The sequence below is a fragment of the Streptomyces sp. NBC_00252 genome (assembly GCF_036187565.1).
GTDB lineage: Bacteria > Actinomycetota > Actinomycetes > Streptomycetales > Streptomycetaceae > Streptomyces.
In genome coordinates this window covers 8575510-8630891 of record NZ_CP108087.1, presented here as the reverse complement: position 1 = coordinate 8630891, position 55382 = coordinate 8575510, and the positions used below count along the sequence as shown (strand labels likewise).

Annotated in this window: 57 protein-coding genes (2 of these 57 only partly in view); 29 read left to right on the top strand and 28 right to left on the bottom strand. The window is 70.5% G+C overall.

The annotated features are described in order from the left end of the window. Positions 1–33, bottom strand: partial view of an NAD-dependent protein deacetylase gene (locus OHT77_RS38320; RefSeq protein ID WP_328832936.1) — the beginning only. The gene continues 870 nt to the left of window position 1, outside the view; 33 of the gene's 903 nt are visible here — the first part of the coding sequence; the start codon lies at positions 31–33; its stop codon lies off the left edge, out of view. A gap of 297 nt (positions 34–330) precedes the next feature. Between OHT77_RS38320 and OHT77_RS38315 the strand changes: the two genes are divergently transcribed. After that, positions 331–876, top strand: a complete 546-nt coding sequence (locus OHT77_RS38315; RefSeq protein WP_328832935.1) for an EF-hand domain-containing protein — start codon at positions 331–333, stop codon at positions 874–876. A 58-nt stretch (positions 877–934) separates the two neighbouring features. Here OHT77_RS38315 and OHT77_RS38310 read toward each other — a convergent pair whose 3' ends face one another. The 13 genes from OHT77_RS38310 to OHT77_RS38250 form a co-directional block, all read right to left on the bottom strand. Further along, the gene (locus tag OHT77_RS38310; protein WP_328832934.1) at positions 935–2206 is read right to left on the bottom strand and encodes a sulfate adenylyltransferase subunit 1; all 1272 of its coding nucleotides are present in this window, start codon (positions 2204–2206) and stop codon (positions 935–937) included. Between the two features lie 2 nt (positions 2207–2208). Further along, positions 2209–3144 carry a sulfate adenylyltransferase subunit CysD gene (cysD, locus tag OHT77_RS38305; RefSeq protein WP_328832933.1) on the bottom strand — a complete coding sequence of 312 codons (936 nt, stop codon included), beginning with the start codon at positions 3142–3144 and terminating at the stop codon, positions 2209–2211. After that, the gene (gene cysC / locus OHT77_RS38300) at positions 3141–3722 is read right to left on the bottom strand and encodes an adenylyl-sulfate kinase (protein WP_328832932.1); all 582 of its coding nucleotides are present in this window, start codon (positions 3720–3722) and stop codon (positions 3141–3143) included. The genes cysD and cysC overlap by 4 nt, the downstream gene beginning before the upstream one ends. Next, positions 3719–4888, bottom strand: coding sequence for a M20/M25/M40 family metallo-hydrolase (locus OHT77_RS38295; RefSeq protein ID WP_328832931.1), 1170 nt, complete (start codon positions 4886–4888; stop codon positions 3719–3721). Before OHT77_RS38295 ends, cysC begins: the two co-directional genes overlap by 4 nt. A gap of 3 nt (positions 4889–4891) precedes the next feature. After that, positions 4892–5827 (bottom strand): [LysW]-aminoadipate kinase, encoded by a 936-nt coding sequence (locus OHT77_RS38290; RefSeq protein WP_328832930.1) that lies wholly within the window; start codon positions 5825–5827, stop codon positions 4892–4894. Between the two features lie 9 nt (positions 5828–5836). After that, positions 5837–6862, bottom strand: a complete 1026-nt coding sequence (gene argC, locus OHT77_RS38285) for an N-acetyl-gamma-glutamyl-phosphate reductase (RefSeq protein ID WP_328832929.1) — start codon at positions 6860–6862, stop codon at positions 5837–5839. Then, positions 6859–7734: a lysine biosynthesis protein LysX gene (lysX, locus tag OHT77_RS38280; protein WP_328832928.1), complete on the bottom strand. Its 876-nt coding sequence runs from the start codon at positions 7732–7734 to the stop codon at positions 6859–6861. Before lysX ends, argC begins: the two co-directional genes overlap by 4 nt. Positions 7735–7738: 4 nt before the next feature. Next, complete coding sequence (locus OHT77_RS38275; RefSeq protein WP_266766630.1) at positions 7739–7915, bottom strand: lysine biosynthesis protein LysW; 177 nt, start codon at positions 7913–7915, stop codon at positions 7739–7741. 74 nt (positions 7916–7989) lie between these two features. Next, on the bottom strand, positions 7990–8949 hold the full coding sequence (locus OHT77_RS38270; protein ID WP_328832927.1) for a transketolase family protein: 960 nt from the start codon (positions 8947–8949) through the stop codon (positions 7990–7992). Next, a complete protein-coding gene (locus OHT77_RS38265; RefSeq protein ID WP_328832926.1) occupies positions 8946–9821 on the bottom strand; it encodes a transketolase in 876 nt (291 codons plus the stop codon). Before OHT77_RS38265 ends, OHT77_RS38270 begins: the two co-directional genes overlap by 4 nt. Then, positions 9818–11152 carry a DegT/DnrJ/EryC1/StrS family aminotransferase gene (locus tag OHT77_RS38260; RefSeq protein ID WP_328832925.1) on the bottom strand — a complete coding sequence of 445 codons (1335 nt, stop codon included), beginning with the start codon at positions 11150–11152 and terminating at the stop codon, positions 9818–9820. The genes OHT77_RS38265 and OHT77_RS38260 overlap by 4 nt, the downstream gene beginning before the upstream one ends. 59 nt (positions 11153–11211) lie before the next feature. Then, the gene (locus tag OHT77_RS38255; RefSeq protein ID WP_328832924.1) at positions 11212–12282 is read right to left on the bottom strand and encodes a BtrH N-terminal domain-containing protein; all 1071 of its coding nucleotides are present in this window, start codon (positions 12280–12282) and stop codon (positions 11212–11214) included. Continuing rightward, the gene (locus OHT77_RS38250) at positions 12272–12868 is read right to left on the bottom strand and encodes a hypothetical protein (protein ID WP_328832923.1); all 597 of its coding nucleotides are present in this window, start codon (positions 12866–12868) and stop codon (positions 12272–12274) included. The genes OHT77_RS38255 and OHT77_RS38250 overlap by 11 nt, the downstream gene beginning before the upstream one ends. Before the next feature lie 299 nt (positions 12869–13167). Between OHT77_RS38250 and OHT77_RS38245 the strand changes: the two genes are divergently transcribed. From OHT77_RS38245 to OHT77_RS38235, 3 genes are read left to right on the top strand one after another with little or no spacing between them, the layout of a single operon-like run. Further along, positions 13168–13929: a sulfotransferase family protein gene (locus OHT77_RS38245; RefSeq protein WP_328832922.1), complete on the top strand. Its 762-nt coding sequence runs from the start codon at positions 13168–13170 to the stop codon at positions 13927–13929. A 44-nt stretch (positions 13930–13973) separates the two neighbouring features. After that, complete coding sequence (locus OHT77_RS38240; protein ID WP_328832921.1) at positions 13974–14510, top strand: MarR family winged helix-turn-helix transcriptional regulator; 537 nt, start codon at positions 13974–13976, stop codon at positions 14508–14510. Between the two features lie 8 nt (positions 14511–14518). After that, positions 14519–15580 carry a DMT family transporter gene (locus tag OHT77_RS38235; protein ID WP_328832920.1) on the top strand — a complete coding sequence of 354 codons (1062 nt, stop codon included), beginning with the start codon at positions 14519–14521 and terminating at the stop codon, positions 15578–15580. Here OHT77_RS38235 and OHT77_RS38230 read toward each other — a convergent pair. Continuing rightward, the gene (locus tag OHT77_RS38230; protein ID WP_328832919.1) at positions 15541–16206 is read right to left on the bottom strand and encodes a response regulator transcription factor; all 666 of its coding nucleotides are present in this window, start codon (positions 16204–16206) and stop codon (positions 15541–15543) included. The two genes, OHT77_RS38235 and OHT77_RS38230, sit on opposite strands and share 40 nt — an antisense overlap. Before the next feature lie 503 nt (positions 16207–16709). On the opposite strand from OHT77_RS38230, the gene OHT77_RS38225 reads away from it, so the two are divergent. Beyond that, positions 16710–17069 carry a DUF779 domain-containing protein gene (locus tag OHT77_RS38225; RefSeq protein WP_328832918.1) on the top strand — a complete coding sequence of 120 codons (360 nt, stop codon included), beginning with the start codon at positions 16710–16712 and terminating at the stop codon, positions 17067–17069. Positions 17070–17144: 75 nt separating this feature from the next. Next, positions 17145–18383: a phosphodiester glycosidase family protein gene (locus tag OHT77_RS38220; protein WP_328832917.1), complete on the top strand. Its 1239-nt coding sequence runs from the start codon at positions 17145–17147 to the stop codon at positions 18381–18383. Positions 18384–18401: 18 nt separating this feature from the next. Here OHT77_RS38220 and OHT77_RS38215 read toward each other — a convergent pair whose 3' ends face one another. The 6 genes from OHT77_RS38215 to OHT77_RS38190 form a co-directional block, all read right to left on the bottom strand. Beyond that, the gene (locus OHT77_RS38215) at positions 18402–18596 is read right to left on the bottom strand and encodes a hypothetical protein (protein WP_328832916.1); all 195 of its coding nucleotides are present in this window, start codon (positions 18594–18596) and stop codon (positions 18402–18404) included. A gap of 125 nt (positions 18597–18721) precedes the next feature. Beyond that, entirely contained in the window at positions 18722–19585 is an 864-nt protein-coding gene (locus tag OHT77_RS38210) for a phosphatidylinositol-specific phospholipase C/glycerophosphodiester phosphodiesterase family protein (RefSeq protein ID WP_328832915.1), read from the bottom strand. A 179-nt stretch (positions 19586–19764) separates the two neighbouring features. After that, positions 19765–20838 carry an acyl-CoA dehydrogenase family protein gene (locus OHT77_RS38205; protein ID WP_328832914.1) on the bottom strand — a complete coding sequence of 358 codons (1074 nt, stop codon included), beginning with the start codon at positions 20836–20838 and terminating at the stop codon, positions 19765–19767. After that, positions 20835–22034 (bottom strand): acyl-CoA dehydrogenase family protein, encoded by a 1200-nt coding sequence (locus tag OHT77_RS38200; RefSeq protein WP_328832913.1) that lies wholly within the window; start codon positions 22032–22034, stop codon positions 20835–20837. Before OHT77_RS38200 ends, OHT77_RS38205 begins: the two co-directional genes overlap by 4 nt. Then, the gene (locus tag OHT77_RS38195; protein WP_328832911.1) at positions 22031–23032 is read right to left on the bottom strand and encodes an NADPH:quinone oxidoreductase family protein; all 1002 of its coding nucleotides are present in this window, start codon (positions 23030–23032) and stop codon (positions 22031–22033) included. Before OHT77_RS38195 ends, OHT77_RS38200 begins: the two co-directional genes overlap by 4 nt. A gap of 196 nt (positions 23033–23228) precedes the next feature. Then, positions 23229–23810 carry a helix-turn-helix domain-containing protein gene (locus OHT77_RS38190; protein WP_266766647.1) on the bottom strand — a complete coding sequence of 194 codons (582 nt, stop codon included), beginning with the start codon at positions 23808–23810 and terminating at the stop codon, positions 23229–23231. Between the two features lie 79 nt (positions 23811–23889). Between OHT77_RS38190 and OHT77_RS38185 the strand changes: the two genes are divergently transcribed. The 8 genes from OHT77_RS38185 (at position 23890) to OHT77_RS38150 (ending at position 31742) form a co-directional block, all read left to right on the top strand. Beyond that, positions 23890–24831 carry an NAD(P)/FAD-dependent oxidoreductase gene (locus OHT77_RS38185; protein ID WP_328832910.1) on the top strand — a complete coding sequence of 314 codons (942 nt, stop codon included), beginning with the start codon at positions 23890–23892 and terminating at the stop codon, positions 24829–24831. A gap of 73 nt (positions 24832–24904) precedes the next feature. Continuing rightward, positions 24905–26443 carry an ATP-dependent DNA ligase gene (locus tag OHT77_RS38180; RefSeq protein ID WP_328832909.1) on the top strand — a complete coding sequence of 513 codons (1539 nt, stop codon included), beginning with the start codon at positions 24905–24907 and terminating at the stop codon, positions 26441–26443. Next, on the top strand, positions 26440–26916 hold the full coding sequence (locus OHT77_RS38175; protein WP_328832908.1) for an NUDIX domain-containing protein: 477 nt from the start codon (positions 26440–26442) through the stop codon (positions 26914–26916). Before OHT77_RS38180 ends, OHT77_RS38175 begins: the two co-directional genes overlap by 4 nt. 74 nt (positions 26917–26990) lie before the next feature. Continuing rightward, positions 26991–28376, top strand: coding sequence for an NADP-dependent succinic semialdehyde dehydrogenase (locus OHT77_RS38170; protein WP_328832907.1), 1386 nt, complete (start codon positions 26991–26993; stop codon positions 28374–28376). 25 nt (positions 28377–28401) lie between these two features. Beyond that, the gene (locus OHT77_RS38165; protein ID WP_059198358.1) at positions 28402–28638 is read left to right on the top strand and encodes a DUF6213 family protein; all 237 of its coding nucleotides are present in this window, start codon (positions 28402–28404) and stop codon (positions 28636–28638) included. A 288-nt stretch (positions 28639–28926) separates the two neighbouring features. Continuing rightward, positions 28927–29991: a type III polyketide synthase gene (locus OHT77_RS38160; RefSeq protein WP_328832906.1), complete on the top strand. Its 1065-nt coding sequence runs from the start codon at positions 28927–28929 to the stop codon at positions 29989–29991. A 7-nt stretch (positions 29992–29998) separates the two neighbouring features. Further along, the gene (locus OHT77_RS38155; protein WP_328832905.1) at positions 29999–31213 is read left to right on the top strand and encodes a cytochrome P450; all 1215 of its coding nucleotides are present in this window, start codon (positions 29999–30001) and stop codon (positions 31211–31213) included. Between the two features lie 7 nt (positions 31214–31220). Beyond that, positions 31221–31742 (top strand): cupin domain-containing protein, encoded by a 522-nt coding sequence (locus OHT77_RS38150; RefSeq protein ID WP_019059562.1) that lies wholly within the window; start codon positions 31221–31223, stop codon positions 31740–31742. A 117-nt stretch (positions 31743–31859) separates the two neighbouring features. Here the strand turns inward: OHT77_RS38150 and OHT77_RS38145 are convergent, their stop codons facing one another. Continuing rightward, entirely contained in the window at positions 31860–33089 is a 1230-nt protein-coding gene (locus OHT77_RS38145) for an acyl-CoA dehydrogenase family protein (protein WP_328832904.1), read from the bottom strand. 169 nt (positions 33090–33258) lie between these two features. On the opposite strand from OHT77_RS38145, the gene OHT77_RS38140 reads away from it, so the two are divergent. Further along, a complete protein-coding gene (locus tag OHT77_RS38140) occupies positions 33259–33903 on the top strand; it encodes a TetR family transcriptional regulator (protein WP_019070916.1) in 645 nt (214 codons plus the stop codon). 112 nt (positions 33904–34015) lie between these two features. Here the strand turns inward: OHT77_RS38140 and def are convergent, their stop codons facing one another. Next, the gene (gene def / locus OHT77_RS38135) at positions 34016–34555 is read right to left on the bottom strand and encodes a peptide deformylase (RefSeq protein WP_328832903.1); all 540 of its coding nucleotides are present in this window, start codon (positions 34553–34555) and stop codon (positions 34016–34018) included. 154 nt (positions 34556–34709) lie between these two features. On the opposite strand from def, the gene OHT77_RS38130 reads away from it, so the two are divergent. The 7 genes from OHT77_RS38130 to OHT77_RS38100 all read left to right on the top strand — a co-directional run bounded on the left by OHT77_RS38130 (position 34710) and on the right by OHT77_RS38100 (position 42440). Beyond that, the gene (locus OHT77_RS38130) at positions 34710–35948 is read left to right on the top strand and encodes a Mur ligase family protein (RefSeq protein WP_266766658.1); all 1239 of its coding nucleotides are present in this window, start codon (positions 34710–34712) and stop codon (positions 35946–35948) included. A 21-nt stretch (positions 35949–35969) separates the two neighbouring features. Continuing rightward, positions 35970–36698 carry a type 1 glutamine amidotransferase gene (locus tag OHT77_RS38125; protein ID WP_266766659.1) on the top strand — a complete coding sequence of 243 codons (729 nt, stop codon included), beginning with the start codon at positions 35970–35972 and terminating at the stop codon, positions 36696–36698. A 235-nt stretch (positions 36699–36933) separates the two neighbouring features. Then, on the top strand, positions 36934–37959 hold the full coding sequence (locus OHT77_RS38120) for a 6-phosphofructokinase (RefSeq protein ID WP_266766660.1): 1026 nt from the start codon (positions 36934–36936) through the stop codon (positions 37957–37959). 188 nt (positions 37960–38147) lie between these two features. After that, positions 38148–39098: a cytochrome c oxidase assembly protein gene (locus OHT77_RS38115; RefSeq protein ID WP_328832902.1), complete on the top strand. Its 951-nt coding sequence runs from the start codon at positions 38148–38150 to the stop codon at positions 39096–39098. A gap of 109 nt (positions 39099–39207) precedes the next feature. Next, positions 39208–40404: a PASTA domain-containing protein gene (locus tag OHT77_RS38110; protein WP_328832901.1), complete on the top strand. Its 1197-nt coding sequence runs from the start codon at positions 39208–39210 to the stop codon at positions 40402–40404. Positions 40405–40429: 25 nt separating this feature from the next. After that, the gene (locus tag OHT77_RS38105) at positions 40430–42268 is read left to right on the top strand and encodes a serine/threonine-protein kinase (RefSeq protein ID WP_328832900.1); all 1839 of its coding nucleotides are present in this window, start codon (positions 40430–40432) and stop codon (positions 42266–42268) included. Beyond that, positions 42258–42440 (top strand): hypothetical protein, encoded by a 183-nt coding sequence (locus tag OHT77_RS38100; protein ID WP_266777000.1) that lies wholly within the window; start codon positions 42258–42260, stop codon positions 42438–42440. The genes OHT77_RS38105 and OHT77_RS38100 overlap by 11 nt, the downstream gene beginning before the upstream one ends. Positions 42441–42446: 6 nt before the next feature. Here the strand turns inward: OHT77_RS38100 and OHT77_RS38095 are convergent, their stop codons facing one another. The 4 genes from OHT77_RS38095 to OHT77_RS38080 form a co-directional block, all read right to left on the bottom strand. Next, positions 42447–43652 carry a sensor histidine kinase gene (locus OHT77_RS38095; protein ID WP_328832899.1) on the bottom strand — a complete coding sequence of 402 codons (1206 nt, stop codon included), beginning with the start codon at positions 43650–43652 and terminating at the stop codon, positions 42447–42449. A gap of 67 nt (positions 43653–43719) precedes the next feature. Next, positions 43720–45432, bottom strand: coding sequence for a sodium/solute symporter (locus OHT77_RS38090; RefSeq protein WP_328832898.1), 1713 nt, complete (start codon positions 45430–45432; stop codon positions 43720–43722). Then, a complete protein-coding gene (locus OHT77_RS38085; protein ID WP_266766666.1) occupies positions 45429–45788 on the bottom strand; it encodes a hypothetical protein in 360 nt (119 codons plus the stop codon). The genes OHT77_RS38090 and OHT77_RS38085 overlap by 4 nt, the downstream gene beginning before the upstream one ends. Before the next feature lie 2 nt (positions 45789–45790). Then, positions 45791–46540 carry a LytR/AlgR family response regulator transcription factor gene (locus OHT77_RS38080; protein WP_266766667.1) on the bottom strand — a complete coding sequence of 250 codons (750 nt, stop codon included), beginning with the start codon at positions 46538–46540 and terminating at the stop codon, positions 45791–45793. A 77-nt stretch (positions 46541–46617) separates the two neighbouring features. Here OHT77_RS38080 and OHT77_RS38075 point away from each other — a divergent pair, with 77 nt between their 5' ends. The 3 genes from OHT77_RS38075 to rocD all read left to right on the top strand — a co-directional run bounded on the left by OHT77_RS38075 (position 46618) and on the right by rocD (position 49280). After that, complete coding sequence (locus OHT77_RS38075; protein WP_266766668.1) at positions 46618–47121, top strand: Lrp/AsnC family transcriptional regulator; 504 nt, start codon at positions 46618–46620, stop codon at positions 47119–47121. 123 nt (positions 47122–47244) lie between these two features. Further along, positions 47245–48057 carry a dimethylargininase gene (ddaH, locus tag OHT77_RS38070; RefSeq protein WP_328832897.1) on the top strand — a complete coding sequence of 271 codons (813 nt, stop codon included), beginning with the start codon at positions 47245–47247 and terminating at the stop codon, positions 48055–48057. Then, the gene (gene rocD / locus OHT77_RS38065; protein WP_328832895.1) at positions 48054–49280 is read left to right on the top strand and encodes an ornithine--oxo-acid transaminase; all 1227 of its coding nucleotides are present in this window, start codon (positions 48054–48056) and stop codon (positions 49278–49280) included. The genes ddaH and rocD overlap by 4 nt, the downstream gene beginning before the upstream one ends. A gap of 88 nt (positions 49281–49368) precedes the next feature. Here the strand turns inward: rocD and OHT77_RS38060 are convergent, their stop codons facing one another. Next, on the bottom strand, positions 49369–49602 hold the full coding sequence (locus OHT77_RS38060) for a hypothetical protein (protein ID WP_328832894.1): 234 nt from the start codon (positions 49600–49602) through the stop codon (positions 49369–49371). A gap of 366 nt (positions 49603–49968) precedes the next feature. Between OHT77_RS38060 and OHT77_RS38055 the strand changes: the two genes are divergently transcribed. From OHT77_RS38055 to OHT77_RS38040, 4 genes are all read left to right on the top strand, one after another. Continuing rightward, on the top strand, positions 49969–51258 hold the full coding sequence (locus tag OHT77_RS38055) for an EfeM/EfeO family lipoprotein (RefSeq protein WP_328832893.1): 1290 nt from the start codon (positions 49969–49971) through the stop codon (positions 51256–51258). Then, positions 51255–52472, top strand: coding sequence for an iron uptake transporter deferrochelatase/peroxidase subunit (efeB, locus tag OHT77_RS38050; protein WP_328832892.1), 1218 nt, complete (start codon positions 51255–51257; stop codon positions 52470–52472). The genes OHT77_RS38055 and efeB overlap by 4 nt, the downstream gene beginning before the upstream one ends. Before the next feature lie 173 nt (positions 52473–52645). Beyond that, on the top strand, positions 52646–54529 hold the full coding sequence (locus OHT77_RS38045) for a phospholipase C (RefSeq protein ID WP_328832891.1): 1884 nt from the start codon (positions 52646–52648) through the stop codon (positions 54527–54529). 196 nt (positions 54530–54725) lie between these two features. Further along, positions 54726–55382, top strand: the 5' portion of a protein-coding gene (locus OHT77_RS38040) for a lysophospholipid acyltransferase family protein (RefSeq protein WP_328832890.1). Its footprint extends 63 nt past the window's final position; 657 of the gene's 720 nt are visible here — the first part of the coding sequence; the start codon lies at positions 54726–54728; its stop codon lies beyond the right edge, outside the window.

Below are 55382 nucleotides of genomic sequence, written 5' to 3'. Positions count from 1 at the left end.
CGGGGTCCAGCTCAGGGTGGGGCGCATACGCATGCCGCAAGGGTACGAAACCGACGGCCGATCGCGGCGGGCGCGGACGACCGGGCGGGTGCGGGCGGCGCGGCGGGCCCGCACGGTCGGGCGAGCTAAGGTCCACCCTCCTCCGTCCACCGTCCACCGTCCACCGCCCTCCGCCCTCCGCCCTCCGGGACCGAACCAGCGCCCGGCGCACCGGCCCGGCGCGCGGGCGCGCGGGTGCCCGCCGTAGTGAGCGTGAGCGCCGTTGCGGGGCGGTCGGCCGCGGAAATGCATGTCCTCAGCACCGCAGTACTGCGAGCGAGGAGACACGTGATGTCCAGCGAGTTCCAGCGGACCAAGCTCCGGGCGATGTTCGAGGCGTTCGACGCGGACGGCAACGGCTATCTGGAGGAGGCCGACTTCGTGGCCCTGGCCGACCGCTGGGGCCGGCTGCCGCGCGTGCGGAGAGAGGGATCGGAACTGGCGGCGCGCGTGGACGGCGTACTCAAGGGCTGGTGGCAGCATCTGTCGGAGACCGTGGACACGGACCGCGACGGCCGGATCGACATGGACGACATCCTCGCCATGGTGGACCATCTGCCGACCATCCCCGAGGCCGTCACCGCGACCGCCGACACCATCTTCGACGCGGTCGACGAGAACGCCGACGGCCGCATCTCGCGCGGCGAGCACCAGCGCCTCGTCGACACCTGGCACGGGCGGCCCGTGGAGACCGGCGGCGTCTTCGACCGGCTCGACCAGGACGCCGACGGCTACCTCAGCCGCCCCGAGTTCGCCGCGCTCTGGACCCAGTTCTGGATCAGCGACGACCCCACCGAACCCGGCAACCTGATGTGCGGCCCGATCGGCGCCGGGTGAGACATCGGCGACGGCGGTGAAGCCGGACCCCGGCCTGGCTTCACCGCACGCCAACCGATCACCTGTCGATCGCCCCCGCACACATCCCCGCCGCGAGAACGGCCCCATCGGCCGGACTGATCAACAGGAAGGACCCGGTGAGCCGGGAGTCCGCGTACGCGTCGAGCGGCAGCGGCTCGGCCGTGTGCAGCACCATCGAGCCGATGTCGTTGACGGCGAACTCGCCGGGATCGGTGTCGTGGGCCAGGCCCTGACTGAGGTCGATGCGATGCGGGAGTTCCCGTACGACGGCCTTGACCGTACGGGTGCCGTGCTTGAGCAGAACACGCGAACTGACGTGCAGCGGACGCTCGTTGAGATGACAGACCGTGGCCCTGACGTCCTGCGTGGTGGCCGGTGCCTGCGCGCTGGGCGCGATGAGGTCGCCGCGCGAGATGTCGATGTCGTCCGCGAGGAGCAACGTCACCGACTGCGGCGCCCAGGCCTCCTCGACCGGCGTACCGAGGGCGTCGATACCGGTGATCGTGCTGGTGAGCCCGGACGGCAGGACGGTGACCGGGTCGCCGACGCGCAGCACACCGGAGGCGATCTGCCCCGCGTATCCCCGGTAGTCGGGGTGCTCGGCGCTCTGCGGACGGATGACGTACTGCACGGGGAAACGGGCCGCCGCACTCGCGACGGCGGTGCCGACGGGGACGGTCTCCAGGTGTTCGAGGACGGTCGGCCCGCCGTACCAGTCCATGTGCGCGGACGGTTCTACGACGTTGTCGCCGGCCAGCGCCGAGATGGGGATCGCGGTGATCTCGGGGATGCCGAGTTCGCTCGCGCAGGCCGTGAACTCCTCGGCGATGGTGGCGAATACGGGCTCTCGGTAGTCGACGAGGTCCATCTTGTTGACGGCGAGGACGACGTGCGGGACGCGCAGCAGCGCGGCGATCGCGGCGTGCCGCCGGGTCTGCTCGACGACGCCGTTGCGGGCGTCGACGAGGATCACCGTCAGCTCGGCGGTGGAGGCACCGGTGACCATGTTGCGGGTGTACTGCACATGCCCCGGGGTGTCGGCGAGGATGAACCGCCTGCGCGGGGTGGCGAAGTAGCGGTACGCCACGTCGATGGTGATGCCCTGCTCGCGCTCGGCGCGCAGGCCGTCGGTGAGAAGCGCGAGGTCGGGGCCGTCCTGCCCCCGGTTCGCCGACGCCCGTTCCACGGCCTCCAGTTGGTCGGTGAGGACCGACTTGGAGTCGTGCAGCAGCCGTCCTACGAGGGTGGACTTGCCGTCGTCGACGGAGCCCGCCGTGGCGAAGCGCAATGTGCCGATGGTGGTGGCCATGATCAGAAATACCCCTCGCGCTTGCGGTCTTCCATGGCGGCCTCGGACAGCTTGTCGTCGGCCCGGGTGGCGCCCCGCTCGGTCAGCCGGGAGGCGGTGATCTCGTCGATGACCTGCTCGATGGTGACGGCACTGGAGTCGACCGCGCCGGTGCACGACATGTCGCCGACGGTCCGGTACCGCACCTGACGCTTCTCGACGGTCTCGCCGTCCCCGGGTCCGCCCCAACTCCCGGGCGTCAGCCACAGTTCGCCCCGTCGGAAGACCTCACGCTCGTGGGCGTAGTAGATGTCCGGGAGGTCGATACCCTCGCGGGCGATGTACTGCCAGACGTCCAGCTCGGTCCAGTTGGAGAGCGGGAACACGCGGACGTGTTCGCCGGGCGCGTGCCGGCCGTTGTAGAGGTTCCACAGCTCGGGCCGCTGCCGGCGCGGCTCCCACGCCCCGAACTCGTCCCGCAGTGAGAACACCCGTTCCTTGGCGCGGGCCTTCTCCTCGTCCCTACGACCGCCGCCGAACACGGCGTCGAAGCGCTCGCTCTGGATCTTCTCGGTGAGCGGGAGCGTCTGGAGCGGGTTGCGGGTCCCGTCGGGGCGTTCACGCAGCACACCGCGGTCGATGTAGTCCTGTACGGAGGCCACATGGAGCCGTAGCCCATGTGCGGCCACCACACGGTCCCGGTACTCAAGGACCTCGGAAAAGTTGTGTCCCGTGTCCACATGGAGGAGCGAGAACGGCACCGGCGCGGGCGCGAACGCCTTCAGCGCCAGATGCAGCATCACGATGGAGTCCTTGCCGCCGGAGAACAGGATCACCGGCCGCTCGAACTCCCCCACCACTTCACGGAGGATGTGGACCGCCTCCGACTCCAGGGCGTCGAGGTGCGGCAGCGCGTACGGGTTCTCCGTACCGGCCGCGTGCTTGGCGGCGACAGTCATGCCAACTCCTTTCGCACGAGCAACGCGTGCAGCGCGTCCACTGATTCGACGGCCCGCTCGGCGTGCGCGTCGATCCGCAGATCGGGGTGCGCGGGCTCCTCGTAGGGGTCGTCCGCGCCGGTCAGTCCAGTGATCCGGCCGGCCGCCTGCTGGGCGTACAGGCCCTTGACGTCGCGCTCCGAGCAGACGGACGCCGGGGTCGCGACATGCACCTCCAGATACCTCGTCCCGGACCTCTCGTGGCGTCGGCGGACCGACGACCTGGAGTCCGCGTACGGCGCGATCACCGGCACCAGGACCATCACGCCGTTGCGTGCGAGCACTTCGGCGACCAGGCCGATCCGCTGGACGTTGAGGTGCCGGTCCTCGCGGGAGAAGCCGAGCCCGGCCGACAGGAACTTGCGGATCTCGTCGCCGTCGAGCACCTCCACCCGCCGCCGGTCCTCGCGCAGTCGCTCCGCGAGCGCGGCGGCGATGGTGGACTTGCCCGCGCTCGGCAGCCCGGTCAGCCATACGGTCGCGCCGGGCCAGCAGGTGCAGAACTCCGGCTTCGCCAGGATGGATTGCCCAACGCTCATGACACGCCCCCGAGTTCGCCGGCGGAACCGGCGGCATTCGCGGAACGGGTCGGCAGGGTGGCCAACTCCCCCAGCGCGGTGGACAGTACGGCGATGCCGCGTAGGTAGTCGTCGACGAGGATGTGCTCCTCGTCGGAGTGGTCCAGCGCGCTGTCGCCGGGGCCGTAGGTCGCCATGGGGATGTCCCAGACCTCGGCCAGGGTGTTCATGTCGGAGGTGGCGGTCTTCAGCGTCGGGCGGGGTGTCCCGCCGATGCTCCGGATACCGGCGCTGAGGGCGCGCACCACCGGCCCGCGCCGCTCCGTCTCGACCGCCCGCACCCCGTTGACGACCGCCAACCGGCCCTCCCTGCCGTGGACTTGGTCTCGTTCGCGCAGGGCGGCGACGAATCCGTCCTGGTCGAACCCGACGGGCGTACGGATGCTGACGTCCAGTCGCGCCTCGGTGATGTCGCCGCGCATCCCGACCAGGGTCGCGCCGGGAGTCGCGAACGAGGCGTGCCCCTGCTCGGGGCCGAGCAGGTCCAGCACGTCCTGCCAGAACGCGGCGGCGGACTCGGTGGCCTTCTCGACCGGGTTGCTCGGGTGCGTGGCGGGGCAGTCGACCCGGTATTCCAGGTCCAGTTTCCCCTTGTAGCCGATGACGATCCCCGGCCACCCGCTGGGCTCCCCCACGATCAGCGCGTCCGGTCGCGCGAGGGTCCGCCCGATGTGCACGGCTCCACGCGACTTGGGGGTTTCTTCCTCCACGACTCCTACGACCACGAGTTGGCCGGGGAAGTCGAGGTGGGCGCCGACCGCGCGCACCATGGCCGCGAGGGGTCCCTGGGCGTCGGCCGCGCCACGGCCGTGCAGCCGGCCGCCTTCGAGATGGACGGCCAACTGCCCCGGGACGGTGTCCATATGGCCCAGCAGCATGATGCGCGGGCCGGGGCGGGCCGGGGTCTCGCCGATCACGTTGCCCGCGTCGTCGATGCGGGCGGTCAGTCCAAGTCCCCTTATGACGTCGGCCAGATGGCGGGCCAACGGGCCCTCCTCGCCGGACGGGGAGGGGATCTCCAGCATGGACCGCAGCATGTCGACGGCGGCGCCGGGATCGGTGTCGGCGAGGGCCGCGGTGAGTTCGTCGGTGAGTGCCGCGGCGGGGGCGGCTGTTTCGGTGGTCATCCGTCACTCCCTGTCTGTTCCGGGCAATTCCTGTTCCTGATCGGGGTGTTGAGGGAGCGTCGGCCGGGTCTCCGGTTCCGTTTCGCGCGGAGGCGTGAGCCGTACCTCCGTCCCGGCACCCCGCAGCGCCTCGCCGACCGCCCCCTCGCCCCGCCCGTCGGCGACGGTCACCTGGCCGACGCCGCCGAGCAACGCCTCACGGGCGGCGACGAGTTTGAGCGCCATGCCGCCCCGGGCGAACTCCCCCGGCGCGCCCGCCCGTTCCACGGCGCAGTCGGGCAGCAGGCTGTCGGCGTCGTCCGGGTCGGCGAGCACTCCGGGTGCGCCGGTGAGCAACACCAGCCGGTCCGCGTCGAGTTCGGCCGCGAGGGCCGCCGCGATGCGGTCGGCGTCGGCGTTGACCGGCTCGCCGTGCTCGTCGGAGGCGGGCGGCGACACGACGGGCACGTACCCGTGCGAGAGCAGGGTCGCGATCAACTCCCCGCGTACCGCCTCGATCCGGCCGCTGTGGTCGTCGCGCACGACGACGGTGCGTCCGTCGACGACCGCCTTCTGGCCCCTCTTGCGGCGGGTCAGTACGAGTCCGCCGTCGAGGCCGGTGAGGCCGACGGCGGGGATGCCCCGGCCCAGCAGCTCGCTCACGAGCTTCGGCTTCACCGAGCCGGCCAGCGCCAACGTCACCACCTCCAGGGTGGCTTCGTCGGTGTGCCGGGCCGAGACCCCGTCGGGCGAGACCAGGCGCCGTTGCGGTACGTCGAGTTCATCGGCCAGCCGGTCGATCTCGGCCGATCCGCCGTGCACCACCACGAGCCGGTGGCCCTCCTTCACCAGACCGGCGACGTCCGCGCAGATGGCGGCGGCGTTCACATCGCTGTTGCCGCCGCACTTGACGACGACCAACTGGGGCTCGCCCATGGTCGGTTCTCCCTTCGCGCTCATGCACGGTCCTCACACGGGGTGCAGCCCGGGGAAGGACAGTCCGTACGATTCGGGCCAGTCCATGCGTACGTTGAGGCACTGCACGGCGTTGCCCGCGCCGCCCTTGACGAGGTTGTCGAGGGCGGCGACGACCACCAGGCGACGCGACGCGTCGCCCCAGACATGGCCGATGTCGCAGTAGTTGGAGCCGAGCAGGATCTTGGGCTCGGGATAGCGGTAGGTGCCCCGCTTGTGGGCCACCAGGCGGACGAAGGGCTCATCGGCGTAGGCCTCGCGGTACGCCGCCCGCACGGCCCGCTCCTCGACGCCGTCGGGCACCTCGGTGTGGCAGACGACCTGCACCCCCCGTACGGCCTCGACGCCGGTCGCCGTCATCCGCGCGTCGAGGCCGGTGTGCTGGGCGACCTCGGCCTCGTGCCGGTGCGTGGCGGGGGCGAACACCCTTAGGGCGCCGCTGCGTTCGGCGTGCAGATTGGAGTCGCCGGCGGAGGCACCCGACCCGCTGGATCCGGTACGGCCGTCCAACAGCACCGGGGAGAGGGCCAGTTGGCGGGCGGCCAGCGGGTGCAGGGCGAGGATCGCGGCGTTCGCCATGCAGCCCGGGACGCTGATCAGCCGGGCGGTGCGCAGCCGGTCGCGGTGCAGTTCCGGTATCCCGGGGACGAACCGGTCGAGCAACTCCGGTGCCTCGTGCGGGACTCCGTAGTAGCGCTCGTACACCTCCGTGTCGCGCAGCCGGAAGTCGCCCGAGAGATCGACCAGCAGGTCCGTCCGGTCCGCCCAGTGCCGTACGAGATCCATGGTGGAGCGGTGCGGGGTGGCCAGGAAGACCACGTCGCAGTCCTCGGCCCGTTCGGGGGCGGTGAAGGTGAGGTCGGTCGCCGAGCGGAGGTTGGGGTGGACGCTGTCGAGGCGTTTGCCGGGGAAACGGGACGACACGGCGGCCGTCAGCTCCACCTCGGGGTGGCCGAGCAGCAGCCTCAGCAGTTCGCCGCCGATGTAGCCGGCGGCACCGAACACCGCGGCCCTGATCATGACTCCACCACCTCCCTGTGCAACACCAGGCGTTCCACGATGAGTTCGGCGACATCGACGCGGTCCGCGTGTGCTTCCTGGAAGCCCTTGAACTCGACTCCGTGGTTCACTTCGAGGACCTGGAGGCCGCCGTCCGCGTCCTCGACGAGATCGACTCCCGCGAGGTCCGCGCCCGTCTCCCGGGCCGCGGTCGCCGCGAGTTTGGCGAGGTCGTCGGTGAGGGGGCAGGACGTGGTCGTCGCGCCGCGTGCCACGTTGGTCCGCCAGCCGTCCGACGTGCGGTACATGGCACCGATCGGGGTGCCGCCGACGACGATCACCCTGATGTCGCGGTCGGGCTTGTCGACGTACCGCTGCAGATAGGCCAGCTTGGCCAGCGGTGACGGCAGTGCCTCGCTGTACTCCAGCACGGTGCGCAGCGCGGCGGCGTCCGGGAGCAGGGCGACCCGCCTGCCCCAGGAACCCACCAGGGGTTTGAGGACCACCGGGTAGCCGATCTCCTCGGCCGCCTCCTCCGCGGCCTCCGCCGTGAGGGCGAGGGCGGCGGGCGGAGTCGGGACCCCGGCGGCGCGGAGCGCGAGCGAGGTGCGCCACTTGTCGCCACATGTCTCGATGGCTGCCGCCGAGTTGACGACGGTGACGCCGGCGGACTCGTAACTGAGCGCCGCGTAGAGGGCCTTGGTCGCCGAGATCTCCCGGTTGAGCACCAGGTCCCACGGCGGCGGGGTGTCGTTCAGGTGGTGGCGGACGGTGCGGGTGTCGATGACAGTACGGGGTATGCCCCGGCGGTCCAGGACCTCCAGGAGGCGCTTCTCCTCGAAGCGCATCCTGGAAGCCAGCAACGCCGTCCGGGGCGCTGTGGAGGAGACCACCTCGTTACTCCCCCCAGTCCTCTTCGACCTCGGGGGCCAGGGCCAGCAGCACCGGTGCGGTGGTCACGACCTCCAACTCGCTGCGGCACTCGGGGCATTCGATGACCTCGCTGGCGCGGACGGTGTCGTCGACGTTCACCGGGCCGTCGCACTCCGGGCAGGTCTGGGTAGCGGTCGTCATGAAGTCGCCTTTCTGGGTTGGGTGTTGGTTGATTTCTGGTTGGGCTTAGGTCGATCCCGGCTGGTGAGGGATCGTCAGTCGGCTTCGAGAGCTGCGGTCACGGCGGCGGCGGTGCGCGCTGCCGTGATGCCGTAGTGGTCGAGGAGGTGCTCCTGGCCGCCGACGGTGTCGGAGAACTTGTCCGGCATCCCGATCCGCAGCACGCGCACCGGCTGCCGTTCGGCCAGGACCTCGCAGACGGCGCCGCCGAGGCCGCCGCTGCGCCAGTGCTCCTCCACGGTGACGACGAGCGAGGCGCCCGAGGCGGCCGTACAGAGGGACTCGGTGTCGAGCGGGCTCAGGGTGTGCATGTTGAGGACGGCGGCGGAGATGCCCGCCTCGCCCAGCAGGTCGGCCGCTTCGGTGCAGGCGGTCACCGGGTAGGGGCCGCAGCCGACGAGGACGACGTCGGTGCCCTCGCGCAGCCGTTGGGCCCTGCCGATGACCATCGGCTCGTCGCTCGGGACGGCCGGGGTGGCCTTGCGGCCGAGCCGGACGTAGAGCGGGCCCGGCAGGTCGAGGCTCTGCTCGACGACGGCGGCGGTCGCGGCGGCGTCGGCGGGCACGACCACCGTCATGGCGGGCAGCGTCCGCATGACGGCCAGGTCCTCCAACGCGTGGTGCGTGGGCCCGAGATGGCCGGCGGCCAGTCCGCCGTGTGTCGCCATGATGCGTACGGGCAGCGCGGGATAGGCGATGTCGACCTTCACGGCCTCCAGCGCCCGTGAACTGGCGAAGCCCGCCATGGTGTTGACGAACGGCATGCGCCCGCCGAACGCGAGGCCCGAGGCGATGCCCATCAGATTGTGTTCCGCTATGCCGAGGTTGAGGTACTGCTCGCCGGCCGCCTCGATGTGGTCGGGGCCGAACAGTCCGGTGTCGGTGTCCAGGCACATCAGCCGGGGATCGGTCCCGAGCAGGGCGATCAGCCGGTCGCGATAGGCCTCACGGGTCACGGCGCGAGCCGTTGCCGCGGGCGCTGCGGTGGTGGTCACCTGGTGTCCTCCTTCCTTGAACGGCCCAGTACGGCACGGGCCTTGGCGTGGTTGCGCTCGGAGAAGGTGACGTAGTGGCACGCGGTGCGTCCCTCCAGGAACGGCAGTCCGCGGCCCTTGACGGTGCGGGCGATCAGGACGCTGGGGCGGCCCGGTTCCCACGGCGTGGTGCCGAGGGCGCGCACCAGCGTCGCGAGGTCGTGGCCGTCGGCCTCCTGGACGGCCCAGCCGAAGCCGCGCCAGCGGTCGGCGAGGGGTTCCATGGCGGCGATGGAGTCCGTGTCGCCTGTCAGCTGAAGGGAGTTGCGGTCGACGACGGCGACCAGCCGGTCAAGTCCCAGTGAGGCGGCGCCGATCGCGGCCTCCCACACTGAACCCTCCTGGAGTTCGCCGTCGCCCATGAGGACGAACGTCCTGCTGTCGTGGCCGTCCAGGCGTGCGCCGAGGGCGAATCCGCAGCCCAGGGCGAGGCCGTGGCCGAGCGATCCGGTGGCCGCCTCGACGCCGGGCACGGCGCGGACCGGGTGGCCCATCAGCCGGCTGCCGGGGCGGGCGTAGGTGGCGAGTTCGTCGACGGGCAGGTAGCCGCGCTCGGCGAGGGTCGCGTAGAGGCCGACGGCGGCGTGCCCCTTGCTGAGCACGAAGCGGTCCCGCTCGGGGGCGTCGGGCCGGTCCGGATCGAGGTTCATGACGTCGAAGTAGAGGGCGGTCATGATGTCGGCGGCGGAGTACGCGCCGCCGAGGTGGCCTCCCTCGGGGCCCGCGCACATGTCGGCGACGTGCTCGCGGATCCGGGTGGCGCGCTCGCGCAGTTCACCGAGCCGGGTGTCCCCGATCGCGCCGATGGTCTCTGTTCCTGCCGTGGTCGTCATGCGCTCACCCCCGCGAACTGCCCCACCACGTCGAGGTGTTGCCAGGTCTTCTCGAAGGCGTCGGCGTAGCGGTCGAGGAGTTCACCGCTGCCGGGGTTGAGGTGCCGCTTCTGGAGGGTGAGGGAGTCGCGGATGACGGCACGGGTGACGGGATGATCGCCGTCCGGGGGTACGGTGAACTCCCCTTCCCCGGCGCTGACTTGGGCATCGCGGGCTTCATGCTCAAGCGCCGCCCAGGGATATCCGCGTCCGAAGCCGGTCCGGTCCCGGAAGACGGTCTGGTCCGGCAGCGGCATCAGCTGGTACCGCGACATCGCCACCCCTTCGGCCCGCAGCACCCGCCGCAGCGCGTCCCGGAAGCGCTCCGGGGTGACGCCGGGCAGACCGGCGGCGGCCGGGTCGAGACGGAAGCGCAGAATGTGCCAGACATGGGTGGTGCCGGGCGGCGCGGTGGGCACGGTCAGTCCCGGCAGCGCGGCGAGCCGGTCCAGGAAACGGGTGATGTTGGCCTGCCGGGACCGCTCGTAGTCGTCGAAGCGGGTCAACTGCGCCCGGGTGAAGGCCGCTTGGAGGGCGTTCATCTTCTGGTTCCAGCCGAGCCGGTGGGAGACGTAGTCGCGGTCCTTGCCGCTCTCGATGTCCTCCCCGAACTGCCGTGCCCGGCGCGCGGATCCGGCGAGTTCGGCGTCACCGGTCACCAGCAGTCCGCCCTCCCCGCAGGTGGGGATGTTCTTGGTGACCTGGAGGCTGAACGCCCCCATGTCCCCCAGACCGCCGACCGGACGCCCCCGGTACGTGGCGCCGGGCGCCTGCGCCGCGTCCTCGATCACGGCGAGGCCGTGCCGGCGCGCGATCTCGCTGATCCGGTCCATGTCGGCGGGGGCGCCGTGCAGATGGACGGGGATGATCGCGGCGGTCCGCGGTGTGATGCGCCGCTCGATGTCGTCCGGGTCGATGTTGAAGGTCACCGGGTCGATGTCGGCGAAGACGGGCACGGCCAGGTTGTGCAGGGGCGCGAGGCCGGTGGCGATGAAACTCAGTGCGGGGACGATGACTTCGGCGCCCGGCCCGATGCCGAGCGCGGCCAGGGCCAGCGAGAGCGCCGCTGTTCCATTGGCCACGGCGACACAGTGGCCGTAGCCGAACCGCTCGGCCCACTCGCGCTCCAGCAGGCTGACCGGTGTCTCGCCGTCGGTGTCGGAGACCAGTCGGCCCCCGTCCAGCGCGTCGAGCACGGCCTTGCGGTCGTCGTCCTCGATCACCGGCCACTCGACCTGGCGTCGTGCCGGTGGTACGGCGGCTGTTCCGCCCAGTACTGCGAGCTTGCTCATGTCGTCCTCTCGGCTCGGCTCGGCGTGGGTCGTCGAAGTGCGTTGCGGGGAGCGGGAGTTCACAGTTCGTCCAGGGCGCGTCGGACGGCTTCGATCGCCTCGGTGTGGCGCCAGCGCAGGACTCCCGCGTGCCGGCGCAGGTCGTCCGCGGCGGCGGCCGGGTCGTCGAGTCCATGGGCGGCGGTGATCCGCAGCGGGGTCCACGCGTGGGCCACGCTCTCCACGGCCCGCCCGGCTCCGGCCAGCGCGGGTGACCGCCACGCGGCGCCCCGGTCGCGCAACAGCTCGCCGTGCAGGGCGGCTTGGGCCTGCATGCCCCAGCCGAAGGGGTACAGCTCCTGCAGCGCGCGCACCTCACCGGCCTGTGCCCGCAGGGTCAACTCGCCGAGACAGCCGTCGAGTCCGGCCAGTCCGCCGAGTCCGGCGACCATGCCGGGGTCGTCGAACCGCTCCAGGTTGCCCCGCAGCCAGCCCGCGAGCTGCTCGGGACCGGGGTCGGCTCCGGCGCCTCCGAGGGAGCCGACCGAGACGGACAGACAGCGGCGGCTGATCTCCGAGTCGCTGAAGAACGCGTCCTGGTGGTCCTGCGGGTTCGCCGATCCCCAGCTGTTCAGGAAGTCGTCGAGCGGGATCGGCCCCTGGAACGCGGGCGGCATCGCGTCGGAGACATGGACGAGGCCGCGCCGCTCGTCGAGGCCGTAGACGACCAGCAGATGGGCGGCGTGGACGTCGCCGAACGCGGGCCGGAACGGGAGGTAGAAGTTGTCGACGGCGGCGATGACCAGCCGCCCTTCCGTCATCGCCTCGCGTATCTCGCGCAGCGGGTCGTCCGGGTCCGCCGGGCACCACCACGAGGAGCTCACGTCGTGGTGGGGGAAGAGGCTGCGGCCGAGGTCGCCCTCGTGGCGGCAGGGGTAGTAGAACTCCTCCGACCGCACGTCGTCCGGGACGTAGAGGAACTCCCAGCCCGCGCCGAGCGCGAACAGCGGGTTCACACCGGCCCGGTCCAGCACCGACGCGAAGGTGGACTGGAGGCAGCTGATCGGGTCCCGGTACCAGAGGACGGGTGCCTCGACCGGTACGGAGTCGGGCGTCGTGGTGGTCGTGGGCGTCGCGAAGTCACTGGTCATGGCCGGCCTCCGGGAGCGCGGTCTGCTGCAGGGTGGCGGCGAAGACATGGACGGCGGCGTTGCGCGGCAGGCGGAACCCGCTCAGGTCCGCGCGGCGGGTGACGGGGACGCGCTGCGACCACAGCATGGCCGAAACGCCCCGCTGGACATGGTGCGGATAGTGCATCACCGGCGTCGCAAACGCGGTCGTCTCGCCGAACCAGGCGGGCGCGGCCCAGAAGTCCGAGACGCGCAGCCACTCAGGATCGACGCTGCCGTCCGCGAAGTGCATCTCCACCACGTCCTCGGCCCGCCGCTCGGACGCGGTCAGCAGGTGCAGCCAGTCGAACCGCCCCTCCTCCACCGCGACGAACTGCCCGTCGCAGCGCACGTTGTCGTCCCCCACCCCCACCCGGGGAAATCGGAACGGGACACCGCCGACGCTCACCGGAGCCCCCGATTCCGGCAGATGTTCCGCCGGGAAGGAGTTGCCCCAGACGTTGAACGCACCCCGTGAGGTGTGCCCAGCGACGGAAATACCGACATTGTTGGAGTACGGCGCCAGCTCCACGGCCTGATAGGCCGAGGAAACCGAGGTATCGATCACGATCGCTCCCCTGCTCGTAGGGATTGCTCGTAGGGATTGTCCGTAGGAACTGCTCGTAGGAACTCATTGGGATCTCGTCTCCCTGGAGTCAAACACCCGTCGAGCCGGTCGACCTCCCCGAGCCGATTACATCGCCGTGCCAATTTCGAGGACGGCCGCAGCGGTACGGCTAATAATCCGAGAAGGCCCGCAGCTCACGCCGTAATCAGAATGATGACCCCGGCGCACCCTTCAACTGCGCACTCCCTCGGTGCTACGGTCCGAATGCGAAAGGAGGATCAATGAACAACGGAGGATCAATGAAGAATTCATCCCGGGCGAGCGATTCGGCCCCGACCGAGAATCCGCGCATCATCGCGATGTGGAGCGCGCCCCGATCCCGTTCCACCGCGTTCCTCCGCATGATGATGGAACGCGAGGATCTCACCACGCTGCACGAGCCCTTCTCCCACCTGGCGGACTTCGGTTCGACGGAGGTGGCGGGCCGCACGATCGACACCGAGGTGGGGCTGATCGAGGCCATCCGCGCACTGGCCGGGACCACCCCGGTCTTCTTCAAGGACACGACGGACTTCCGCTTCCCGGCGGTGCTGGCGGACCAGCGCTTCCTGACGGAGGCCCGGCACACGTTCATCATCCGGAAGCCCGCCGAGGTCATCGCCTCGCACTACGCGCTCAACCCCGACGTCACGGCCGACGACATCGGCTTCGGGCGACTGCACGAACTGTTCGAGGCGGTCGGTACGGCGACGGGTGACGTCCCCGTCGTGGTGGATTCCGACGACCTGCTCGACCGCCCCGCCCACACCGTCAGGGAGTACTGCGCCCAGGTCGGGCTCCCCTTCCTCCCCGAGACCCTGAACTGGGCGACCGGGATGCGCGAGGAGTGGCGCAAGGCCCCGCAGTGGCACCAGGACGCGGGCCGGAGCGCCGGCTTCACCCGGGCTCCCCGGGAGTACGAGTTCACCGTGGACAACCACCCGGCACTGGCCGACTTCCACCGTCGGCAGCTGCCGTACTACGAGGAACTGCGCCGGCACCGGCTGTCGCCGCGGGGCTGACGCAGCGGTTGACACTCATGCATGAGTCATGCATCGTCGAAGGTATGGACGCTTCACTGGACGGCCGTACCGGGAACCTGCTGGGAGCGTTGGTCACCGCGCTGGGCGACGCGCAGCGGGATGCGAGCGAGAGCACGTCCGGGCAGAGCGGGGCGACGCCCGCCGCGCTCACCTATCTGCTGCAGGAGCCCGGCGCGGGCATCGACCAGATCTCCGGGCCGCTCGGTCTGACGCAGTCCGCGGCGACCCGCCTGGTGGACCGGCTGGAACGCGACGGCAAGGCGCGGCGGGAACCGGGTGCCAACGGCCGGAAGGTGGCCATCTTCCTCACTCCGGAGGGAACACGTGAGGCGAAGTGGCTGCTGGAGCTGCGCGGCGGCCTGATGGATGACGCGATGTCCGTGCTCCGGCCGCGCGAGAGAACGGTGCTGACCGGCCTCCTGGAACGGATGCTGGCCCATCTGACGACCGACGCCGACCACGGACAACGCATCTGCCGCATGTGCGCCCTGGACGAGTGCCCCAAGCAGACGTGCCCGGTCGACACGGCGGTGGTCATCCGGACGAAAGGACCGTCATGAACGGCGTCATGAACGACAGGTTCCGGCTCCGGCCGGCGCGCGAGGACGCGGCGCACAGCAGGTTACGACTCACCGCCGTGGTCGGGCTGTTGCTCGTCACGGCCGTCTGGGGCGCCACGTTCCTGGTCGTCAAGGACGCCACCGAGGGCATGCCCGTCTTCGACTTCCTGACCTGGCGGTTCGCGCTCGCCGCGGTGGTGATGGCGGCGATCCGCCCGTCCGTCCTACGGCGTATCGACCGGGGCACCCTGGCGCGCGGCGCGGGCGCGGGGTTCCTGCTGGGGATGTCGTACATCCTCCAGACGCTCGGTCTGCAGCACACGTCGGCGGCCGTCAGCGGCTTCCTGACCGGCCTGTTCGTGGTGATCACCCCGCTGCTGGCCTGGGCGCTGTTCCGCCAGCACCTGTCCCTGACGGCCTGGGCGGCGGCCCTTACGGCGACCGCGGGCCTGGCGCTGATCACGCTCAGCGGGGTCTCGTTCGGCTCCGGGGAGGCGCTCACCCTGATGTGCGCGCTCTTCTTCGCGCTGCATCTGCTGGCGCTGGGCCGCTGGTCCCCCGGCCGGGACGCCTACGCCCTCACCGTGGTCCAGCTGACGACGGCGTCGCTGATGTGCCTGATCGGCGCGGCCCCTCATGGCGTACGGCCGCCCCAGAGCGGCAGTACCTGGATGGCGGTCCTCGTCACGGCGGTGCTTGCCTCGGCGTTCGCGTACATGGTGCAGACATGGGCCCAGAAGCATGTGACGGCGACGCAGGCCGCGGTGGTCCTGACCATGGAGCCGGTCTTCGCGGGCCTGTTCGCCGTGGTCGTCGGCGGCGAACGCCTCACGGTCTCCACGCTGGTGGGTGGGGTGCTGGTGGTGGCGGCGATGTTCCTGGTCGAGGTGCCGGGGTCGCCGTCGGAGAAGTCGGCGGAGGCGGAGTCGGAATCGGAATCGGAGTCGGAGTCGGAGTCGGAGTCGGAGTCGGCGGGATCCGAAAGGGCCGCAATCTCCGAGGGATTCGAGCGATCCGACGAACCCGGTCCTCAGAGCAAGCCGGCGCTGTGGGCGAAGGAGACGAGCTGAGCGCGGTCCCGGACGTTGAGTTTGTGCCGCAGCCGGTAGATGTGGGTACGGACGGTCGCCGAACCGATGACGAGTTTCGCGGCGATCTCCTCTATCGGCAGCCCCTCCCCCACGAGCACGAGAATCTCCCGCTCACGCGGGGTCAGTGACTCGACCTGGGGATCGGGGGCGCGATCCGGCCCGAACTCCCGGCTCCTGAACCAGCGGACGAGCCTTCCCGTCACATGGGGCGCGAGCATCACCTCACCCCTGGCCGCCGCCCTGACCGCGGTGAGCAGCATTTCCCGACCGGTCTCCTTCTCCAGGAGGGTGATCGCACCGGTCCGTAACAGCTTCTCTATGACCCGGTCCGTCATGTCACTGGCGAAGACCACGACCCCGGGCCGCCCGTCCCGCTCCTGCGCGTTCTCCCGGATCACCCGGTGAACGAAATCGATACCGTCCATACCCTCCGGACTGAGGTCGGTTATCAGCACGTCGGGCTTTAATTGCCGGGTCATCACCAGACATTCGACGGCATTACCGGTCGCGGAGACTCTCGTGACGTCCGGTGCCTCGGAAAGGAGCGACGTGAGGCCGTCCCGCACGACGGGAACCGAATCGCACACGAGCACTGTCATTGCCATGAATCCGCGTCTCCCGACTCTCCCGCAACATATTCCGACACCGACGACCGGCACAATTGTTAACGAGCATAAGATCCAAAGTTACACGGTCGCAACCAAGTGCATGTAAAGGCACACCACCCGCGAAGTGAACCATCCGGAAAATCGCGGACGGATTCCGTGATCGTCGATCATGCGGCGCCCGCCACAGACAACAGCAACAGTCAACAGCAACGAACATCGAACGATTCTCTGCTTCCCCATCACCAAGCGGACACTCCCTCCGGAACCGGCACCCTTGAATTTCGGCCAACGCGGGAGACCCGTAATACGGATGCCGTACGAGGTCGACGCGGTCCATGCGGGCGAAGACGGCCGTGGCCCCGGGGACACCGGCATCGGCGATGGACGCCGCCCGGCCGCCGGGCCGTAGCGTGCCCCGCGGCGCGCAACCCTCTCGCAACCTTGTGTGTGATGCGCTGGGCCGCCTGCACCACCCCCACCGGCTCCCTGGGACGGCTGACATGGACGACACCACCCCGCGCGTCGAACTCACCCCCGCCGCGGCCGACCTGCTGCGCCAACTCCACTCGGTGCACGGTCCGTTGATGTTCCACCAGTCCGGCGGCTGCTGCGACGGCAGCGCGCCCATGTGCTACCCGGAGGGCGAGTTCCGCACCGGCGGTTCGGACGTGCTGCTCGCCGAGCTGGAGGTCGACGGCGTGGCGGAGCCGGTGAGCTTCTGGATCTCGCGCAGCCAGTACGAGGTGTGGAGCCACACGCGGCTGATCGTGGACGTCGTAGCAGGGCGCGGCAGCGGTTTCTCGTTGGAGGCACCCGAGGGGGTGCGTTTTCTCACCCGTTCCCGTGTAGTCGGCGCCTAGCAGCCCCACCGGTCACCGCGATCTGCTGCACTTCCCCTGAGACCAGAGAGAGTTGACGAGACTTCAGGGGATTCCGTGACGCACCGTCAAACACGTTTAAGAGCAGGCAGATCCGCACTCACGTACCTCACGGCATTCGGCGCGCTGGCCGGTGCGGCCCTGGTCGGGGCGGCACCGGCCGTCGCCGTGCCGGGGGTCACGCGGCTCGCGCCGGGTGTCACCTACGAGCAGTTCGACATCACGGCGGCCAAGGGTGTGACCCACGCCCATGTGGTCGTCGTGGACCTGCGCAACACCCATGTGCGCGTCAACCTGCTGTACCCGGGAGCGGTCGCGGCCCGGGAGCCCGTCTCGCAGCTGGCCGACTCGGTTGGTGCGGTTGCGGGTGTCAACGGTGACTTCTTCGACATCACCGAGACCCAGCACCCGGGCGTCGAGGCCACCGGCGCCACCGACGGACCGGCGATCGCGAGCGGTGTCGCGCTCAAGGGGGCGGTGCCGGACGGCCAGCGCTTCGGGCCCGCGCTGCCGCCCGGCACGAACACCCGGAACGTGCTCGGGGTGGGCGTCGACCGGGTGGCCCGGCTGGACAGCCTCGCCCTGCGCGGGACGGTCCGCACCGCGCAGGGCCGGCTGACGCTCGGCGGGTTCAACCAGTACGCGCTGCCGGAGAACTCCATCGGTGCGTTCACCGCACAGTGGGGCAGTGTCTCCCGGGTGCGCGCCACCTGTGGCTCGGACGCGGACCGGGCCGCCGCCTGTAGTGCGGACACCTATGAGGTGGCGGTCCGCGGCGGTCGAGTCGTGTCGGCCTCCACCGCCCCCGGCAGCGGTGCCATCGCCGCGGGCACCACCGTCCTCGTCGGCCGTGAGGCGGGCGCGCAGCGGCTGCGGAAGCTGTCCAAGGGCGAGCGGGTCCAGGTGCAGCACCGGCTGGTGGCGTCGAGGTCCGGGGTCCCGTACCGCTTCGCCATCGGCGGCTACCCGGTGCTGCGGCACGGTCAGCCGCTGGCCGGACTCGACGACAAGACCTCGGCCGTGCGCACCGCCGTGGGTATCGCCGACGGCGGCCACCGTCTGCTGCTGTTCGCGACGGACGGCGCGGTCGCCTACCGCAACGGCCTCACCATCGCCGAAGTCGCCGCCCAGATGCGGAAGTTGGGCTCGGTCGACGCCTTCAGCCTGGACGGCGGCGGCTCGACGACCCTGGTCGCCCGCGCGTCCGGCGCGAGCGCCGTCACGGTCCGGAACCATCCCAGCGGCGGCGCCGAACGTCCCGTACCGAACGGCGTCGGGGTCTTCTCGACCAACTGACCGACCAACCGGCCGATCTCACGGATGCAGGCCGCTCATCAGGTCCGCGGTGGCCGTCAGGCCACTGTGGATCGTGGGCGCCATGCTGGTGCTCGCCATGAAGAACCCGAGCAGTGCGCAGACCAGCGCGTGGGAGAGCTTCAGCCCGCCGCTGCGCATGAAGATCACCGCAAGGATCAGGAGCAGCAGCACCACAGAGATGGAAATGGCCATCGTCACCCTCCTCCGCCACGCCGCCATGTCTGTTTCACGGCGTTCGGCCGTAAGTGTGGCGTAGCGGAGGGTTCGTCCGGGCTACTGACGTGTCCCCCGAACGTGTGGTGACCGTCCGTGCGGTGTCACGCCGTGCGGCGCGCGTCCAGGAACGCTTCCAGGCCTGCCAGGTCGTCGGTGTTGAGGAAGTCCACACCGGCGGCGAACAGTTCGGCCCACAGCGCGTCACGGGCGGGGCCCGCCACGTCCGGGGTGTTCCAGAACCGTACGGTCTGCCCGTGCGCGTGCGCCTGCCGGACGACGGAGCGCAGCTTCTGCCGCTCGGCGTCGGGGAAGGGGCCGGTGCCGAGCCAGGTGAAGTTGGCCTGCCAGTCGTCGCTGATGAGCGAGATGAAGGAGGCGGGCGCCGAGCTGCCGAGGTCGGCGAGCCGGCCGTCGTAGAAGGCGCGGCGCACGGTCTGCGCCTCCATCGGGATGCGGGCCGCGCGGTCGCCGGAGATGACGTTGGTGACGGCGCCGGGGTGGACGCGTCCGTGGGCGTAGGTCGTGAACAGGTGCTTGTAGCGCTGGAGATGGCGGTCGAGTTCGAGGTACGTCGAGGAGCCCTCGGTCTTGATGTCGATCAGGAGTTGCAGCGGGTGGCGCCAACCCCGGTACACCGAGCCGTGGTTGGCCTTCACGAGGGCCGAGAGCGGTTCGAGGTAGAGGGATTCGAGGGTGCGGCTCGGGTCGAGTTCGGTGGCGTCGTGACCGATGAGGAGCTGGTCGCCGACGAGGAAGATGTCGGCCTCGACGCTGCCGAACCGGTGGTCGAGGGCGTCGAAGAGCGGGCGGGGGTGCTCGTAGTCGTTGTGGGCGTGGGCGCGCCACAACGGCCGCGGACGGTGGCCTTGTTCGCCGGCGAACGCGCTGCCCGCGGGCGGGGCGAGGACAGCCGCGAGGGTGGCGCCGAGCCCGGTGAGCGCTCTGCGACGGGTGATGAGGGCCATGGTGTTCCTCCGTGTGGGGCGGGCTAGAACCACAGGGAGTATGAGGCTGTGCGGACGCCAACGAACCCGCGCATGCCAGGAGTTGGCCGGACCGCCCTCGCTTGTTCACTCCTTCGGCGGGAGCGCACGGAAAAGCCCGCCCCAGGTGGGACGGGCTTCACCGAAGGGACGATCGACGGTCAGGGGGCGGCCAGATCGACCAGTTCCGCCAGTGCCTCGCGGTGGGCGCCCGGGGTGCCGTAGGCGATCGAGTCGGCCTTGGCCCGCTTCAGGTAGAGGTGGGCCGGGTGCTCCCATGTCATGCCGATGCCGCCGTGCAACTGGACGGCCTCCTCGGCCGCGTGGACGGCGACGGACGCGGCGTAGGCCTGCGCGACGGCGACCGCCACAGCGGTGTCCTCGCCGGTCGTGAGGGCGTCGGCGGCGTTGCGCGCGGCGGCCCGCAGGCTGACGACCTCCAGCCACAGCTGCGCGAGCCGGTGCTTGAGCGCCTGGAACCCGCCGACGGGCCGGTTGAACTGCTTGCGCTCCTTCAGGTACCGCACCGTCTCCGTCAACGTCCAGTCGGCGAGCCCGAGTTGCTCGGACGCGAGCAGCCCGGCCCCGGCCCGCAGGGCCCGTCGTACGGCAGGTGCGGCGTCCCCGATGCGGCGCCCGGCGGCCCCGTCGAACACGACGCGCGCCAGCGGCCGGGTCAGGTCGAGGGACACCTGCGGTACGACGGTCACGCCGGCCGCGTCGACGGCGTACAACCCGCCGTCCTCGCCCGGTACCAGCAGCACATCGGCGGCGGCAGCGTCCGCGATGCCGGTCAACTCGCCGTGCAGGGAGCCGTTTTCGAGCCGTACGGTCTTGTGCGCGGCGCCCGGTGCGACGCTCAGGGAGACGGCGAGGACGCCGATCTTCCGGCCGGAGGCGAGCTCGGCGAGGAGGTCGTCCGCATCGGACGCGAGGAGTGCCTCGGTGGCGACGACCGCGCTCGTGAGGTACGGGACGGGGGCGACCGCGCGGCCCAACTCCTCCAGGACGACGGCGACTTCGCGGTGGGTGGCGCCCTGGCCGCCTCGCTCCTCGGGCACGAGGAGACCGGCGAGGCCCATGCCGTCGGCGAGGGACTTCCACAGGGACAGGTCGTGCGGGGCGTCCGACTCGGTGCGGGCGATGACACTCGCCGCGTCGCAGTGGTCGGTGAGCAGGTCCCGGACGGCGGCGCGGAGCGCCTCTTCCTCCTCCGAGTACAGCAGGTCCGTCATCGGGCGAGGTCCTTCCAGGCGACGTCCTTGTCGGTGCGCGGCTCGGCCGGGAGGCCAAGGACGCGCTCGGCGACGATGTTCAGCAGGACCTCGCTGGTCCCGCCCTCGATGCTGTTGCCCTTGGAGCGGAGGTAGCGGTAGCCGGCGTCGCGGCCGGTGAAGTCCACGAGTTCCGGGCGGCGCATGGTCCAGTCGTCGTACAACAGGCCTTCCTCGCCCCGGAGTTCGACCTCCAGGCCGCTGATCTCCTGGTTGAGGCGCGCGAAGGCGAGCTTCATGCCGGAGCCCTCGTGGCCGGGCTGGCCCGCGACGAGCTGCTGCCGGAGCCGTTCGCCGGAGAGGCGGGCGACCTCGGCCTCTACCCAGAGCTTGAGGAGACGTTGGTGGAGGTCGTGGGTGCGCAACTCCGGTCGCTCGCGCCAGGTCTGGCTGATCGGGCCGATCATGCCGCCCTCGCGCGGGATGCGCATGCCGCCGATGGAGACGCGCTCGTTCATCAGCGTGGTCTGCGCGACCCGCCAGCCGTCGCCGACCTCGCCGAGGCGATGGGCGTCGGGGATACGGACGTTGGTGAGGAAGACCTCGTTGAACTCGGCCTCGCCGGTGATCTGGCGCAGCGGCCTGACCTCGACGCCGGGGTCGGTCATGTCGCAGATGAAGTAGGTGATGCCCGCGTGCTTGGGCACGTCCGGGTCGGTGCGGGCGATGAGGATGGCCCAGCGGGCGACGTGCGCGCTGGACGTCCACACCTTCTGCCCGTTGACGATCCAGTCGTCGCCCTCACGCACCGCGCGCGTACCGAGCGCGGCCAGGTCGGACCCGGCGCCAGGCTCGCTGAAGAGCTGGCACCAGACCTCGTCACCGACCCAGAGAGGCCTGAGGAAGCGGCTCTTCTGCTCGTCGGTGCCGAAGCGGAGGATCGTCGGCGCGGCCATCCCGAGGCCGATGCCGATCCGGCGCGGGTCGTTGTCGGGAGCCTCGGCCGCCGCCAACTCGGCGTCCACGACGGCCTGGAGGGCACGCGGGGCACCGAGTCCGCCGAGGCCCTCGGGGTAGTGCACCCAGGCCAGACCGGCGTCGAAGCGGGCCTTGAGGAAGTCCGGCTTCTCCGTCTCCAGCGGCGGGTGCGCGGCCAGCAACTCCTGGGTACGGCGGCGCAGTTCGGCCGAGGCCGCTCCCGTGGTCTCTTCGCTCATACGGCGGCTCCGTGCTCCGTCGAGGCGGCCTGCGCCGCGTCCAGCGACGGCAGGACGACGACCCGGCCGGTCGTGACGCCGTCGGCGAGCCGCTGCACGGCGGCGGCGCCACCGCTCAGCGGCACGCGCTCGCTCACCAGGGGCTTGACGACACCGCGGGCGGCGAGTTCGGTGAGCTGCTCGTGGCAGTCGAGGATCAGCTTCGGGTTCTTGGTGGCGTACAGGCCCCAATGCAGGCCCAGGATCGAGTAGTTCTTCACGAGGGCGTGATTGAGGGCGGGGCTGGGGATCGTGCCGCTCGCGAAGCCCACGACGACGATCCGGCCCTCGAAGGCGACGACCTTCGTGGACTGCGTGTAGGCGTCGCCGCCGACCGGGTCGTAGATCACGTCGGCACCGCGTCCGCCGGTGGCCTCCTTGACGGCCGCGATGACGTCCTGCGTACGCCGGTCGATCACGACGTCGCAGCCCAACTCCCGTGCCACGACGGCCTTGTCGGCGCCGCCGACGACCCCGATGACGGTGGCACCGGCGGCCTTGCCGAGCTGTACGGCCGCGCTGCCGACGCCGCCGGCCGCGGCGTGCACGAGGAGGGTCTCGCCGGCCTCCAGGCGGGCGCGGCGGTGCAGGGCGAACCAGCCTGTCTGGTAACCGACATGGAGCGCGGCGACCTCGGCGTCGTCCAGCGACTCGGGGGCGGGCAGCAGGGCCGCGGCGTCCGCGACGGCGTACTCCGCCAGGCCGCCGTGCGGCAGCACGGGGTTGGCGATCACGCGGCGGCCGTCCTCGGTCTCCCCGCAGATCTCCACGCCGGGGGTGAACGGGAGGGGTGGCCTGACCTGGTACTGGCCTCGGCACATCAGGGCGTCCGGGAAGTTGATGTTCGCGGCGCGTACCTTCAGCAGGACCTGGCCCTCGCCCGGCGTGGGTCGTTCCACCTCCGCCAGGCGCATCGCCTCACTCGGCTCGCCGTTCTCGTGCACTTGCCATGCCTGCATGCGGGGCCTCCACGGGACTGCTCTGTCTGACCGGGGTCGGGTTGCATACTAAGCGGTCGCTTGCCAGTGAGGGAACAGTTGGGTTCGTCACGGTCGGGTGGGTGCGTGCAGTTCTTTGGGCGCGGCCCGGTGGGGGCTGGTCGCGCCCACGCGGCGGAGCCGCATGTCGATACAGCCCCGCGCCCCTGAAGCTCCCTCACTTGCCTTGTTTGGGGCGTGCGCGGACGTGCATTCGTTCGCCCTGGGGGCCGAACAGGCTCAGGAATTCCACCGGGCCCTCGCCTGTGGAGCCGAACCAGTGGGGGACGCGGGTGTCGAATTCGGCGGCCTCGCCGGGGCCCAGGATCACGTCGTGTTCGCCCAGCAACAGGCGCAGGCGGCCGGACATCACGTACAGCCACTCGTAGCCCTCGTGTGTGCGCAGGTCGGGTTCGTCCTTCCGCTGGGGTTCGAGGACCTTGTACGCCTGGAGGCCGCCGGGCTGGCGGGTCAGGGGCCAGTGGGTGCGGCCGCCCCGGACGATCGGTTCGGCGCGCACGCGGGGGTCGCGGACCGCCGGGGCTCCGACCAGTTCGTCCAGGGGCACCTGGTGGGCGCGGGCGATCGGGAGCAGCAGCTCCAGGCTGGGCTTGCGCAGCCCGGACTCCAGGCGGGAGAGCGTGCTGACCGAGATGCCGGTCGTCTCCGACAGGCCGGCCAGGGTCGCGCCCTTCTCCTTGCGGATGCGGCGCAGCCTGGGGCCGACCTCCGCGAGTACGTCGTCCGTGTCGTCGTTCATGCCCGACATTGCAGTTTCGGCAAACGCGTTTGTCAATACGGCAGGGTGGGCGCGACCTTCGGGGGTGGAGGTGGTCATCATGACCGAGACACACACCGGGACCTACGACGTGGTCGTCATCGGCGGCGGCGCGGCCGGGCTCTCCGCCGCCCTGGTGCTGGGCCGGTCCCGGCGCCGCACGCTGGTCGTCGACGCGGGCGAGCCGCGCAACACGCCCGCCGCGCACATGCAGGGCTATCTGACCCGGGACGGCATGTCCCCGGCCGAGTTCCTGGCCCTGGGCCGCGAGGAGATCGCGCGCTACGGCGTCGGCCTGGTCCGTGACCGCGCGGTGGACGTCACGAAGGGTGACGACTTCGCCGTGGCGCTGGCCGGTGGGGAGACCGTGCACGCGCGGCGGATCGTCGTCGCCACCGGGCTGAAGGACGAGCTGCCGGACGTCCCCGGGGTCGCCGAGCGCTTCGGGCGGGACGTGATCCACTGCCCGTACTGCCATGGCTGGGAGGTCCGCGACCAGGCGTTCGGGGTGCTCGCGACGACTCCGATGAGCCTGCACCAGGCGCTGATCGTCTCGCAGTGGTCCAAGGACGTGACCCTGTTCCTGCACACCGTCGCCGAGTCCGAGCTGACCGACGACGACCTGCGCAGGCTGGCCGCGGCCGGGGTCGCCGTGGTGCCGGGCGAGGTCGCGGAGATGGTCGTCGAGGGCGACCGGCTCACCGGCGTCCGTCTTGCCGACGGCACTACGCACCCCCGCGAGGCCGTGTTCGTGGCGCCTCGCGCGATCCCGCAGACCGGCCTGCTGGAGAAGCTGGGCGCCGAGCTCCAGGAGACCCCCTTCGGCGCGTACCCGGTGGTCGATCCGACGGGCCTGACGACCGTGCCCGGTGTGTGGGCGGTGGGCAACGCGATGGGCTTCGCGGAGCAGGTAGTGAACGCGGCCTCCGCCGGGTACCGCGCGGGCGCCACGATCAACGGCGACCTGCTGATGGCCGACCTCGACGCGGCCGTCCGCACCTAGGGCGGGCCCGCATCCGTACGGGCATCGCGGCCGTCCGGGTGTAGACCGGCCGCCTCCGTTGCAGGATGGCTGCATGCTGCTGACCCGGCTCGCGCATGTGTCCCAGGAGGTCGCCGCCACCTCGGCGCGCTCCCGGAAGATCGCTCTGCTCGCGGAGCTCTTCCGGGACGCGGAGGCCGACGACGTCCCGATCGTCATCCCGTACCTCGCGGGCCGGCTCCCGCAGGGGCGGCTCGGCATCGGCTGGAAGGTGCTGAGCCAGTCGGTCGAGCCGGCCGCCGAACCCACCCTCACCGTGCGCGAGGTGGACGCCCGGCTCACCGCCCTCGGCAAGGTGTCCGGCGCCGGTTCGCAGGCCGAACGCGGCCGCCTCGTCGGCGAGTTGATGGGCGCGGCCACCGCCGACGAGCAGCGCTTCCTCTTCGGGCTGATCACCGGTGAGGTCCGGCAGGGCGCGCTGGACGCGGTCGCCGTGGAGGGCCTGGCCCAGGCAACGGACGTGCCCGCGGCGGACGTTCGGCGGGCCGTGATGCTGGCCGGTTCGCTCCAGACGGTGGCCGAGGCCCTGCTCGCCGACGGGCCCGCCGCCCTCGACCGCTTCCGGCTGACCGTGGGCCGCCCGGTCCTGCCGATGCTCGCCCACAGCGCCACGTCCGTCGCCGAGGCGGTCGAGAAGCTGGGCGACTGCGCGGTCGAGGAGAAGCTCGACGGCATCCGCGTCCAGGTCCACCGCGACGGCGATGCCGTACGGCTGTACACCCGCACCCTCGACGACATCACCGACCGGCTGCCCGAACTGACGGCCGCCGCCCTGGAGTTGAGAGGCGAGCGGTTCATCCTGGACGGCGAGGTGATCTCCTTCGACGCGGACGGGCGGCCCCGTTCGTTCCAGGAGACGGCGGGCCGGGTCGGCTCCCGGGTGGACGTGGCGACGGCCGCCGAGACGGTCCCGGTCTCCCCCGTGTTCTTCGACGCGCTCTCCGTCGACGGCCGCGACCTGCTGGACCTCCCGTTCGCCGAACGGCACGCGGAACTGGCCCAGTTGGTGCCCGAGCCGATGCGGGTCCGGCGAACGCTCGTGTCCGGCCCGGAGGATGTCCCGGCGGCGGAGGGCTTCTTGGTGGAGACCTTGAAGCGCGGCCACGAGGGGGTCGTGGTGAAAGGGCTCGACGCCCCCTACAACGCGGGCCGCCGGGGCGCCTCTTGGCTGAAGGTGAAGCCCGTCCACACCCTGGACCTGGTCGTCCTGGCCGCCGAGTGGGGCCACGGCCGCCGTACCGGCAAACTCTCCAACCTCCATCTGGGCGCCCGGAGTTCGGACGGTTCCTTCGCGATGCTGGGCAAGACCTTCAAGGGCATGACCGACGCCCTGCTGACCTGGCAGACCGAGCGGCTCCAGGAGCTGGCCGTGGAGAGCGACGGCCATGTGGTGACCGTACGGCCCGAACTCGTCGTGGAAATCGCGTATGACGGACTGCAGAAGTCGACCCGTTATCCGGCCGGTGTGACGCTGCGCTTCGCGCGGGTGGTGCGGTATCGGGAGGACAAGCGGGCGGAGGAGGCGGACTCGGTGGAGACGTTGTTGGCGGCACATCCGGAGGTGAAGCCGTGAGCGGGGGCGCGAGGGGGAAGCGAAGCGCCGGGCTGTTGCTGTTCCGGCACACCGACCGCGGGCTGGAGGTGTTGCTCGGCCATATGGGTGGCCCGCTCTTCGCGCGCCGGGACGCGGGGGCGTGGAGTGTGCCCAAGGGCGAGTACGAGCCGGACGAGCCCGCCTGGGACGCGGCCCGGCGCGAGTTCCGGGAGGAGCTGGGGATCGCGCCGCCCGAGGGCGAGGCGATCGAGCTGGGCGAGGTGCGGCAGGCCAACGGGAAGGTCGTCACCGCGTGGGCGATCGAGGCGGATCTCGACCCGGCGGCCATGGTGCCGGGCACCTTCCGGATGGAGTGGCCGCCGAAGTCCGGGCAGGTCCAGGAGTTCCCCGAGCTGGACCGGGTGGAGTGGCTGAGCGTCGAACGGGCACGGAAGGTCGTCGTCACAGCACAGGCCACGTTTCTCGACCGGCTGGCGGAGCACTCGGGCTGAAGGGCCGTGTACGCGTTGCGGTCCCCCGCGCCGCGCGGGAAGGTCGAAGCACAGCCCGCTCCAGGAGGTCAGCCATGCCCATCGCGACGGTCAACCCGGCCAACGGCGAGACACTCAAGACGTACGAGGCCATGGGTGCCGAGGAGATCGAGCGCCGGCTCCAGCTCGCCGAGGCCACGTTCCGGACCTACCGGACGTCCGCCTTCGCCGAGCGCGCCCGGCTCATGCACCGGGCCGCCGACCTCCTCGACGAGGACCAGCAGGACATCGGCCGGATCATGACCACCGAGATGGGCAAGCCGGTCAAGCAGGCCCGCGCGGAGGCGGCCAAGTGCGCGAAGTCGATGCGCTGGTACGCCGACCACGCGGAGGAACTCCTCGCCGACGAGCAACCCGCGGCTGCGGACGTCAAGGACTCGGGCGGTTCCCGGGCGTTGGTCCGCTACCGGCCGCTGGGTCCCGTCCTCGCCGTCATGCCGTGGAACTTCCCGCTGTGGCAGGTGATCCGCTTCGCCGCGCCCGCGCTGATGGCGGGCAACGTCGGACTGCTCAAGCACGCGTCGAACGTCCCGCAGACCGCCCTCTACCTGGAGGACCTGTTCCACCGCGCGGGCTTCCCCGAGGGCGCGTTCCAGACCCTGCTGGTCGGCTCCGGCGCGATCGAGGAGATCCTGCGCGACGAGCGGGTCAAGGCGGCCACCCTCACCGGCAGTGAGCCCGCGGGGCGCGCGGTCGCGTCCGTCGCCGGGGACATGGTCAAGAAGACGGTGCTGGAACTGGGCGGCAGCGACCCCTACGTCGTGATGCCGTCCGCCGACATCGAGCGGGCCGCGCAGATCGCGGTGACCGCGCGCGTGCAGAACAACGGGCAGTCGTGCATCGCCGCCAAGCGGTTCATCGTGCACGCGGACGTCTTCGACGCGTTCGCCGAACGGTTCGTGGCCGGCATGAAGGCGCTCACGGTCGGTGATCCGCTGGAGGAGGAGACCGAGGTCGGCCCGGTCGCGAGCGAGGCGGGCCGCAGCGATCTGGAGGAGCTCGTCGACGACGCGGTGGAGAGCGGGGCGACCGTGCTGTGCGGCGGTGAGCGGCCGGACGGACCCGGCTGGTTCTACCCGCCGACCGTCCTCACCGACATCACCCGCGAGATGCGGATCCACCGCGAGGAGACGTTCGGACCCGTCGCCACGCTGTACCGGGTCGCCGACCTCGACGAGGCCGTCCTTCTCGCCAACGACACGCCGTTCGGGCTGAGTTCCAACGTGTGGACGCGGGACGAGGCGGAGGTCGAGCGGTTCGTACGGGACCTGGAGGCCGGTGGGGTCTTCTTCAACGGGATGACCGTGTCGCATCCGGCGTTCCCGTTCGGCGGGGTGAAGCGGTCCGGGTACGGGCGGGAGCTGTCGGGGCACGGAATCCGCGAGTTCTGCAACATCACCACGGTATGGCACGGAGCGTGAGCGTTCCGCGGCTACGATCCCCTCTGTGAACCGCGAAGTGACTCTGCCTCTGATCGTCGACGACCGCGGGACCCTGCAGGTGGCTGCCGCCGATGTCAGCAAGCTTCTGCGCACCGTGGGTGGGCGGTGGCTGCACCTTGTCGAGGCCGGGGAGGAGGGGCTCGACGAGGACACGGTGGCCGCGTTGACGATCGAGCTGGCGAAGTTGGCGGATCGGATCGACGTTGCGTGCATCGCGCACAGCAGTGGGGGCGCTTCGTAGTCTCGCGAGTGTGGGCTCGTCGTGGCTTGTCGCGCAGTTCCCCGCGCCCCTGGGGGGTTGCTCCCGGCGTGTGCCGGAAAGCCGGACGGTGCCGGGCGCGACGCGGGATACGACGGGGTTTCTGGTCACCGCGTGCTGATCCGACCTTTACACGGGGTCCCTGAATTGGAGTAGTCCACCGCGAGATCGCCGCCCTCACGGGTGATCGTGGGTGCACCACCCTCTGAGGTGAACCACCTTCTGACCGGCGGGCGAAGGCCTTCCGGAAGGCGAAAGCAGGGACGGTTCATGGCGACTTTGTGCAAACCCTCGGTGTCGGTTCCCGAGCACGTCATCACGATGGAGGAGACGCTGGAGCTGGCGCGCTCCCGTCACGCGGACCACCCCAACCTGCCGCTGGCCCTCCGGCTGATCGAGAACACCGGTGTACGCACGCGGCACATCGTGCAGCCCATCGAGGAGACCCTGAAGCACCCCGGGTTCGAGGACCGCAACAAGATCTACACGGCCGAGGCGAAGGCCCGTGTCCCCTCGGTCGTGCAGCGCGCGCTCGACGAGGCGGAGCTGCTCACCACCGACATCGACGTGATCATCTACGTCTCGTGCACGGGCTTCATGATGCCCTCGCTCACGGCCTGGCTGATCAACGAGATGGCGTTCGACGCCACCACCCGCCAGATCCCCATCGCCCAGCTGGGCTGCGCGGCCGGCGGCGCGGCCATCAACCGGGCGCACGACTTCTGCACGGCCTACCCCGAGGCCAACGCGCTCATCGTCGCCTGCGAGTTCTGCTCGCTGTGCTACCAGCCGACCGACCTCGGCATCGGCTCCCTGCTCTCCAACGGCCTGTTCGGCGACGGCATAGCGGCCGCGGTCGTGCGTGGGCGTGGCGGCACGGGCATCCAGCTGGAGCGCAACGGGTCGTACCTGATCCCGAAGACCGAAGAGTGGATCATGTACGACGTCCGGGCCACCGGGTTCCACTTCCTGCTGGACAAGCGGGTGCCGGCCACCATGGAGCCCCTCGCGCCGGCGCTCCAGGACCTCGCGGGACTGCACGGCTGGGACGCGGCCGACCTGGACTTCTACATAGTCCACGCGGGCGGGCCCCGAATACTCGACGACCTGAGCAAGTTCCTCCAGGTCGACCCGCACGCGTTCCGGTTCAGCCGGGCCACCCTCACCGAGTACGGCAACATCGCCAGCGCCGTCGTACTGGACGCGCTGCGCCGGCTCTTCGACGAGGGCGGCGCCGAACACCGGGCGCGCGGTCTCCTCGCCGGGTTCGGACCCGGCATCACCGCCGAGATGGCCCTGGGCCGCTGGCACAGCGACGACCGAGAGACGGCTTGAGTACGGCATGACTGAAGAGACGCTCACCGAGACCCTGCCCCCCGTCCGGCCCTGGCCGGCGCTCGACCTGGACGGGGTGGACTTCGACCCGGTCCTCGCCAAGCTGATGCGGGAGGGTCCGGTCAACCGGATCAAACTGCCCAACGGCGAGGGCTGGGCGTGGCTGGTCACCCGGCACGACGACGTGCGGATGGTCACCAACGACCCCCGGTTCAGCCGCGAGGCGGTGATGGACCAGCCCGTGACCCGGCTGGCCCCGCACTTCATCCCGGCACGCGGCGCGGTCGGCTTCCTCGACCCACCGGACCACACCCGGCTACGGCGCTCGGTCGCCCAGGCGTTCACGGCGCGCGGGGTGGAGCGGGTCCGGGACCAGTCCCGGCTGCTGCTCGACGAGCTGATCGACGAGCTGCTCGAGAACGGGCCGCCCGCAGACCTCACCGAGACCGTGCTGAGCCCCTTCCCCATCGCGGTGATCTGCGAGCTGATGGGTGTGCCCGCGGCCGACCGGCACGGCATGCACACCTGGACCCAGCTCATCCTGTCCTCCTCGCACGGCGCCAAGGTCAGCGAGAAGGCGAAGCAGGAGATGGGCGCGTACTTCGGCGATCTGATCGGGCTGCGGGAGGGCAGCGACGGCGAGGACGTGGCCTCGCTGCTCGGTGCCGCCGTGGGCCGGGAGGAGATCACGCTGGAGGAGGCCGTCGGGCTCGCGGTGCTGCTGCAGATCGGCGGCGAGGCGGTCACCAACAACAGCGGGCAGATGTTCTACCTGCTGCTGACCCGCCCCGATCTCGTCGAACGGCTGCGCGCGGAGCCGGAGTCGAGGCCCCAGGCCATCGACGAGCTGCTGCGCTACATCCCGCACCGCAACGCGGTCGGGCTGTCCCGGATCGCCATGGAGGACGTGGAGATCCGCGGCGTGCGGATGCGGGCGGGAGACCCGGTGTACGTGTCGTACCTGGCCGCGAACCGGGACCCGGACGTGTTCCCGGACCCCGAGAAGATCGACTTCACGCGCAGCCCGAACCCGCATGTCTCCTTCGGCTTCGGCCCGCACTTCTGCCCCGGCAACATGCTGGCCCGGCTGGAGTCCGAGCTGCTGGTGGACGCCCTGCTGGACCGGCTGCCCGGGCTGCGGCTCGCCGTACCGGCCGATCAAGTCCCGTTCAAGAAGGGCGCGTTGATCCGCGGGCCCGAGGCACTGCCCGTGACGTGGTGAGGTGCCGATGACGGCGACGGAGGGGCTGCTGGTACCGCCCGGTCACGGCCGGGTCGTGCAGACGCCCGCGCAGCACGTGACGTTCAAGGTGACCGGCTCGCACTCCCGGACCGCGTCGACCTTCGAGGTGGTGGTGCCGCCGGGGTTCGATGTCGGGGCGCATGTGCACACCCGCAGCGAGGAGTTGTTCTACGTGCTCGAGGGCGAGCTGGATGTCCTCGCCTTCGAGCCGCGGATCCGGACGCCGGACAACTGGCAGCGGTGGGAGTCGAGTTCGGGGTCCCGGGTGGTGCGGGCGACGCCGGGGACGGTGATCGTCGTGCCGCCCGGGTGTCCGCACGCGTTCTCGAACCCGACGGAGACGGCGGCGAAGATGTTCTTCCAGGCGTCTCCGCCGCCGGATCATGAGCGGTATTTCGAGGAGCTGTTGGAGATCCTGGGTGGTGGGGGGCCGCCGGATCATGCGGCTATCGAGGAGCTGCGGGGGCGTTATGACATCGAGCAGTTGACGCCCTTGAAACACCGGTGAGTTGCGTCGTTTTTTGTCTGCGGCCCGGTGGGGGCTGGTCGCGCAGTTCCCCGCGCCCCTGAAACCCGGGCTGCATTTAACTGCGCGCTCAGCCCCCACCGAGCGCGCACCCGAAACTCAACGAATCGGCATCCCGGACAGGGTCCGGGCGATCACCAACCGCTGAATCTCACTCGTGCCCTCGAAGATCGTGTAGATCGCCGCATCCCGGTGCATCCGCTCGACCGGATACTCACGGGTGTAGCCGTTGCCGCCGAGGATCTGGATCGCCTGCCCGGTGACCTTCTTCGCCGTCTCGCTGGCGAACAGCTTCGACATCGAGCCCTCGGCCGCCGTGAACTGCTTGCCGTTGACGGCCATCCAGGACGCCCGCCACACCAGCAGCCGCGCCGCGTCGATGGACGTACGCATGTCGGCGAGCTGGAAGGCCACACCCTGGTTGTCGATGATCGGGCGGCCGAACTGCTCGCGGGTCTTCGCGTAGTCGAGGGCGACCTCGTACGCGGCGCGGGCCGTGCCCACCGCCATCGCGCCGACCGCGGGGCGCGACGCCTCGAACGTCGCCATCGCCGCGTTCTTCACCCGCTCGCCGCCGCCGGCCTTCGCGCGCTCACGGGCGCGGGCGATGCGCTCGTCCAGCTTCTCCTTGCCGCCGAGCAGGCAGGAACCGGGGACGCGCACGTTCTCCAGGACGACCTCTGCGGTGTGCGAAGCGCGGATGCCGTGCTTCTTGAACTTCTGCCCCTGGGACAGACCGGGCGTGCCGGCCGGGACGATGAAGGAGGCGTGGCCCTTGGAGCCGAGGTCCGCGTCGACGACCGCGACGACGACGTGGACATTGGCGATACCACCGTTGGTCGCCCAGGTCTTGGTGCCGTTGAGCACCCACTCGTCCTTGGCCTCGTCGTACACCGCACGCGTGCGCATGGAGGCGACGTCGGAACCGGCGTCGGGCTCGGAGGAGCAGAAGGCGGCGACCTTCACGTCGTTGGCGTCGCCGTACATCTGGGGGATCCAGGTGCCGATCTGCTCCTCGGTGCCGTTGGCGAGGACGCCGACGGCCGCCAGGCCGGTGCCGACTATGGAGAGGGCTATGCCCGCGTCGCCCCAGAAGAGTTCCTCCATGGCCATCGGGATGCCGAGGCCGGTGGGGTCGAAATACTGCTGGGCGTAGAAGTCCAGGGAGTAGATGCCGACCTTCGCGGCCTCCTGGATGACCGGCCAGGGAGTCTCCTCACGCTCGTCCCATTCGGCGGCGGCGGGGCGGATGACGTCGGCGGCGAAGCCGTGCAGCCAGTCCCGCACCTCCTTCTGTTCGTCGTTGAGTTCCATGGTGAACTCGGCCATGACTCCTCCAGCGGCGCACTAGCATGTTACTTGCGGTAACCGAAGTCTGTTACCGACGGGTAGGAAAAGTCAACTCCCGATGACCAGTCGGCAGCCCGTTCGAGGTGTTGCGGCCATTGAGTGTTACTTTGCGCAGGCGTCACCGATTCAGCACGGGTGGGGAGAGCACATGGACACCACGCAGCGGACCGATCAGCAACGGTCCGCCGATCGCCGACGGCGCGAGTTGTTGGAGGCCGCGGACAGAGTGGTGCTGCGTGATGGTCCGCAGGCCTCTATGAACGCGATCGCCGCGGAAGCGGGTATCACGAAGCCGATTCTGTACCGGCACTTCGGGGACAAGGGTGGACTGTACGCGGCCCTTGCCAAGCGGCATACGGATGCCCTGTTGTCGTCGCTGCGGGCGGCGTTGGACGCTCCGGCCGAGCGTCGGGAGCGGGTTGAGGCGACGCTCGACACGTATCTCGCCGCGATCGAGGCGCTTCCTCAGGTGTACCGGTTTCTGATGCATCCCGTCGAGGGTGGGCAGACCGCGGATCAGGGGTTCGACACCGGTAACCACTCTGTTCCGTTGCTTCGGCGGATGGGCGAGGAGTTGGCCCAGGTCATCGAGGAGCGGGTGGATCTCGGTCCCAACAGTCAGCAGCTGGCTCGGGTGTGGGGGCATGGGATTGTCGGGATGATGCATGCGGCCGGGGACTGGTGGTTGGGGGAACGGCCTTGTTCTCGGGCGGAGTTGGTGCGGAGTCTGGCTGATCTGTTGTGGGGGCGGTTGGCTGCCGCCGGGGACAAGGTCGGTGGGCCCGGGTTCTAGCCGGTTGTGTTGCGGGTGCGGGTGCGTGGGGGCTGGTCGCGCAGTTCCCCGCGCCCCCAAAAACACCACGCTCGCCGGTGCTGCGAGGTGGTCGCTCCCCAAGGCATCGCCTTCACCTGTGCCATGACGCTCGGCTCACCTGGCGCATCAAGCGGTTGTGGCGCCAGCCGGTTACGCGGTCCGCGTATACCCGGCCCTCCACATGGTCGTGTTCGTGCTGGAGGCAGCGGGCGAACCAACCCGTGCCGTGGATGGTGATCGGGGCGCCGGTTGCGGTGAAGCCCTCGATGACCGCGTGGTCGTAGCGCTCCGTGCCCGCCTCGAGGCCCGGCAGGGAGAGGCAGCCCTCCGGGCCCCTGAGCACCATGCCGTCCGCTTCCACGAGGCGTGGGTTGACCACGTGGCCCAGGTGGCGCGTGTCCTCGTCGTCGGGGCAGTCGTAGACGAACACCCGCAAGGGGACGCCCACTTGGTTCGCGGCGAGGCCGACGCCCTGGGCGGCGTACATCGTGGCGAACAAGTCCTCTACGAGACGGGCGAGTTCCGGGCCGAAGTCTGTTACCTCGTCGCACGGGGTATGGAGCAGGGGGTCGCCGAGCAGGGTGAGGGGACGGACTCGCCCGCGGGCGCCCGGGATGGAGCCGTATCGCATGGGCGCAAGGGTACGGTTCTCTACGGCGCACGCCCGCCGCGAGGCGTTCGCGGTGCCGCGGTTCAGGCACCGATAAGGATCTCGATAGGCTGAGGTCCACACCACGTTGCCGGAGGCAGAGGCGCGGCGCGTACGCAAGGAGGATCGAGAACTGATGGCAGGCAACTCGGACCCGCTCACGCCGCGGGCCAAGCTGGCCGTGACGGCGGGCAAGGCGGTCGCGGCGGCATCCCGTGCCGCGGGGCGGGGCAGCGGATCGGTGATCGGCGGCCGAGTGGCACTCAAACTCGACCCCGACCTGCTCGCCAGGCTCGCACAGAGCCTGGATGTGACGCTCGTCTCGGCGACCAACGGCAAGACGACCACGACGCGGCTCATCGCCGAGGCCCTCGGGGCCGCGGGACCCGTCGTCTCGAACGCGCTGGGCGCCAACATGCCCGCCGGCATCACCTCGGCGCTGGCCGGCGGCTCGGACGCCAAGTTCGGTGTCATCGAGGTCGACGAGAAGTACCTCGCCGGCGTCGCCCGCGACACCGACCCCAAGTGCATCGCCCTGCTCAACCTCTCCCGCGACCAGCTCGACCGCGCGGCCGAGACCCGCATGCTCGCGGAGAACTGGCGTGAGGGGCTGTCGGGTTCGAAGGCCGTCATCGTCGCCAACGCCGACGACCCGTTGGTCGTGTGGGCCGCTTCCTCCTCCCCCAACGTGATCTGGGTCGCCGCCGGGCAGATGTGGAAGGACGACGCCTGGTCGTGTCCTTCGTGCGGTGGCGTGATGCAGCGTCCCGGTGACGACTGGTTCTGCGGTGAGTGCGGTTTCCGTCGGCCCACGCCGAGTTGGGCGCTGTCCGGGGATCACGTTCTCGATCCGCACGGTTCCGCCTGGCCCATCCACCTTCAGCTGCCGGGGCGTGCCAACAAGGCCAACGCCGCGTCCTCCGCCGCCGTCGCCGCCGTGTTCGGGGTGCCGCCGCAGGTAGCCCTGGAGCGGATGTACCGCGTGCAGGCCGTCGCGGGGCGTTATGACGTCGTCCAGTTCATGCAGCGCGACCTGCGGCTGCTGCTGGCGAAGAACCCGGCGGGCTGGCTCGAGACGTTCAGCCTGATCGATCCGCCGCCGACCCCGGTGATCCTCTCGGTGAACGCGCGCGGCGCCGACGGCACCGACACCTCGTGGCTCTGGGACGTCGACTACACCCGACTGACCGGCCACCCCATCTTCGTCGTGGGCGACCGCAAGCTGGACCTCGCGGTCCGTCTGGAAGTGGCCAACCAGCACTTCCAGGTCTGCGACAACCTCGACCAGGCCGTGCAGATGGCCCCGCCCGGCCGCATCGAGGTCATCGCGAACTACACCGCGTTCCAGGACCTGCGCCGCCGCGTCGGCAACTGACACTCAGAGGACGAATTGACCATGAGCGACAACCAGCTGCGTCTGGTGTGGATCTACCCGGACCTGCTGAGCACCTACGGCGACCAGGGCAACGCCCTTGTCGTGGAACGCCGGGCACGGCAGCGCGGCCTCGATGTGGCCCGGCTGGACGTGCGCAGCGACCAGCCCATCCCGACCTCGGGCGACATCTACCTGATCGGCGGCGGTGAGGACCGTCCGCAGCGGCTCGCGGCGGAGCGCCTGCGCCGCGACGGCGGCCTGCACCGGGCCGTCGGCAACGGCGCGATCGTCTTCTCGGTGTGCGCCGGCTACCAGATCCTCGGCCACGAGTTCATCAACGACCTCGGCCAGCGCGAGCCCGGCCTCGGCCTGCTCGACGTGGTGTCGACGCGCGGCGAGGGCGAGCGCTGCGTGGGTGACGTGCTCGGCGACATCGACGCGCGTCTGGGCCTGCCCCCGCTGACCGGCTTCGAGAACCACCAGGGCGTCACGCATCTCGGCCCGACCGCCCGCCCGTTCGCGCAGGTCCGCCTCGGCAAGGGCAACGGCACGGGCGACGGCACCGAGGGCGCGTACAACGACACGGTGTTCGGCACGTACATGCACGGCCCTGTCCTCGCCCGCAATCCGCTGATCGCGGACCTGCTGCTGAAGCTGGCCCTCGATGTGAACGCGCTCCCGCCGATCGACGACCGCTGGTACGAGGCGCTCCGCAACGAGCGCATCGCCGCAGCTCAGCAGCCTGCCTGAGACCGACCGCCCCGGACTCCGGGGCGCGCTCGGGAACCGACTCGGGGGCGGGTGTACACCTCGTCTTCGGACGTCGGCAACCAGCCCGTCTGACGGCCCGTCCGCGCAGGTGAGCGGGGTCGTCCAGCAGGCGGACGCGCGCTACGATCCCGCCCCCTCCTGCCGTTAGGGTGGCGGGGTTCGTACCGGACAACGTGGTCCGGTTTCGGCCCACGTTGAGAAGGTTCCTCGGGCTATGCGCATTGGTGTCCTCACGTCCGGCGGCGACTGCCCCGGCCTGAACGCCGTCATCCGGTCCGTCGTGCACCGCGCCGTCGTGGACCACGGCGACGAGGTCATCGGCTTCCGGGACGGCTGGAAGGGCCTCCTGGAGTGCGACTACCTCAAGCTCGACCTTGACGCGGTGAGCGGCATCCTTGCTCGCGGCGGCACCATCCTCGGCTCCTCCCGTGTCCAGCCCTCCCATCTGCGGGACGGCGTGGAGCGGGCCCGGGGCCATGTCGAGGAACTCGGCCTCGACGCGATCATCCCGATAGGCGGCGAGGGCACGCTCAAGGCGGCCAAGCTGATGTACGACGCCGGTCTCCCGATTGTCGGCGTCCCCAAGACCATCGACAACGACATCGCGGTCACGGACGTCACCTTCGGCTTCGACACCGCCGTAGGTGTCGCGACCGAGGCGCTCGACCGGCTCAAGACGACTGCCGAGTCCCACCAGCGCGTCCTGGTCGTGGAGGTCATGGGCCGCCACACCGGCTGGATCGCGCTCCACTCCGGCATGGCGGCCGGCGCGCACGCCATCGTCGTACCTGAACGCCCCTTCGACATCGAGGAGTTGGCCGCGCGCGTCGGCGAACGCTTCGAGGCGGGCAAGCGGTTCGCGATCGTCGTCGCGGCGGAGGGCGCGAAGCCTCGTGAGGGGTCCATGGACTTCGACGAGGGCAAGAAGGACGTCTACGGCCATGAGCGCTTCGCGGGGATCGCTCGGCAGCTGTCCCTGGAGCTGGAGGAGCGGCTCGGGAAGGAGGCGCGGCCGGTGATTCTCGGGCATGTGCAGCGTGGGGGTACGCCCACCGCGTACGACCGGGTGCTGGCGACCCGGTTCGGGTGGCATGCGGTGGAGGCCGCGCATCGGGGCGAGTTCGGGAAGATGACCGCGCTTCAGGGGACCGACATCGTGATGGTGTCGTTGGCCGACGCGGTGGAGACGTTGAAGACGGTGCCTGCCGATCGGTATGAAGAGGCCGAGTGCGTGCTCTGAGCGTCTTCTAGGTCGTTCGTCGGGTGCGGGTGTGTGGGGGCTGGTCGCGCCCGCGCGGCGGAGCCGCAGATGTCACAGCCCCGCGCCCCCAGGGGGTTGGTGCTGGCCCCGGTCACAGGTGCGGCCGGGGACGGTTCTAGTCTGGTGCGGACAGATGACGCACACCCCCACGAAACAGGAGCCGTCCGATGGATCACGGCGGGCACGGCATGGTCATGGATCTGCCGCCGTTCACGTTGGGGCGGGGGCTCGAGTGGTCGGCCGACCCGTTCTTTCTGACTGCCTGTCTCGTCGGGATCGGGCTGTACGGCTGGGGGGTCGTGCGGTTGCGGCGGCGGGGGGACTCGTGGCCCGTGGGACGGACGATCTCGTACGTCATCGGCGTGCTCACCGTCGGGCTGGTCATGTGCACCAAGCTCAACGACTACGGCATGGTCATGTTCAGCGTGCACATGGTGCAGCACATGGTGATCAGCATGCTGTCGCCGATCCTGCTGCTGCTCGGTGCCCCGGTCACCCTGGCGTTGCGCGCGCTGCCGCCGGCGCCCCGGGGGCGCAAGGGGCCGCGTGAGCTGCTGCTGATGTTCCTGCACAGCCGGTACATGAAGATCATCACGCATCCCGCGTTCACGATCCCGCTGTTCATTGCCAGCCTCTACGCGCTGTACTTCACGCCGATCTTCGACTTCCTGATGGGGTCCAAGACCGGGCACATCGCGATGATGGTGCACTTCCTTGCGGTGGGTGTGGTGTTCTTCTGGCCGATCATGGGCGTGGACCCCGGGCCGAGCCGCCCGGGCTATCTGATGCGGATGCTGGAGCTGTTCGCCGGGATGCCGTTCCACGCGTTCTTCGGCATCGCGTTGATGATGGCGTCCGAGCCGATGGTCACGACGTTCAAGCACCCGCCCGCCTCGCTCGGCATCGACGCGCTCTCCGACCAGAACGCGGCCGGCGGCATCGCCTGGGCGTTCAGCGAGATCCCGTCCGTGCTGGTGCTGATCGCCCTGCTGTTCCAGTGGTACGGCTCCGAGCAGCGGCAGGCTAAGCGTCAGGACCGGGCCGCCGACCGGGACGGTGACAAGGAACTCGAGGCCTACAACGCCTATTTGGCCTCACTGAACACACGCGGCAGCTGAACGGGAATTTTCTTCAGTAGCATAAAGCGCGATGGGGGAACCGCCGCCGGGGGGAGCGGTAATGACATTTCGCGTTGTTGTGCACAGTTGTCGGCGTGGTGGAATTGCGGTGGTCCGCAGAATCGCCGTGCCGCTGGTCTGTGTCCTGGTCGTGAGTGGACTGGGCGGCTGCGGTGGGGGCGCGGTCGGTGGCGTACACGCGTTCGCCGTGCAGGCGGTCGCCGCCGGAGTTCCGTCGCTCGCGCCTTTCTTCGACGAGAAAAAGGGGCTGGGGCAGGACGCCACCGTGCGTTCGATGCCGGTGCGGGGCAGCCTCCAGCAGGGGGACACACCAGGTCTCTACGGAGGCACCAAGAAGCCGACCGTCTGTGACGTGGCGAGGCTCAAGAGGTTTCTGACCGATCCCGCGAACCGTCGCAAGGCCGTCGCCTGGTCGGATGTGCTGGGTCTCCGCACCGATCAGATACCGGGTTATCTGGACCGGCTCACACCCGTACTCCTGCGTCACGACACTCTCGTACAGAATCACGACTACAAAAAGGGAAAGGCCACGCCCTACGACTCCCTTCTCCAGTCGGGAATCGCGATTCTCGTCGACGCGCGGGGAGAACCGGCCGCGAAGTGTTCGTGCGGAAATCCACTGCGTCCCTTCAACGGTGACGTGAACCGCATTTCCGTCAAGTTCGCGGACGGCACCAAGAAGTGGAGCGGATTTGCGGCGTCCTCGGTGGTGGCCGTGCGTCCGGCGCCCCGGGAAATGGAGCGGCTCGTCCTCGTCGACGTCGGCGATCCGGGCCGCGGTATGCGGCGTCCGGTGGGGACGACGGGTCGGAGTGACGCCACCTTCGACACCCGGACACGGCATCCCGTACCCGACCTCGCGGGGAGCACCTTCGGGGAGGCGCGGCGGCAACTGGTGAGCGCTGGTCTGGCGGCCGGGTACGCCGGGAGTGCGCCGCCTTCCGACGACGCCCGGGTCATCGCGAGCGATCCACCGGCCGGGACCGCGCTGCGGTTCGGGGAGTACGTGACGGTGAGCGTGGCCGGGGCGACGAGCGGCGGGGGCACGTCCACTCCCCCGGGTCCTACGGGTCCTACGGGTTCCACCGGTCCGCCGACGTCGTCCGGGCCGACGCCGGAGCCGCCGACATCCACGGCACCACCGCCCTCCACGTCCCCACCGTCGCCGCCCACGTCCTCACCCGCGAGTGAGCCACCACCGACGACGAGCGCACCGGTCACCAGCAGCGCCCCGCTGACCACGACACCCACCACACCCACCACACCCGCCACCACCGAGACGTGACGCGGACCGGGAAGGGGGACACCGGATGCCACACGGATCGCCGGCCTCGGGGGTGGGCCGGGTCATCGCCGGCCGTTATCTGCTGCTGAAGCCGCTGGGCAGTGGCGGAATGGGACATGTGTGGCTCGCACATGACCAGCGGCTGGCCTGTGAAGTCGCGCTCAAGGAGGTCGTGTTCAGCAACCCAGCCTACGCCGACGCCGAACGGGAGGCCCGGGTCGCACGCGCCCGGGCCGAGGCGCGGAACGCCGCCGGGCTGCGCGGTCATCCCCATGTGGTGACCGTCCACGACGTGCTGGAGCACGAGGGGCTGCCGTGGATCGTCATGGAGTACGTGGCGGACGCCGTGGACCTGCGCGACCTGATCGCCCGGTACGGCTCGCTCGCCCCGGCGGAGTGTGCCCGCATAGGCCTCGCCGTACTCGACGCGCTGACCGCGGGGCACCAGCGGGGCGTGATGCACCGGGACGTGAAACCGGCGAACATCCTTCTCGCACCGGACCGCACCGGTTCGCCGTACGCCCGTGTGCTGCTCACCGACTACGGCATCTCGGTGCAGCCGGACGCCGGGGACACGCGGTACACGCTGACGTCCGTGCTCGTCGGTACGGCGGGGTATCTGGCGCCGGAGCGGGCCACGGGCGGGCCGCCGACCGCCGCCGCCGACCTGTTCTCGCTGGGCTGCACGCTCTACCACGCCGTCGAGGGCCACGGCCCCTTCGTCCGTGACACCCCCCTCGCGGAGATCACGGCGGTGGTCACGGAGGACCCGCTGCTCCCGGTCCGCGCGGGCGCCCTGGCCCCGGTGCTCCACGCGATGCTGGAGAAGGATCCGCTACGACGGATTCCGGCGGCGGAGGCCGAGGGGGCACTGTCGTTGATCGTGACGCCGCAGACGGACCCGGGGGCGGGGGCGTACTCCAGGACGCAGACCGACCTGGGCTCGCCGTCGCCGTGGGAGGGGCAGCCGGTGCCGTTCGCGGCGGGGCCCCCGCCTCCCGCGCACTCCCCCACCGGTCGGCGTCGGCGCCCGCGTCCCCGGCGCCTCCGGGCCGCCCTCGCCGGTCTGCTCGGGCTCGCTCTCGCGCTGGGCGGTGTCTGGTACGCGATGGCCCGCCAGCCGCCCGGCGACAGCTCGGACACGGGCAACGACCCATCGCCGTACGGCAAAGGCGTCGGGCTCACCGCGCCGCTCAAGGACGGCGACTGCGTGACCGCCGACTGGCCCGGTGGGAGGCGGTTCAAGGGGACGCCCCGGATCGCCGTCGACCCCACCTGCCGGAACTCGGTGCCCGACGGGCAGGTGATGGCATCGGTCTCCACCGCGTCCGCGAGCGAGGCGCGGGTCGCCGGGGCCGAGCGGTGTGCGCAGCGGACGCAGGAGACGCGGGAGAAGCTCGCGGACGTGCGGGGCTTCGCCGTCGTGCCGACCGATGCCGGTTTCGGGGCCGCCGGGCATCGGACCGCGTGTCTGGTGCTGGGCGCGCACGGGCCGGTCTACGGGCCGCTCGGCAGTCGGCGTGCCCTCGGGTCGGCGTTCGCGGACACGTCGACGATGCAGAAGCGGGACTGCCTGGACGTGCCCTCCGACCGGGCCGCGAGTCTGGTCTCCTGTGCCGGGAAGCATGATCAGCTGGTGCTCGGATTCACCCGGTTGGGCGCAGGCGTCACGCTGGCCCAGGCGCGCACGGAGTCGGACGCGGCATGCGCGCGGGAGGTCCCGCCGGCCGACTACGGCTTCGATCCGTCGGTCTACGAGGCGGCCTCCTGGACGAGCCAGGGACCGTGGAAGTCCGGCACACATTTCGTCGTGTGCTCCGTTCGGAGGCAGAACGGGGGCACCATGGAGGGAGATGAGCCATGAGGAGGGTGTCGCGATGCCCGGTTCCACGAAGACCATGGGGGTGATCACCGTCGGCGGTCTGGTGGTGGTGACGGCCTACACGGTGGCGCTCGGAAGCAACGGCTGGCTGTGGTTCGGCTGGGTCGTGCTCGGGCTGATCACTCTCGGGATGGTGGCCACCCGCAGCGCCTGAGGCCCGCTACGCCTCGCTGGGCCTGCTCGCCGAGTGCACGCCCGGCTGGTACTTCGGCAGCCGGGCGGTGATCTTCATGCCCGCTCCCACGGCGGTCTCGATGACGAGGCCGTAGTCGTCGCCGTAGACCTGGCGGAGCCGGTCGTCGACGTTGGACAGGCCGATGCCGCCGGAGGGGCTGACCTCGCCCGCGAGGATGCGGCGGAGCAGGTCGGGGTCCATGCCGGTGCCGTCGTCCTCGATGACGACGAGCGCCTCGGCGCCCGCGTCCTGCGCGGTGATGCTGATGCGGCTCTTGTCGGCCTTGCCCTCCAGGCCGTGCTTGACGGCGTTCTCGACGAGGGGTTGCAGACAGAGGAACGGGAGCGCGACCGGCAGCACCTCGGGGGCGATCTGCAGGGTGACGGAGAGGCGTTCGCCGAAGCGCGCCCTGACGAGCGCCAAGTAGTGGTCGATGGCGTGGAGTTCGTCGGCGAGGGTGGTGAAGTCGCCGTGCCTGCGGAACGAGTAGCGGGTGAAGTCGGCGAATTCCAGGAGCAGTTCGCGGGCGCGCTCCGGGTCTGTGCGGACGAAGGACGCGATCACCGCGAGCGAGTTGAAGATGAAGTGCGGGGAGATCTGGGCCCGAAGTGCCTTGATCTCGGCCTCGATCAGCCGGGTGCGGGACTGGTCCAGATCCGCCAACTCCAGTTGGACGGAGACCCAGCGGGCGACCTCTCCCGCGGCGCGGACGAGGACGGCGGACTCGCGCGGGGCGCAGGCGACCAGCGCGCCGTGGACCCGGTCGTCGACGGTGAGCGGGGCGACCACGGCCCAGCGCAGCGGGCAGTCGGGTGCGTCGCAGCTGAGCCGGAACGCCTCTCCTCGGCCGGTCTCCAGGGCGCCCGCGAGGCGTTCCATGACCTCGGCCCGGTGATGGTCGCCGGCACCGTCCCAGGCGAGGACCTGCTGCTGGTCGGTGAGGCACAGGGCGTCCGTGCCGAGCAGGGTGCGCAGTCTCCGGGCCGAGCGGCGGGCCGTCTCCTCGGTGAGGCCCGCGCGCAGCGGGGGCGCGGCGAGGGAGGCGGTGTGCAGGGTCTGGAAGGTGGCGTGCTCGACGGGGGTGCCGAGTCCGCCGAGGTTCTCGGGGCGCGCGGTGCGGCGGCCGAGCCAGAAGCCGGCGGCGAGCAGCGGGAGGACGGCGACGCAGAGGCCGGCCAGGAATCCGCTCATATGGCCTCCTCCGCACGGCGGTTGAGGATTTCCCTCACGGCGGCGCCGAAGCCGCGCCCGGACTCCGTCACGCCTTCGCCTCCGCCCGCAGCTCCTCCGGCAGATGGAACCGCGCCAGAACCGCCGCCGTCCCCGTGGGCACCCGCCCCGGCGTCGCCAGGGACACCAGCACCATGGTGAGGAACCCCAGCGGCACCGACCAGAGAGCGGGCCAGGCGAGCAGGGCGTGCAGGGGGTCGGTGCCGGGGAAGCCCGCCATGGTCGCGGCCACGGCGACGAACGCCGACCCGCCGCCGACCAGCATCCCGGCCGCCGCGCCGGGCGGGGTGAGCCGCGTCCACCAGATGCCGAGGACCAGCAACGGGCAGAAGGAGGACGCCGATACGGCGAACGCGAGCCCCACGGCGTCGGCGACGGGCAGCCCGCCGACCAGCACGCTCGCGACCAGCGGCACGGCCATGGCGAGGACCGTGCCGAGCCTGAAGTGCCGTACCCCGCGCGACGGGAGGACGTCCTGGGTGAGGACCCCGGCGACCGCCATGGTCAGCCCGGACGCGGTGGACAGGAACGCGGCGAAGGCGCCGCCCGCGACCAGGGCGCCGAGCAGGTCGCCGCCGACACCGCCGAGCATGCGGTCGGGCAGCAGGAGGACGGCCGCGTCGGCGTCGCCGGTGATGGTGAGTTCGGGGGTGTACAGGCGGCCGAGGGCGCCGTAGACGGGTGGGAGGAGGTAGAAGGCGCCGATCAGGCCGAGGACGGCGACCGTGGTGCGGCGGGCGGCGACGCCGTGCGGGCTGGTGTAGAAGCGGACGACGACGTGCGGCAGGCCCATGGTGCCGAGGAAGGTGGCGAGGATGAGGCCGTACGTCGCGTACAGCGGGCGCTCCTCGCGGCTCGCGGCGAGCGAGGTCGACATGCCGCCGTTGGTGCCGCGGTCGGCGACGGGGACGGTGGCGCCCTTGGTGAAGGTGAGCCGGGTGCCGCGCTCGATGTGGTGGGTGCCGGCGGGGAGTTGGAGCTTCGTCGCGGTGTAGTGGCGGCTGTCGACCGTGCCGTTCACGGTGACCGTCAGGGGGTGGTCGAGTCTCAGGTCGAGTGTCTCGTCGACCCGGACTGCCCTTTGCTCACGGAAGGTTGCCGGTTCCTCGAAGGCATGCCGGGGTGCTCCGTCGCTCTGCCAGGCGAGGACCAGGAAGAGGGCGGGGACGAGCAGCGCGGTGAGCTTCAGCCAGTACTGGAAGGCCTGCACGAAGGTGATGCTGCGCATGCCGCCGGCCGCGACGGTGGCGACGACCACGACGGCGACGATCAGGCCGCCCAGCGAGTCCGGAGCACCCGTGAGGACGGTCAACGTGAGCCCGGCGCCCTGGAGTTGGGGCAACAGGTACAACCAGCCGACGCCGACGACGAAGGCGCCCGCGAGGCGTCGTACGGCGTGCGAGGCGAGCCGGGCCTCGGCGAAGTCGGGGAGGGTGTAGGCGCCGGAGCGGCGGAGCGGGGCGGCGACGAAGAGGAGCAGGACGAGGTAGCCGGCCGTGTAGCCGACGGGGTACCAGAGCATGTCGGGGCCCTGCACCAGGACGAGACCGGCGATGCCCAGGAACGAGGCCGCGGAGAGGTATTCGCCGCTGATGGCGGCCGCGTTGAGGCGGGGGCCGACGGTGCGGGAGGCGACGTAGAAGTCGGAGGTGGTGCGGGAGATGCGGAGGCCGAAGGCGCCGACGAGGACCGTGACCACGACGACGAGGGCGACCGCCGGCACGGCATAGCTGGAGTTCATCGGTCCTCGACGAGGCGGACGAAGTCGCGTTCGTTGCGTTCGGCGCGGCGCACGTACCAGAGGGCGAGCAGGACGAGCGGGGCGTAGAGGCAGAAGCCGAGGACGAGCCATTCGAGGCGGTGGGAGTCCGGGGTCGCCGCGAAGACCAGGGGCAGGGGCCCGACGAGGAGGACGAGGACCGCGAACACCGTGAGGGCTGCGCGGAGTTGGGTGCGCATGAGGGAGCGGACGTAGGTGTGGCCGAGGGTGGTCTGTTCGTCGATCTCGGTGCGGGGGCGGGAGTAGCCGGAGGCGCGGCGGGTGCGGCGCGGTGGGGCGGTGACAACCACCCTGCGTTCGCTGGGGTCCTGAGGCATCGTCAGGACCTCCGCATCAGCAGGTCGCGCAGTTCGCGGGTGTGGCGGCGGCTGACCTGGAGTTCCTCGCCGCCGACGAGAACGCTCACCGTCCCTGCGTCCAGGCGGAGTTCGCCGATGTGGCGCAGGGCGACGAGGTGGCGGCGGTGGATGCGGACGAAGCCGCGGGAGCGCCAGCGGTCCTCCAGGGTGGACACCGGGATGCGGACGAGGTGGCTGCCCCGGTCGGTGTGCAGACGGGCGTAGTCGCCCTGGGCCTCGACGTGGGTGATGTCGTCGACGGCCACGAACCGTGTGACACCGCCGAGTTCGACGGCGATGTGGTCGGGGTCGGGTTCGTGCACGGGTATCCGCGGTGCGGCGCCGCCGAGTTCGGCCGCCCGGCGCACCGCCTCCGCGAGCCGCTCCTTGCGGACCGGTTTCAGGACGTAGTCGACTGCCTTGAGATCGAAGGCCTGTACGGCGAAGTCCTCGTGCGCGGTGACGAACACGACGAGCGGCGGCTTGGCGAAACCGGTCAGCAGCCGTGCCATGTCGAGGCCGTCGAGGCCCGGCATCTGGATGTCGAGGAACACGACATCAATGGCTTCCGGTCCGTCCGGGCCTGATTCCAGGGCCCTGTTGATGCGGCGCAGCGCCTCGGTCGCGTCGCCCGCGCCCTCCGCGCTGCCGATGCGTGGATCGGCGTTCAGCAGATAGAGCAGCTCCTCCAGGGAGGGGCGTTCGTCGTCGACGGCGAGGGCGCGCAGCATGAACGTGGAGTGTAGGAGGAATCCGCACGCCTGGACATGTACCAGGCGTGGACGTTCGCGCTGGATACAGTGCCGACATGAACAGCAGGACCACCCCGTTCGACGAACTCGACCGGAAGATCATCACCGCGCTGATGGCGAACGCGCGGACCAGTTTCGCCGAGATCGGGGCGGCGATCGGGCTGTCCGCGACGGCGGTGAAGCGGCGCGTGGACCGGCTGCGCGAGACGGGTGTGATCACCGGGTTCACGGCGACGGTGCAGCCGTCCGCGCTCGGCTGGCGCACGGAGGCGTACGTGGAGGTGTACTGCGAGGGCGCCGCGCCCCCCAGGCGGCTCGCGGAGGTGGTGCGCAACCACCCGGAGATCACCGCGGCCATGACCGTGACCGGGGGCGCGGACGCGCTGCTGCATGTACGGGCCACCGATGTGGAGCACTTCGAGGAGGTGCTGGAGCGCATCCGGCAGGAACCGTTCATCCGGAAGACGATCAGCGTGATGGTGCTGTCCCACCTCCTCCCGGAAAGCCCGGAAGCGGGCGCCACCCATCCGGCCCCAGGTGACGCATCAGACGTGCGCTGACCCCGGAAAAGACGCAGCGTTACTGCGTATACGCGCAGCGTTTGTCCCTTGTCGGTCGTATCTGTCGCTTTCTACCGTGGTGTCAACCCCAGTCGTCATCACAGGAAGCGGAGGAACCCCTCTGTGCCCGAGACCCGTGTGCGGCGCCGGCGGCGCTTTCTCGTCTGCGAACCCAGACACTTCGCCGTGCAGTACGCGATCAACCCCTGGATGCACCCCGACACCCAGGTGGACGTCGATCTCGCCCATGAGCAGTGGCGGACGCTGATCGACACCTACCGCGCCCACGGCCACACCGTCGACACGGTGCCGCCGGTGGCCGGTCTCCCCGACATGGTCTTCGCCGCGAACTCGGCGGTCGTCGTCGACGGCCGCGTCTTCGGCTCCCTCTTCCACGCGCCCGAGCGGCAGCCCGAGTCCGTCCACTACGACACCTGGTTCAAGGCCGCGGGCTACGACGTCTACCGCCCCGAGTCGGTGAGCGAGGGCGAGGGCGATCTCGTCCCGACCGGCCGCTACGTACTGGCCGGCACCGGGTTCCGCACGACCCGCGAGGCCCATCGCGAGGTGCAGGAGTTCTTCGGCGTCCCGGTGATCAGCCTGACGCTGGTCGACCCGTACTTCTACCACCTCGACACGGCGCTGTTCGTCCTGGACGAGGACACCATCTGCTACTACCCGGAGGCGTTCTCGCCGGGCAGCCGCGAGGTGCTCGCGCGGCTGTACCCGGAGGCGGTGCTCGCCACCCGCGAGGACGCGATGACCTTCGGGCTCAACTCCGTCTCCGACGGTCTGCACGTCTTCATCGCGCCCCAGGCCGAGGTGCTGGCCTCGCGCCTCGCCGAACGCGGCTACGTCCCCGTCCCCGTCGACCTCTCCGAGTTCCACAAGGCCGGCGGCGGCATCAAGTGCTGCACCCAGGAGATCCGCTCATGACCGCACCCGTCCGCGCCCGTACGTCCGCCGACCTCATCCGTGCCGAGGAGCCGGTCCTCGCGCACAACTACCACCCGCTGCCCGTGGTCGTCGCCAGCGCCGAGGGCACCTGGGTGGAGGACGTCGAGGGCCGCCGCTACCTCGACATGCTCGCGGGCTACTCGGCCCTCAACTTCGGCCACCGGCACCCCGCCCTGATCGAGGCGGCCCACCGCCAGCTCGACCAGCTGACGCTCACCTCGCGCGCCTTCCACAACGACAAGCTCGCCGAATTCGCCGAGCGGCTCGCGGAGTTGACCGGCCTCGACATGGTGCTGCCGATGAACACCGGCGCGGAGGCGGTCGAGAGCGGCATCAAGGTGGCCCGCAAGTGGGCCTACGACGTGAAGGGCGTCCCCGCCGACCAGGCGACCATCGTCGTCGCGGCGGAGAACTTCCACGGCCGTACGACGACGATCGTCAGCTTCTCCACCGACGAGACGGCACGGGCGGGCTTCGGTCCCTTCACGCCGGGCTTCCGGATCGTGCCGTACAACGACCTCGCGGCGCTGGAGGCGGCGGTCGACGAGACGACGGCGGCGGTGCTGATCGAGCCGATCCAGGGCGAGGCCGGGGTGATCATCCCGGACGCGGGCTATCTGGCCGGTGTGCGCGAACTCACCACTCGCAAGGGCTGCTTGTTCATCGCGGACGAGATCCAGTCGGGCCTGGGCCGCACCGGCCGCACCCTCGCCGTCGAGCACGAGGGGGTCGTCCCGGACGTGCTGCTGCTCGGCAAGGCGCTGGGCGGCGGCATCGTGCCGGTGTCGGCGGTGGTCGCGCGGCGCGAGGTGCTGAGCGTCCTGAAGCCCGGTGAGCACGGGTCGACGTTCGGCGGCAACCCGCTCGCCGCGGCGGTCGGCTCGGCGGTCGTCGAGCTGCTGGAGACCGGTGAATTCCAGCGCAGGGCCTCCGAGTTGGGCCTCGTCCTGCGGGACGGACTGACCGAGCTGGTCGGCAAGGGCGTCGTCGGTTTCCGGGCCCGCGGTCTGTGGGCGGGCGTCGACGTCGACCCGGCGATCGGCACCGGGCGCGAGATCAGCGAACGCCTCATGCGCGAGGGCGTGTTGGCCAAGGACACGCACGGCTCCACGATCCGGCTAGCACCGCCGCTGACCATCACGGAGGACGAACTCCGGTCGGCGATCGGCGCGTTGGAGAAGGTGCTGACGCGAGGGGCCTGAGGTGTGCGGGCGTGGCTGGACCGGCGCACGAGGTCGGTCCAGCCGGGCCCGTGAAGGGGGGGTGCTCGCAACTCCCCGGTGGCGGCGGCTAGTTGCCCGCCGCGCTCGGCTCCGCGGGAGCAGCGGTGCCCGTGTCGGCCAGGGCGGCCTGGGCGAGAAGACGACGGGCCAGGTCACGGGCCTCCGCGACGGTGAGCGAGGCCCACAGCCCGGGCTCGCCGCGTACGACGGGCCCCACGTCCAGGGTGACCCGTGTGATGGGCCGCTCCGGGATCGCCAGCCGCAGCCGCCTCACCGCGACGTGGCGGCCGCATGTGGTCACCAACGGCGCTTCACCTGACGGCGGGAGCGGCTCCTGCCCTGACCGATTCATCTCCTTCACGACCCTTCTCTGAGTACCCGGCGAGTTATCAGGAGCAGCGCCGAAGGGGGCCGCGTTGTTCCCGGGCCCCTTCGGCGCCACCCGTTCGCCGGGGGCGAAGCGCGGTCGACCCGACCCGCCCGGCCGTAGCCCACCGTGCACCCCCGCCCACCGCACTGTGGCGATCACGGACCGTCCGGTGAACCCCGGGCGAATTCTCGCCCGCCCTCCGGTCAGGACAGAGTCAAGGGACGCGGTGCGGGCGATGGCGCCCTCATAAGATCGCTGGTACCGCCACCTTTCGTACGACTCCCCTGGAGGCCCGGCGTGCCCGAAACCGCGCGCGGCGCCGAAGCCGATGCCGAGCCCGGTCCGATCCCCGCCTCGGAGCTGAGCCCGCCCACGCCCGCACCCCGTGCCGGTCGCCGACGTACCGTGCTGCTCGCGGCCGGTGCCCTGGTCGTCGTGGCGGCCGTGGGAGCCGGAGTGCTCACGGCGCGCGGCTCCGGCTCGGACGGGACGAAGGCCACTGCCGCCGCCGACGGGCTTCCGCACACCGCCGTCGAGGTCGCGACCGCCGGGTGCGGCAGCGGCTGGACGCATCCGCGGGCCGGTCACCAGGTCTTCGAGCTGCGCAACACGTCCAGCACGGCGGCCGAGGTGTATCTCACCGACGTGCGGACCGGTGCCGTCTACGGCGAGGTCGAGGGGCTGGCTCCGGGTACCGTCCGGCCGCTCGGGGTGACTCTCGGGAACGGGTCGTACGCCTTCAAGTGCCTGCCCGACGACGCCGACGCCGTGACGGGACCCACCGTCCGCATCACCGGCTCGAAGGTGAGGAGCGGGCCCGCCGCAGTGCCCATCACACAGCAGGAACTCATCCCGCCGACGCTCGCCTACCAGAAGTGGATCCAGGCCCGGACCGTCGAACTCGCCCGGAAGACGGACGTGTTGCGTGCCGCCGTTGACCGGGGCGACCTCGCGGCGGCCCGTAAAGCATGGCTGCCCGCACACCTCGTCTACGAGCGCATGGGCGCCGCCTACGGCACGTTCGGCGACTCGGACGGGGCGATCAACGGCACCACGGCCGGCCTCGCGGGCGGGGTGCACGACGCCGGGTTCACCGGCTTCCACCGGGTCGAGTACGGGCTGTGGCACGGCGAGCCGGCGAGCGGGTTGCGCGGTCCCGCCGATCAACTCGCCAAGGACGTCCACGCGTTGGAGAGCAGCTGGCCCTCGCAGCGGATGGATCCGTCCGACACCGGGCTGCGGGCGCACGAGATTCTGGAGAACACCGTGCAGTTCGAGCTGACCGGCCGGACCGACTACGGCAGCGGCACCAACCTGGCCACCGCCCGCGCCAACCTCGACGGCACGCGCGCACTGCTCGGGTACTTGAGCCCGCTGCTGAAGACCCGGGACTCGGGGTTCGCCGGACTCGGCACCTGGATGGACCGCGCCCAGCACACCCTGGACGGCCTGGACCACTCCGGCAAGTGGACGCCACTGACCCGACTCACCCGTCCGCAGAGGGAGAAGGTCGACGCCGACCTCGGTGGACTGGTCGAGCGGCTGGCCGACGTGGCCGCCCTCACGGACGTACGGAGGACCGCGTGAAGCGCGTGAACGAAGTGGGCCGCCGGGGTTTCCTGGCGAGCGCGGCGGCCGTGGCCGGTGCCGGGCTTGTGGCCGCCGACCGCGGCGCGGCCGTCGCAGCGGTGCAGGGCGCCGCGAGCGTGCCCTTCCACGGGGCGCATCAGGCCGGGATCATCACCCCGGCCCAGCGCGCCACGGCGTTCGTGTCCTTCGACACGACGGCCGCCGACCGGACCGAACTCACGGACCTGCTGCGGACGTTGACCGAACGGGCCCGCTTCCTGACCGCCGGCGGCAGCCCGGAGGACCTGGGCATCACCGCCCCGCCCTCCGACTCGGGCACGCTCGGCCCCGACCTCCCGGCGGACCGGCTGAGCGTCACCGTGGGCGTCGGCGCCTCGCTCTTCGACGACCGCTACGGCCTGGCGAAGCTCAAGCCCCGCCGCCTGACCGCGATGCCCGCGTTCCCGGACGACGACCTGAACGCCGACTGGTGTCACGGCGATGTGAGTGTGCAGTTCTGCGCGGACAGCCCGGACACCGTGCTGCACGCGCTGCGCGATGTCACCCGGCACACCCGCGGCGGCCTCCAAGTCCGGTGGCGCACCGACGGGTTCATCAGTCCGCCGCGCCCCTCGGGCACCCCGCGCAACCACCTGGGCTTCAAGGACGGCATCTCCAACCCCGAGGTGACCGACGCCCGCGCGATGAACGACCTCGTGTGGGTGGGCGGTAACAGCGGCGAGCCGGACTGGGCGACCGGCGGCAGCTATCAAGTCGTACGCCTGATAAGGATGTTGGTGGAGTTCTGGGACCGGGTCTCCATCACCGAGCAGGAGCGGATGTTCGGCCGCGCCCGGGACACCGGCGCCCCGCTGGACGGACGCCACGAGAAGGACACGCCCAACTTCGCGCAGGACCCGCAGGGCGATGTGATCCCGCTCGACAGCCACATCCGGCTCGCCAACCCGCGCTCCACGCAGAGTGCCGACCAGCGCATCCTGCGGCGGGGCTACAACTACGACCGGGGCATGGACAGCAACGGCAACCTCGACATGGGGCTGCTGTTCTGCTGCTACCAGCAGGACCTGGCCCGGCAGTTCGAGAACGTGCAGAAGCGGCTGGCCGGTGAACCGCTGGTCGACTACATCTCGCCGTACGGCGGCGGGTACTTCTTCGCGCTGCCCGGTGTGCGGGACGGGTCCGACTGGCTGGGGCGTGGCCTGCTGACCTGAGAGCCGGGTCAAGAACAGGCCAACAGACCATGAGAAATTCCTGACCGGGCGTTCGCTCCCACGTCATTGCCGCTCCCCCGCCCCGCCGCCACCATTGCCCAGGCTACGGCGGTAGGTGCCACGGCCATGGACGGTGTGGCAGCAGAACAACTGCTCCCGGAAGGCGAGACAGCATGATCGGCAAAGGAAGAAACCCCGGTGCACGGCGCCGGTTGACGCGCGTGGGCGCCCTGCTCGGCGCCGCGGCCCTGGCCACCGCGGGCGGGGCGGTCCCCGCGTCGGCGGCCTCGCACGGCCACCAGCCCTCGGGCAGCACGCACACGTCGACGCCGATCAAGCACGTGGTCGTGATCTACGACGAGAACATCTCCTTCGACCACTACTTCGCCACCTACCCCCAGGCCGCGAACACCGACGGCACCAAGTTCAAGGCGGCGGCGCACACGCCGAAGGCCGACAACCTGCTCAACGCCGGGCTGCTGACGAAGAACCCGAACCTCTACACGCCCACGCGGCTGAGCAGTTCGCAGGCGATGACCTGCGACCAGAACCACTCCTACGGCCCCGAGCAGTACGCGGCCGACGGCGGCAAGGCCGACAAGTACGTCGAGAACACCGAGGTCAACAAGTGCACCGGCCTCTTCGGTGAGCCCGGCCTGGTCATGGACTACTACGACGGCAACACCGTCACGGGGATGTGGAACTACGCCCAGCAGTACGCCCTCAACGACCGCTCGTTCAGCTCCAACTTCGGTCCCTCGACGCCCGGCGCGCTGAACCTGATATCGGGTCAGACGCACGGCGTGATCTCCGTCGACCCGGCCTCGGGCACCGAGAACCCGAAGCAGACGACGACCCCGGACTCGTACGCCGTGGTCTCCCCGAACGCCAAGGGCGTCGGCACGGTCGTCAACGACCCCGACCCGGCCTTCGACGACTGCTCGGACAAGGACCACACCGCGACCAGCGCGCTCGCGGTGATGCAGGGCAAGAACATCGGTGACCTCCTCAACTCCAAGAACGTGAGCTGGGGTTGGTTCCAGGGCGGCTTCCGGCCCAGCACCGCGTGGGACGGCAAGAGCGGTGACTTCGCCAAGTGCGCCGGCACCACCCACACCAACGTGGGCGGCGCCGCCTCGGAGGACTACAGCCCGCACCACGAGCCGTTCGAGTACTACAAGTCGACGTCCAACCCCCACCACTTGGCGCCGAAGTCGGTCGCCGAGATCGGGCACAACGGCCGCGCGAACCACAACTACGACCTGACCGACTTCGACGCCGCCCTGAAGGCCGACAACCTTCCCGCGGTGAGCTTCCTGAAGGCGGCCGAGTACCAGGACGGGCACGCCGGCTACTCGGACCCGACCGACGAGCAGAACTTCCTGATCAAGGAGATCAACGCCCTCCAGAAGTCGCCCGAGTGGAAGTCGACGGCGGTCGTCCTCGCCTACGACGACTCCGACGGCTGGTACGACCACGTCACGTCGAAGGTCCTGAACGGCTCCAAGGACTCGACCGTCGGCTCCAACGGCAAGGCCACGGACAGCCCGGCCTGCCAGTCAGGTCCGGCCGCCAAGGGCGGTTACGCGGACCGCTGCGGCCCCGGCACCCGGCAGCCGCTGCTGGTCATCTCGCCCTACAGCAAGGTCAACAAGATCGACCACACGCCGACCGAGCAGGCGTCGATCACGCAGTTCATCGAGGACAACTGGCACACCGGCCGCATCGGTGACGCGTCCTTCGACCAGCGGGCGGGCACCCTGGGCGGCATGTTCGACTTCCGGCACCCCAACGACAAGCAGGTGCTGCTGAACTCGAACGGCTCGGTGAAGTCGGTCAAGCGCATCCCGCACTACACGCAGACCTCGTCGACGGCCACCAAGGCCCCCTACCCGGCGTACGTCCAGGACCTCAAGGCCCAGAACGTCGCCGCCACCAGCGACTCCTCCACGGCCCTCCCGGTCGCCGTAGGAGCCGGTCTGGTCACGGCAGTCGGAGCGACCACGGCCTTCGCACTGTACCGGCGCAGGTCGCGCGCCAGGGGCATGACCGCGTAGGTGTGACCCGGTAGAACCGACCGGCGGAGGGCGGCGAGGAGGGATCTCGCCGCCCTCCGTCGTGCCCAACTCCCGTCTGATCGCCACCGGTTCCACGGGACGGCGGCTGCCCCTACACTGGCACCTCACGAGGTACCGGGTGACCTGCGAGAACAGGTCGGTCGAGCCGACCCGCCGGAGTGAGGAGCGACCCCCCTTGTTCTACTACCTCCTGAAATACGTCATTCTGGGTCCTTTGCTCAGAGTGGTGTTCCGCCCCCGGATCGAGGGCCTGGACCACATACCGGAGTCGGGCGCGGCGATCATCGCCGGCAACCACCTCTCCTTCGCCGACCACTTCCTGATGCCGGCGGTCCTCAAGCGCCGGATCACGTTCCTCGCGAAGGCCGAGTACTTCACCGGCCCCGGCATCCGCGGCCGCCTCACCGCGACGTTCTTCCGCAGCGCGGGCCAGATCCCGGTCGACCGCTCCGGCAAGGAGGCGGGCCAGGCCGCGATCCGCGAGGGCCTCGGCGTCCTGAGCAAGGACGAGTTGCTCGGCATCTACCCGGAGGGCACCCGCTCCCACGACGGCCGCCTCTACAAGGGCAAGGTAGGCGTGGCGGTCATGGCACTGAAGGCCCAAGTCCCCGTCATCCCCTGCGCGATGATCGGCACCTTCGAGGCCCAGCCGCCCGGCAAGGTCATCCCCAAGGTCCACCCGGTGACGATCCGCTTCGGCAAGCCCCTCGACTTCTCCCGCTACGAAGGCATGGAGAACGAGAAGGCCATCCTCCGCGCCGTCACCGACGAGATCATGTACGCGATCCTCAAGCTCTCCGAGCAGGAGTACGTCGACCAGTACGCGGCGGTC

Excerpts from the sequence above, each read along its gene's own strand:
- OHT77_RS38315 (WP_328832935.1), top strand. The coding sequence starts at position 331 with ATGTCCAGCGAGTTCCAGCGGACCAAGCTCCGGGCGATGTTCGAGGCG.
- OHT77_RS38310 (WP_328832934.1), bottom strand. The coding sequence starts at position 2,206 with ATGGCCACCACCATCGGCACATTGCGCTTCGCCACGGCGGGCTCCGTC.
- cysD (WP_328832933.1), bottom strand. The coding sequence starts at position 3,144 with ATGACTGTCGCCGCCAAGCACGCGGCCGGTACGGAGAACCCGTACGCG.
- cysC (WP_328832932.1), bottom strand. The coding sequence starts at position 3,722 with ATGAGCGTTGGGCAATCCATCCTGGCGAAGCCGGAGTTCTGCACCTGC.
- OHT77_RS38295 (WP_328832931.1), bottom strand. The coding sequence starts at position 4,888 with ATGACCACCGAAACAGCCGCCCCCGCCGCGGCACTCACCGACGAACTC.
- OHT77_RS38290 (WP_328832930.1), bottom strand. The coding sequence starts at position 5,827 with ATGAGCGCGAAGGGAGAACCGACCATGGGCGAGCCCCAGTTGGTCGTC.
- argC (WP_328832929.1), bottom strand. The coding sequence starts at position 6,862 with ATGATCAGGGCCGCGGTGTTCGGTGCCGCCGGCTACATCGGCGGCGAA.
- OHT77_RS38275 (WP_266766630.1), bottom strand. The coding sequence starts at position 7,915 with ATGACGACCGCTACCCAGACCTGCCCGGAGTGCGACGGCCCGGTGAAC.
- OHT77_RS38265 (WP_328832926.1), bottom strand. The coding sequence starts at position 9,821 with ATGACGACCACGGCAGGAACAGAGACCATCGGCGCGATCGGGGACACC.
- OHT77_RS38260 (WP_328832925.1), bottom strand. The coding sequence starts at position 11,152 with ATGAGCAAGCTCGCAGTACTGGGCGGAACAGCCGCCGTACCACCGGCA.
- OHT77_RS38255 (WP_328832924.1), bottom strand. The coding sequence starts at position 12,282 with ATGACCAGTGACTTCGCGACGCCCACGACCACCACGACGCCCGACTCC.
- OHT77_RS38245 (WP_328832922.1), top strand. The coding sequence starts at position 13,168 with ATGAAGAATTCATCCCGGGCGAGCGATTCGGCCCCGACCGAGAATCCG.
- OHT77_RS38240 (WP_328832921.1), top strand. The coding sequence starts at position 13,974 with ATGGACGCTTCACTGGACGGCCGTACCGGGAACCTGCTGGGAGCGTTG.
- OHT77_RS38235 (WP_328832920.1), top strand. The coding sequence starts at position 14,519 with ATGAACGACAGGTTCCGGCTCCGGCCGGCGCGCGAGGACGCGGCGCAC.
- OHT77_RS38230 (WP_328832919.1), bottom strand. The coding sequence starts at position 16,206 with ATGGCAATGACAGTGCTCGTGTGCGATTCGGTTCCCGTCGTGCGGGAC.
- OHT77_RS38225 (WP_328832918.1), top strand. The coding sequence starts at position 16,710 with ATGGACGACACCACCCCGCGCGTCGAACTCACCCCCGCCGCGGCCGAC.
- OHT77_RS38215 (WP_328832916.1), bottom strand. The coding sequence starts at position 18,596 with ATGGCCATTTCCATCTCTGTGGTGCTGCTGCTCCTGATCCTTGCGGTG.
- OHT77_RS38210 (WP_328832915.1), bottom strand. The coding sequence starts at position 19,585 with ATGGCCCTCATCACCCGTCGCAGAGCGCTCACCGGGCTCGGCGCCACC.
- OHT77_RS38205 (WP_328832914.1), bottom strand. The coding sequence starts at position 20,838 with ATGACGGACCTGCTGTACTCGGAGGAGGAAGAGGCGCTCCGCGCCGCC.
- OHT77_RS38200 (WP_328832913.1), bottom strand. The coding sequence starts at position 22,034 with ATGAGCGAAGAGACCACGGGAGCGGCCTCGGCCGAACTGCGCCGCCGT.
- OHT77_RS38195 (WP_328832911.1), bottom strand. The coding sequence starts at position 23,032 with ATGCAGGCATGGCAAGTGCACGAGAACGGCGAGCCGAGTGAGGCGATG.
- OHT77_RS38190 (WP_266766647.1), bottom strand. The coding sequence starts at position 23,810 with ATGAACGACGACACGGACGACGTACTCGCGGAGGTCGGCCCCAGGCTG.
- OHT77_RS38185 (WP_328832910.1), top strand. The coding sequence starts at position 23,890 with ATGACCGAGACACACACCGGGACCTACGACGTGGTCGTCATCGGCGGC.
- OHT77_RS38180 (WP_328832909.1), top strand. The coding sequence starts at position 24,905 with ATGCTGCTGACCCGGCTCGCGCATGTGTCCCAGGAGGTCGCCGCCACC.
- OHT77_RS38170 (WP_328832907.1), top strand. The coding sequence starts at position 26,991 with ATGCCCATCGCGACGGTCAACCCGGCCAACGGCGAGACACTCAAGACG.
- OHT77_RS38160 (WP_328832906.1), top strand. The coding sequence starts at position 28,927 with ATGGCGACTTTGTGCAAACCCTCGGTGTCGGTTCCCGAGCACGTCATC.
- OHT77_RS38155 (WP_328832905.1), top strand. The coding sequence starts at position 29,999 with ATGACTGAAGAGACGCTCACCGAGACCCTGCCCCCCGTCCGGCCCTGG.
- OHT77_RS38150 (WP_019059562.1), top strand. The coding sequence starts at position 31,221 with ATGACGGCGACGGAGGGGCTGCTGGTACCGCCCGGTCACGGCCGGGTC.
- OHT77_RS38145 (WP_328832904.1), bottom strand. The coding sequence starts at position 33,089 with ATGGCCGAGTTCACCATGGAACTCAACGACGAACAGAAGGAGGTGCGG.
- OHT77_RS38140 (WP_019070916.1), top strand. The coding sequence starts at position 33,259 with ATGGACACCACGCAGCGGACCGATCAGCAACGGTCCGCCGATCGCCGA.
- def (WP_328832903.1), bottom strand. The coding sequence starts at position 34,555 with ATGCGATACGGCTCCATCCCGGGCGCCCGCGGGCGAGTCCGTCCCCTC.
- OHT77_RS38130 (WP_266766658.1), top strand. The coding sequence starts at position 34,710 with ATGGCAGGCAACTCGGACCCGCTCACGCCGCGGGCCAAGCTGGCCGTG.
- OHT77_RS38125 (WP_266766659.1), top strand. The coding sequence starts at position 35,970 with ATGAGCGACAACCAGCTGCGTCTGGTGTGGATCTACCCGGACCTGCTG.
- OHT77_RS38120 (WP_266766660.1), top strand. The coding sequence starts at position 36,934 with ATGCGCATTGGTGTCCTCACGTCCGGCGGCGACTGCCCCGGCCTGAAC.
- OHT77_RS38115 (WP_328832902.1), top strand. The coding sequence starts at position 38,148 with ATGGATCACGGCGGGCACGGCATGGTCATGGATCTGCCGCCGTTCACG.
- OHT77_RS38105 (WP_328832900.1), top strand. The coding sequence starts at position 40,430 with ATGCCACACGGATCGCCGGCCTCGGGGGTGGGCCGGGTCATCGCCGGC.
- OHT77_RS38100 (WP_266777000.1), top strand. The coding sequence starts at position 42,258 with ATGAGCCATGAGGAGGGTGTCGCGATGCCCGGTTCCACGAAGACCATG.
- OHT77_RS38095 (WP_328832899.1), bottom strand. The coding sequence starts at position 43,652 with ATGAGCGGATTCCTGGCCGGCCTCTGCGTCGCCGTCCTCCCGCTGCTC.
- OHT77_RS38090 (WP_328832898.1), bottom strand. The coding sequence starts at position 45,432 with ATGAACTCCAGCTATGCCGTGCCGGCGGTCGCCCTCGTCGTCGTGGTC.
- OHT77_RS38085 (WP_266766666.1), bottom strand. The coding sequence starts at position 45,788 with ATGCCTCAGGACCCCAGCGAACGCAGGGTGGTTGTCACCGCCCCACCG.
- OHT77_RS38080 (WP_266766667.1), bottom strand. The coding sequence starts at position 46,540 with ATGCTGCGCGCCCTCGCCGTCGACGACGAACGCCCCTCCCTGGAGGAG.
- OHT77_RS38075 (WP_266766668.1), top strand. The coding sequence starts at position 46,618 with ATGAACAGCAGGACCACCCCGTTCGACGAACTCGACCGGAAGATCATC.
- rocD (WP_328832895.1), top strand. The coding sequence starts at position 48,054 with ATGACCGCACCCGTCCGCGCCCGTACGTCCGCCGACCTCATCCGTGCC.
- OHT77_RS38045 (WP_328832891.1), top strand. The coding sequence starts at position 52,646 with ATGATCGGCAAAGGAAGAAACCCCGGTGCACGGCGCCGGTTGACGCGC.